We start from the raw sequence: 55,082 nt of genomic DNA on the forward strand, positions 1-55,082 counted from the left end.
ACGCGTTGAGCGTAACCGATCGCCTCGGCTGCACCGTCAGGCCATTTCCCGTTTGTCTAGCTTGCCCCTGATCGTGGCACAGGTTTTAACGTTACTGAAACCCGCGACCACTGCATCGGGCGGTCGATCTGGCACGATCGGGGCGTGTTTCCCTCCACCTCGCCCGACGCCGGCCGCGACTCGTGGACCGACGGACCCCGTCCAGGTCCGGCGGCTCCGACCCGTGGCCACCCACCCGCGCCGCGCACCGGACCGGCTGTCGCCGACGGCGAGCGCCGTGGACGTGGACCGCGCCGGGCCCGCCGTGCCGGTGAGCCGGCCCGTCGTACCGAGGAGGAGACCGACGAGCCGGAGGAGGAGGTCGTCCCCCCGGTCGACGTGCACCGCCCGCTGGCGCTGACCATCGCCGGCTTCGCCGCGCTGCTCGGCGTGGGACTGGTGCTCGGCGCGCAGACGTCGGGCCCGGGTCACCGCCTGCCGTTCGCCGTCATCGTCTTCGGCGTCCAACTGCTGTTCGTGCTCGCCTGGACGATGGCCATGCGCCCACCGGCGCTGCTGCTGGTGGGCGGCATCAGCGCCGCCGTCGCCGCGGCCGCCGACGTCGCCGCCGTCCGGAGCGACATCGCCGGCCTGGCGCCGCTGGGCTACCTGGCCGTCGGCGGCTTCCTCGCCGCCGTGCTCGGCCAACTGGTCCGCCGCGTCGACCGGGTCCGGGTTACCGACTCCCTCGGCGCCACCCTGCTCATCGTGGTCGGCGTCGTGGCCCTCGGCACCCTGATCGTGCTCAGCCGCATCCCCGCCGGCACCCAGGCGATCACCGTCTGTCTGACCGCGAGCGGGGTCGCGCTCACCGTTGCCCGGCTCACCGACGCGGTGCTGCCGTGGCCCCGGCTGGCCCCGCAGGTGCCCCGGGGCGCGGCCGGCGTCGTCGGCGGCGCGATGGTGGGCACGCTGGTCAGCGCGCTGCTCGGCGGCTATCTGGTGGCACCCTTCACCCCGACCAGGGCCGCGGTGATCGGCCTGGTCGCGGCCGTCACCGCCGTCCTCACCGACCTCGCCGTGGGGTACGCGGAGGCGGGTCGCCTCATGGCCGGAGAGCCGCCCACCATGTGGGTCGCCCGGCACATGCAGGGGCCGCTCGGCGGGTTCGCCCTGGCTGCGCCCGCCGCGTACGCCATGTGCATGCTCTTCCTCTGAGCCCACGGTTGAGGTCGGTGCCGCTCGGGTACCTACGGGTGCGCCGCGCAGCGGCACCGGTTCGGACGATCCGCCGTGTCGCGGCGGGCGGAGACAGGAGGCGGCGTGGCCCAGGAGTATCCGGTCGACGACCAGCAGCAGGCCCGGCCCCGACGGCGCGGACGCAAGCTGCTCATCGGCCTGGTCGTCCTGCTCCTCGTGGTGGCGGGCCTGCTGGTGGTCGCCGACCGCGTGGCGGTCGGGGTGGCCGAGCGGCTCATCGCCGAACGGGTCAGCCAGGAGATCAGCAAGCAGGGCGCGCAGTCCTCGGCGCCCGACGTCGAGGTCGGTGGGATGCCGTTCCTCACCCAGGTGCTCGGCGGGCGGTACGAGCGGATCTCCATCTCGCTGCGGGACGTACAGGCCTCGGTCGAGGGTGACGCCGTACGGCTGCCGGTGCTGGACGTCGACGCCCGCAACGTGCGGGCGTCGCTGGACACGCTGCGGACCGGGCAGGGCGACGTCGTGGCCGACACGGTCGACGGCACCGGCACGATCAGCTACGAGAGCCTCGCCGCGCTGCTGAAGCGACCCGGTCTCACTCTCGGCGAGCAGGGCGGCAAGCTGGCCGTCAGCGCCCCGGTCGACATCCTCGGCACGAAGTTCACCGTCGCCGGCACCGCCGACGTCACCGTCGCCAAGAACGGCGCGGTCGCCCTGCGCTTCAACAACCTGGACGCCGCCGGGCTCCCGAACCTGCCGCTGGCCCGCACGATCCTCAGCAACTACGCCAAGAGCATCTCCATCGACGTGCCGCTGCCCGACCTGCCGTTCCAACTCACGGTTCGGAAGGTCCAGCCGTTGCCCGAAGGGCTCGCCGTGACCGCCGACGCGAAGAACGTACCGATCAACTCCGTCAGCTGAGTCGTGCGTCAACAGGCCGGGCCGCTGGGACGCACCGGAGGCCCGGCAGCCGGACGATTCCCGGATGCTGGTCGGTACGGTGGCAGCCCTTCGGATCGCTGGTAGGCTGCCTGACCATGGGGACCCACCTCACCAAACGGCGCGCGGTCGACCTGTGCCGCGTGGCCACCTGCCTGTGTCGCCCTGTCATCTGACGGCGGGGCTGTTTTTGGCCGCCTGACGGCGGCCACCGGCACGCAGGGTCCTCAACCCTTTCCGGTGATCCCACCGAACGCCCGGCAGCGGCGCCGTCGCACGAACCCGTGATCCCGTCCTTCAGCTGGGTCCCGCGCGCGGTGCGACAGTTCAACCCATCGATATTCGCGCGTTGGCTCACCATCCATCCTCACCAGGGAGTGAATCGATGAGTCGCGACACCGCACTCGTCTCGGCCGAGTGGGCCGAGAAGAACCTCGACGCCCCGGGCGTCGTCTTCGTCGAGGTCGACGAAGACACCTCGGCCTACGAGACCGGCCACATCGCCGGCGCTATCAAGGTCGACTGGAAGACCGACCTCCAGGACCCGGTCCGCCGGGACTTCGTCAACAAGGCCCAGTTCGAGGCGCTGCTGTCCGAGCGGGGCATCAGCAACGACGACACCGTGATCCTTTACGGCGGCAACAACAACTGGTTCGCGGCGTACGCCTACTGGTACTTCAAGCTCTATGGCCACGGCGACGTCAAGCTGCTCGACGGCGGTCGCAAGAAGTGGGAGCTGGACGCCCGCCCGCTCGTCACCGAGACGCCGACCCGTCCGGCGACCCAGTACGTCGCCAGCGAGCCGGACACCTCCATCCGGGCCTTCCGCGACGAGGTCGTCGCCGCGATCGGCACCAAGAACCTGGTCGACGTGCGCAGCCCCGACGAGTTCGCCGGGCGGCTGCTGGCCCCCGCCCACCTGCCGCAGGAGCAGGCGCAGCGGGCCGGTCACATCCCGACCGCGATCAGCGTCCCGTGGTCCAAGGCTGCCAACGAGGACGGCACCTTCCGGTCCGACGACGAGCTGCGCAAGATCTATGGCGACGCCGGACTGGACGACGGCAAGGAGACCATCGCGTACTGCCGGATCGGCGAGCGTTCCTCGCACACCTGGTTCGTGCTGCAGGAGCTGCTCGGTCACCGCAACGTGAAGAACTACGACGGCTCCTGGACCGAGTACGGCTCGCTGGTCGGCGTGCCGGTCGCGCTCGGCGACGAGCCCGGGGAGGCCTGACGATGACCGCTCCCACCGCTGCGGGCTGCGCCGCGCCTGACCAGGCCGCGCCCCTGCCGGCCAGCCTGGACCTCGAGAAGGAGACCGTCATCACCGGCATCGTCCGCTCGACGGCGGACGAGGTCGTGCCGGGCGCGTACGTCCGGCTGCTCGACTCGACCGGCGAGTTCACCGCCGAGGTGGTCACCTCGGCCGCCGGCCAGTTCCGGTTCTTCGCCGCACCGGGCTCCTGGACGCTGCGGGCGCTGTCCCGGCACGGCAACGGCGACACCGCCGTCACCGCCGGCCGGGGCATCAACGAGGTGTCCGTCACCGTCGCCTGACCCACCGCTCTGATCGACCGGGGCCGGTCACCCTCCTGGGTGGCCGGCCCCGGTCGTCATCGTGGAAGTCGTCAGATGCCGGTGGCTCTCGTGCAGGACGAGACCGGGTCGAGGACGATGTCGACGGTCTCGACGTGGCCCGCCCTGATGCGCGTGCGCTGCGTCTGCGGTATCCACCCGTCCTTGGCGACGATCACCTCGTAGCGGCCCTTGGGCAGCCACCAGACGTACCGGCCCTGCGGGTTCGCGGTCAGGGTCCAGCCGGTCGTCCTGCCCACCCGGTTGACCCGTACCGTCGCCGCGACCCCGACGGTCGCGCCGGCGCAGGTGACCCCGGTGACGGTGCCCTGGATCCTGCCCCAGCTCGCCGGCGGCGAGACGGTCATCCGCGCCGGCACCGCCGGGACGCGGTACGGCGTGTCGGACGCGACACCCAGCTCGCCGGAGTAGGTGCCCGGCTGGGCCACACCGGCGGCGGCCGTGGCACGCATCTTGACGGTGACCGTCCGGGAGGCCCCCGGCGCGAGGGTGAACGTGCCCGGCTTGGTGGTCAGCCAGGGTAGGTCCGCCTCCCCGGCGCACAGCTCCAGGCCGCCGAGCCGTTCGGCGTCCGGGGAGCCGACGAAGGGGGACGGCGAACCGCCGATCCGGTACGCGCCGCAGGCGGCAGCGCCCCGGTACCGGCCGGACTGGACGTTGGGCAGGTCGCGCCAACTCCCCGCCACCGGGTCGTACGCGACGGTCCGGTTGGTCACCGTGGTGGACGCCGCCGTGACCCCACCGGCCAGGACCAGGAGGTCACCGGCCGCCGCGTACTGGGCGCCCCAGAGGTCCACCGGCAGGTCCGGCAGGGGATGCCACGCGTCGGCCACCGGGTCGTACCGGTAGGCGTCGGTGTAGTCGGCGTCGCCGGTGCCACCGGCGCAGTAGACCGCGCCGCCGATCCCGCCGCAGGAGAGCCAGGACACCGGGTGCGGGTACGCCGCGCCGGTGTGGAACGTGCCGGTGGTCGGGTCGAGGACGACGAGCCGGTCCGATTCGGCGCAGTCGTTGTTCTGGCAGCCACCGACCAGGTAGATCTTCCCGCCGGTGACCGCCCCGCCGGCCGCCGCCACGGGGAACGGGTTGTCCGGCCCGGCCAGCGTGCTCCACGTGTCGGTGGCCGGGTCGAACACGTCCACGGAGGCGACGGTCTCGTCGTCGACGCCCCAGCCGCCGAGGACGTACAGCTTGCCGCCGACGGCCGCCGCGACCGGCTTCGCCCGCCCGCTCGGCATGTCGGGTAGCGCCGCCCAGGTGTCCGTGTCGGGGTCGTAGCGCCAGGCCTTGCGTTCCAGGCCGCTGCCGCCACCGCCGCCGACGGAGTACACCTTGCCGTCGAGGGTGGCCGCCGCGTTGTCGTAGACCGCCGCCGGAAGGGTGGCGATACCGGTCCAGGCGTCCTGCGTCCGAGGGCCGGTCCCGGTCCCGGTCTCGGACGCGCCGTACGCGGTGCCCGTACGGGTCCTGCTGATCCCCTTGATCCGCTGCTCCCGCAGGGGCGCTCCGGCTCTGGACGGCGCATCGAACCGCCCGTTGCGCTCCACCAGGTTGACGGCGGCCGGCGCGCTGCCGGTGTTGCGTACCGTCAGCTTCGCGGTCCGGGTGCTGCCGTACGGCTGGGTCGACCGGACGGTCGTCGGTGTGACGGTGAGGCGACCGGCGGCCAGCGCGACGTCCAGGCGGCGGACACCGTCGGCCGGCACATTCACCGCCTTGGCAGCCACCCGGTACGGCGTCCGGCTGGCCGCGAACCGGTGTGCCCCGGTCAGCCCGGAGAACAGCCAGTAGAAGCCGTCCGGCATCGCCGGGTCGTCCGGCGTCGGCGCCGACCTGCCCCGGTCCTGCGGCCGGTCGGCGCTGGTCACGGTGACCCCGTCGAGCGGCGTGTCGGTGTTGCGGTCGGTGGTCACCCCGAGCACCAGCCCGCCCGGGGCGGGTACGCAGTCGCGGTTGACCACCTGCACGTCGTCCACCTGCCACCACCAGGCGAAGCTGCCGTGGAAGCGGAACCGGACCCGTACCGAGGCGGCCCCGGCCGCCGGGTCGAGTGGCACCTCCTCGACGACCGGCCCGCGCCGGCTGGTGGTCTGGTGCCAGACCGTGGTCCAGGTGGTGCCGCCGTCGGTGGAGACGTCCACGTCAGCGGTGTCGCTCACGCCGACCGCCCGCCAGTCGCTGTGGAAGCGCAGCACCGGCGCCGGTGTGCCGCGCAGGTCGACGCTCGGGGTCACCAGGTCGGTGTCCTGGGTCCGGCCGGAGCCGAGACGGTCGCTGTCGGCGATGGCGAAGGCGCCGCTGCCGCCGGTGAGGTTGCCCCGCTCGCCCGCGTCGGTGAAGGTCCAGCCGCCGTCCTCGGTGCGGTTCCGTACCGACCAGCCGTCCGGCGTCGCGGCGCTGTCGAAGCTCTCCCCCAGCAGGGGGGTGCCGAAGCTGCCGGTGTAGCCGGCCGCCGTGCATCCGGTCTCGACCGGTACGGCGATGTCGGTCGTCACGGGGTCGCCGCCGGTGACCACGTCCCGGGTGACCGTGCGGTAGCCGGGGTAGCGGGCGGTGACGGTGAGCTGGTACGTGGCGTTGCCGGGCACGGTGAACGAGTACCGGCCGGTGGCCGGGTCGGTGAACACCGGTCCACCGGGACGGCCGCCGACCTCGATCCGGGCGTAGAGCGGCCAGCCGTGTCCGGAGGCGTCGGTGACCCGGCCGGCCACGGTGACCGTCGGGTTGGCCGTCAGGGCGAAGTCCCGCGTGACCGCCCCGTCCTCGGTGACGGTGACGGTGGCGCTCTGTCCGGCGTACCCGTAGGCGCTGACGGTGACCGTCGCCTCGCCGGCCGGCACGGTCAGCGCGTACCGGCCGTCCGCGCCGGTGGTGACGCTGCGGTCGCCGTCGCCGACGGTCGCGCCGGCGATCGGTTCGCCGCCGCCGGCCGTGGTGACCGTGCCGGTGATCCGTCCGACGGCGCCGCGCGGAGCGGCCCGAGCCGCCGCGTACGCGTCCAGCCGACCTTCGCCGAAGACGTTGTTTTCGGCGGCGGTGCCTCCGCAGGCGGTGGCGTCGACGTCGCGGGCGGTCCGGTCCAGCAGCTCCTCGGTTCCGGCGATGTCGCCCCTGAGGGTCGGCGCGGCCGACCAGAGCAGCGCCACCGTGCCGGAGACGTGCGGCGCGGCCATCGAGGTGCCGTCGTACGCGGCGTAGGAGTCGCCGGGGACGCTGGAGCGCACGTTGCTGCCGGGTGCGGCCACGTTCGGCTTGTACGACCGCCCGTCCGTGCCGGCGCCCCGCCCGGAGAAGTCGGAGATGGTGTTCTGCACGTCGTACGAGCCGACGGCGTACGCGTTGGCGTTGTCGCCGGGCGAGCCGGCGCTGCCGCAGGCCGGACCGTCGTTGCCGGCGGAGAAGACCCCGAAGATGCCGGCCGCGCGCCAGGCCGCGATGGTCTGCTCGAACCAGGGGTCGCCACCGGCGCCTCCCCAGGAGTTGTTGACCACGTCGGGGCGCAGGTCGGGGCGCGGGTTCTGCCCGTTCAGGTCGGTCGGGGCCAGCACCCACTGGCCGGCGGCGAGCAGCGAGGCGTCCGTGCAGGAGTCGGTCTCGCAGCCCTTCGCGGCGATCCACTTCGCGCCGGGAGCGACGCCGATCTGGTTGCCCGCGCCGTCGTCGCCGATCATCGTGCCTGTGGTGTGTGTGCCGTGGCCGACGTTGTCGCAGGGCGCGGCGCTGGGGCACACGCCGGCCGGGTCGTACCAGTTGTGGTCGTGGTCGAAGACGCCACCGCCGAGGTTCCCGCGGTACGCCCCGACCAGCGCCGGATGGTCGTACTGGGCGCCGCTGTCGATGGTGGCGACGACCACGCCGTCGCCCCGGTCGCCGAGTTCGCTCCACACCTGCGGGGCGTTGATGTTGGTGAGCCCCCACTCCGGGCCGTTCGCGTCCGCGTGGCTGCCGGTGGCGGGGGTGGGCCGCAGCAGGGGATAACTGCGGCTCGGCTCGATCCTCGCCACGTCGGGCCGCTTGGCGATCTCGTCGAGCAGCGCGCGATTCCCGGTGACGCGGACCGCGTTGGCGATCCAGTACGAGGTGTGTGCCGCCTTGCGGGTCCTGAGCAGCGTGCGCAGACCCTTCTGGGTGCGCGTGGCGGTCGTGGTGAGCAGCCGGTGCACCTCGCGGGCCCGGTCGTCCGGGTCACGCAGCTTGGCGGTCCGCGCCACCGGCGCGGTGCTGCGCAGGTAGACGAGGAAACTGCCGGTGCCCGTCGCGCCGAGCTGGCGGAGCAGCCGCTGGTCGACGCGGGCGGGCGTGGGGGCGGGCCGGGCGGCGACGGCGGGTTGGGCGGTGAGGGCCAGCAGGGCCGCGACGCATGCCACGGCCGTTCGCCAGAGGACGGATCTCGCATTCGGTGGTGGTTGGAGCACTGTTCCTCCCCACATGGGGTCCCGCTGGGTCCGGGACCTGCTCGGACGGTGCTCAATACCTAACGATCGGCCGGTGACCTGGCGTTATTCCGGCCGGGAGTCGGGCTGTCGGGTCGTCGACCACTGCCTCTCGAGAGCGAAGGACGGCTCGTGACACCATGGCCGGGTGAGCGGTGCTGTCCAGACGGGTTGGCCCTCGTCGAGCGACCCCGCCCCGCCGGCGCCTGCCCGGCGCGGGCGGCGCTGGCTGCTGGTCGCGACCGTCCTGTGGGCCCTCCTGCTGGCCGGGCTCACCTGGATGTCGGTCCGCGACGACCCGCCGACGGTGCGCGAGCAGCGCACCCTCGCCGAGGCCGCTCCGGTGGTCGAGAGGGCGATCGGCGAGCTGGCCCGGGCCGCCGGAACGGCCGGGCTGCTGGAGCTGGGACCGGCGCGGGTCAGCGCGGGCTGCCGCGTCACCCCGCTCGCCGACGGCGCGAGGCTGCGTCGCGAGATCGCCGTGTTGGCACCCGCCGACACCGGGCGGGCCGTACTGACCGGCATCGCCGACCGGCTGCCCGCGAGCTGGCGGGCCGGGGTCGGCCCCGGCCTGGACGGTCCGGAACTACGCGCCGACGCCGGGGAGTTCGTCGCCGTCGCCGGGCGGCCGACCGGGGACGGCCGGCTGCGGTTGACCGTCGACACGGGCTGCCGGCCGCCGGGCGCCGGTTACGACCCGTCGCCGGCCACCGCCGTCGGCCCGGAGACGGCGGCGCTCACGGCCGCCCTGACCGCGCTGGGTCGGCCGACCGGCAGCGCGCCGGACCTGGTCACCGCGCCCTGCCCGGACGGCACGCTGGCCCGTACCGCACGGTCCGCCGCCGGTGCCGGCCCGGCTGGGACCAGCGCCCTCGCCGCGCTGGCCGGCGGCACCCCGCTGCTGGACAACCCGCCGGTGTACGCGTACCGCGCGGGCGATGTCACCGTGCTGGCCGAACTCGGCCCGGACGCCGCACGTGTGGCCGCCACCGTCGGCTGCCCCGGCTGAGTAGGCGGGTCAGCCGCCCGTGCCTCGATCGTCCGGATCGCGGCTGCGCCCCAACGCGTCGACGCGGCCCCAGCGACCGGGGATGTCCAGCAGCTCCACCCGGCCCATGCCCGGCGGCACGGCCGGGTCGATGATCAGGTGTTCGCCCTGCGGTTCCAGACCGAGCATCACGCGTAGCAACAGCAGCGGTGTGCCGCTCGACCAGGCCTGCGGGCTGCACGCGGTGGGGTACTCCACCGGGTAGCCGGTGCGGCTGCGGGCGTAGCCGGCGAACGCCTCCGGCAGCCGCCCGCCGAAGTACTCCGACGCGGCCAGCATGGCGTCGCAGATTCGCCCGGCCTCCTCCCGGTAGCCGTACCGGGCCAACCCCCAGGCGATGATCGAGTTGTCGAACGGCCAGACGGTGCCCACGTGGTAGCCGATGGGGTTGTACCGGCCCTCGCCCTCGGCCAGGGTCCGCACCCCCCAGCCGGAGAAGAGCCGCGGCCCGAGCAGGTGTCCGACCACCTTGCCGGCCCGTGGCTCGTCCACGATCCCGCTCCACAGCAGGTGCCCGATGTTCGACGTCAGCGCGTCGACCTGCTGACCGTCGGCGTCCAGGGCGAGCGCGTAGTACCCGCGGTCGGCGATCCAGAAGTCGCGGTTGAACCGCTGTTTGAGCTCCGCCGCCTCCCGTTCCAGCCGGTCGGCGTACGCCGGGTCGTTCCAGACCTCGCGGGCGAGCCGGGCGGCGCGGACCTTCGCGTCGTACGCGTAGCCCTGCAACTCGCAGGTTGCCCGGGGGAAGCCGGGGATCCGGCCGTCGGCGTACGAGATGCCGTCCCAGGAGTCCTTCCAGCACTGGTTCTGCAGGCCGGTCTCCGGGTTGCGGGTGCGGTACGAGAGGTAACCGGTGCCGAGCAGGTCGCCGTAGGTGTCGATCCAGTCCAACGCGGCGCGGACCTGCGGCTCCAACTGCTGGACCAGCGCGGTGTCGCCGGTCCAGCGCTCGTACTCGTCGACCAGGATGACGAACAGCGGGGTGGAGTCGGCCGAGCCGTAGTACGGCGAGTGGGGCTGCTCCTCGAAGCCGGCGGTCTCGCCGTACCGCAGCTCGTGCAGGATCTTGCCCGGCTCCTCGTCCCGGAAGTCGTCCACCCGGTGCCCCTGGAGGCCGCCCAGCATCTGCGCGGTCGGCGGGATCAGCTCCGGCAGGAACGGCAGCACCTGCAGCGAGGTGATGATGCTGTCCCGACCGAAGAGGGTCATGAACCACGGCAGCCCGGCGGCGATCAGCCGTACGCCCAGAGCGATCGACTCGTAGCGCAGCGCGGCCAGGTCGTTGAGGCTGCGCCGGTAAGCCCCGGCCAACGGCTCACAGTCGCAGCCGAGCTTCGGCGCCCGGTCGATCAGCTCCCGGTGCTCGGCCCGGATGGCGTCCCCGCCGCGCCCGCCCGCGTACGGCAGGGTGGCCCGGATGTCCTCGCCGCGGGCCCCGTAGACGATGGTGGAGATCTGCAGCCGGGTCGTCCACTCGCTGTTCTGGTCGACCCGGACGCGGAACGTCATCCCGGCGGCGTCGACCTGCGCCGGCACCGTGGAGCGGATCACTGTCTCCCGGTGGAAGCCCTCCCGCCGGTACGACAGGCGCAGCTCGTTGTCGGCCACCGTGACCGTCGTCCGGCCCACCTTCTGTTGGGCGTGTTTGATCTCGAACAGGTCGGCGAAGTCGCTGCCCATCTCGACCCGAACGATGAACTCGGCCTCCTCGCCGGAGTGGTTGAGGACGGTCAGCTCCTCGTCGAAGCCACCCCCGATCTCGCGGCTGCGGATCACCGACGCCTTGGCGTCCAGGTAGTGGGTGGGTTCGCCGGGCGCGAGGAAGAACGCGGTCCGGTACGACTCGCTGGCGTCCACGGAGAGAGCGTGCAGCCGTTGCCCATCGAGCGTGAGCACCCAGCTCGACAGGAAGCGGGTGTCGAACGAGAACAGTCCCGTCGGGAAGTCGAAGGACGGCTCGATGTCCCCGCGATGGTCGGTGACCAGGAAGGTGTTGCCGTCGAGGATGCTGACGAGATCCTTCACGAACGCCGCCCGACTTCCTGTCTTGCGACCTCGCGCGGGTCCCTCGTGCCCGGCGGGTCCGGAAAGAAGCGGCGGAAGGCCAGGAAGAGCACCACGTCACCGCTGAAGGTGCTCTCGTTGCGCAGCACGGCGGCGAGCGCCTGGGCTTCACCGGTGATCAACCTGTTGAACAGGGCCGAGCTGCTGAACCAGATGGCGTCGGCCGGGCCTCGTTCGCGAGTGGCCCGCACCTCGCCCGGCCGCATCCGGACCAGCCAGTGCTCGGTCTGGTGGTGGGTGCCGAGGTCGATCTGGAGGGTTCCGGCGGCCAGGGCGCGCAGGACCGTCGGTGCCCGCGCCGGCAGGGATTCGAAGAACCGCTGGGTCGCCTCGGTCACATCCGAATCGTAGGCAGCGCTTCGGGTCGCCGGGTCGGTATTCGCACTCCGCCACCCGGCTGAGTCAGGGGTCAGTACACGAGTGCCTGCGCGCCCTCGGCCAACGCCTCCTCGACGAAGACCGCGGCGCCCGCGATCCGCACACCGGGCAGTACGTCCTCCGGGCCGATCTCCCGCCGGGCCGCGCACTGGGTGCAGGCGGTCACCTGACCGCTGGTCAGGATGACGTGCAGCAGCTCGGCCAGCGGCGCGGAGTGCGGCAGCTCGAATTCCTGGGCGCGGCCGGGCAGCGCGAACCAGGTCGACTCCCCGGTCAGCCAGAGCGAGACTTCCACGCCGGCCGCGACCGCCGTGGCGGCGACCGTGAACGCCTGCGCGCACCGCTCCGGGGCGTCCGCACCGGCGGTGACCTTGACGACGAGAGAGCGGGCCATGGGGCCCAGCATAGGATGGTCGGGATGGTTACCGAGATCGGGTTCGTCAGCCTGCTGGTCGCCGGCCTGGGCGCGCTCGCCGGTGGCCTGCTCTATCTGGCAGTGAAGATTTCAAGGGGACGCTGGTGAGCGCAGAGTGAGCGACGAGAATCCGCTGCAACCGCCGTGGCTCAACGCGCCGCCGGTCGAGGAGTACCCGTACGAGGAGAGCCACGACCTGCGCGTCGGGCCGAAGCTGCACCCGGCGCTGGACGGCCTGCTGCCGTACATCGGTCTGTGGCGGGGCCGGGGCAAGGGCGGCTTCCCCACCATCGAGGACTTCGACTACGCGCAGGAGATCCGGATCAGCCACGACGGCCGGCCGTTCCTGCACTACGAGTCGCGGGCCTGGATCCTCGACGAGCAGAGCCGGCCCGTTCGCCCGGCCGGGCGTGAGGTCGGTTGGTGGCGACCGGTGCTGGTGGACGGCCGGGCCACCGACGAGCTGGAGGCCCTGCTGACGACTCCCACCGGCGTGATGGAGCTGCACCTCGGCAAGCGCACCGGGACCCAGGTGGAGTTCGCCACCGACGCGGTGGTGCGAACGGCGACCGCCAAGGAGGTCACCGGGGGCCACCGGCTCTTCGGCATCGTCGAGGGCGCGCTGCTGTACGCGCAGGAGATGGCCGCGATGGATCACCCGCTCAGCCCGCACCTCTCGGCGCGGCTCGTCCGGGTCGGCGGCTGACGGCTCAGTCGACGGGGAAACCCAGCAGTTCGTGCAGTGCGGGGGTACGCGGGCAGGGGTCCCGGCGTACCCCGTCCAGCATCCGCACCTCGGCGAGTCCGCGTACCGAGGAGCTGAACCAGAGCCCATCGGCGGCGTGCAGCTCCGCTGGCGTCACCATCCGTTCGACGCCGTCCAGGCCCAGCTCGTTCGTGTGGGCGAGCAGCCAGGCGACGGTCGTGCCGGGCAGGATGCCGGTGGTGGCGGCGGGCACCGTGCAGATCGTGTCGCCGGTGAGCCACACCACGTTGGCGGTCGGCCCCTCCAGGGCGTACCCGTCGGACGAGATCCAGAGCACGTCGTCCACCCCGGCCCGTCGCGCCCAGCGGCGGGCGGCGCTGTTGACCGCGTACGAGGTGGATTTGATGCCCGCCGGCAGCCAGTCCAGCCCGGTACGCGCGTCGGCGGGCACCCCCAGCGGCAGGATGGCCGCGGTTATCCCGTTCCGTCGCGCCGCCAGGGACGACGCCGGCACCGCGGTCAGCGTGGCGTAGACGGTCGGCGGACCGCCGGACTCCGAGCCCCGGGTGCAGACCAGCCGCAGCGCGCCCTCCACCTCCGCCGGCCAGCCCACGAGCACGGAGTCGAGCAGATCGGTCAGCGCCTCGGTCGGTGGCAGGTCCAGGTCGACGGCTGCCGCCGCCGTGACCAGCCGGGCCAGGTGCTCGTCGCGGAGCCACGGTCGCCCGTGGCGCAGGTGCATCGACTCGAAGAGCCCGTCGCCGCGCAGGACGCCCAGGTCGTCGCCGCGGAGCACGGGTTCGTCCGGTGGGATCGGGCCCCGCCCCAGCACGGCGATCCGCGCGCTCGGCGTGGCCGGGACATTGCCGACGGACGACGTCACCATGACCGTCGAGCGTAGCGGGGGACAACCGCGCGTAGGGGGTCGGCGCGTTCGCCGAACTATGATCGGACGGTGTCCGAATCCTCCCTCGCGGAAATGCTCCGGGCCCGTGGGCTGCGGCTGACGGCGCAACGGCAGCTCGTCCTGCAGGCGGTGCTCGATCTGGGCCACGCCACCCCGGAGCGGGTGCACGCCGCCGTCCGGGAGGTCGCCGCCGGCGTCAACATCACCACCATCTACCGCACGCTGGAGCTGCTGGAACGGCTCGGCCTGGTGACGCACACCCACCTGTCGCACGGATCACCGACCTACCACGCGGCGGGTGAGCACCAACACGTCCACCTGGTCTGCCGGGAGTGCGGCGCGATCGACGAGATCGATCCGGAGCTGCTCCGTCCGCTCGCCGACCAGTTGGAGGCGCAGCGGGGCTTCCGGGTGGACATCGGGCACGTGTCACTCTTCGGCGTCTGCGGCCGGTGCGAGAACGGGGACCACAAATGATCGACATCGCGGGCGCGGTGGCCGTCGAGAGCATCGACGAGGCCAGCCGCGACCAGCCGGACCCGGCGCACGTCGCCGCGGGCGTGCGAGGCGTGGCCGCGCACTACGGCGATCCGCTGCGCGAGCAGCGCGTGCTGGACACCGAGGTCGGCCTGATCGACAGGTCGCACCGGGGGATCGTCGCGGTGCCCGGCGAGGAACGTGCCGGTTGGCTGCACACGATCACCTCGCAGCACCTGTCGACGCTGTCCGCCGGTGAGGGCACCGAGCTGCTGGTGCTCTCCCCGCACGGGCACGTCGAGCAGCACGCCCTGGTCGCCGAGGACGGCGAGACCACCTGGCTGGACACCGAGCCGGGAGCGACCGACGGCCTGCTGGCGTACCTGGAGAAGATGCGGTTCTTCAGCAAGGTCGACCCCCGCGACGCCACCGCCGAACGGGCGCTGCTGTCGCTTGTCGGTCCGGCGGCGGCGGAGGCCGTCGGGACGCTCGGCGTGACCGGGCTGGCCGCACCGGACCTGATCCCGGTGCCGGGTCCGAAGTTCGCCGCCGGCGCCGTGCCACCCCGGGCGGGCATCCGGTACGACGTCCGACCGCTTCCCATCGGCGGCTGGGCGCGACGCGGCCTCCTCGGGGTGGACCTGCTGGTGCCCCGCCCGGCGATGGAGCAGGTCGTCGCGGAGCTGCGCGGCGCGGGCGTGCCGGTCGCCGGCCTCTGGGCGTACGAGGCGATCCGGGTGGCCGCCCGGCAGCCCCGGGTGGGGGTGGACACCGACCACCGGACGATCCCGGCCGAGGTGGACCTGATCGGCCCGGCCGTGCACCTGGACAAGGGCTGCTACCGGGGTCAGGAGACGGTCGCCCGCGTGCACAACCTGGGCCGGCCGCCGCGCCGCCTGGTGCTGTTGCACCTCGACGGGGTGACCACCGACCAGCCGCCGACGGCCGGTACGCCGGTGACCCTCGACGGACGGGCGGTGGGTTTCGTCGGCACCGCCGTGCTGCACCACGAACTGGGTCAGGTCGCCCTCGCCGTCCTGAAGCGGAACGTCCCGGACGACGCCGCTCTGATGATCGGCGAGACCGCGGCGGCGATCGACCCGTCCTGACCGGCACGTCTAGGATCGCCGGCATGACGACAGGGACGTTGATCACGGTGGCCCCGACGGGCGCGGAGTCGGCCAAGGCGGAGGTGCCGGCACTGCCGGTGACCCTGGACGAGCTGCTGCGTACCGCCAAGGAGTGCGAGGCGCTCGGCGCCGCCGTGATCCACGTCCACATCCGCGACGACGAGGCCCGGCCGACCCTCGACCCGGCCCGCCTGGCCGAGACGGTGGCGGCGCTGCGCGAGAACACCGACCTGATCGTGCAGCTCTCGTCCGGCGGCGCGGTGACCGACCCGGAGGCGTCCCGGCTCGCCGTGCTCGACGCCCGTCCCGACATGGCCTCCTGCACGATGGGCACGGTCAACTTCGGCGATGACGTCTTCCTCAACCGCTGGGAGTTCATCGTCGACCTGCACACCCGCATGCAGGAGCGCGGGATCGTGCCGGAGTACGAGATCTTCGACCTCGGTCACCTCTCCGCGTTGCAGCGGCTGCTCGGCAAGTACGGGCTGCCGGCGGGCGGGCACGTGCACGTCGACTTCGTCATGGGGGTGCCGGGCGGCATGCCGGGCACCACCGAGACGCTCGTCGCCGCCCACCGGATGCTGCGGGACCTGCCCGAGGGCACCACGTTCTCGGCCACCGGCATCGGCCGCAGCACCATTCCGGTGCTGCTGGCCTCGCTCTCGACGGGCGGGCACCTGCGGGTCGGCATGGAGGACACGGTGACGTACGCCAAGGGCCGCCCGGTCGAGTCCAACATGCAGTTGGTCGCCCGCGCGGTCGGCTTCGCCCAACTCGCCCAGCGGCCGCCGCTGAGCACCACCGAGGCTCGCGCGCTGCTCGGGCTGTAAGGCCACGGGCTTCCCCCGCCCCTGTCACCCGCGCGGTTGACGACCTGGCCACCCCGCCGACGGGCGGCCCGATCTCCTGGGTACCGTCCAGCACGTGGGAAAGACGTACGAGGGCGGCGTGCCGCTCGCCGAGGTGGTCCGGTCCGGGTTCGTGGAGGGCGGACACCGCGGCTCGGTGGTGGTGCTGGACGCAACCGGGGCGCCGCTGGCCGAAGCCGGGGACGTGACCGCGCCGATCTTTCCGCGCTCGGCCAGCAAGCCGATGCAGACGATCGGGATGCTCCGCGCCGGCCTTCCGCTCAGCGACCCGGCCGACCTGGCGTTGGTCTCGGCGAGCCACGCGGGGGAGGACTTCCACCTGGCCCGGGTCGGCGCGCTGCTCGACCGGGCCGGGCTGGACGCCTCCGCGCTGCACTGCCCGCCCGACCTGCCGGCGGGCGTGGCGGCCCGGGAGGCGGTGCTACGTGCCGGGGGTGGACCGAGTCGGGTGCAGATGAACTGCTCCGGCAAGCACAGCGGGATGCTGCTGACCTGCGAGGCCGCCGGATGGCCCCGGGACGGCTACTGGCGGCCCGAGCACCCGTTGCAGCAGGCGCTGCGAGCGGCCGTCGAGGAGTTCACCGGCGAGCCGGCGGCGGCGGTGGGCGTGGACGGCTGCGGCGCACCGGTGCTCGCGGTGTCGCTGACCGGCCTGGCCGGGGCGTACCTCCGGCTCGTCGACGCCGAGCCCGGCTCGGCGCCGCGCCGGGTGGCCGACGCGATGCGGGCCCACCCGGAGATCGTGGGCGGCACCCAGGCCGACGACACCCGGCTGATGCGCGGGGTTCCGGGCCTCCTGGCCAAGATCGGCGCCGAGGGTGTGTTCGCGGTTGGACTGCCGGGCGTCGGCGCGGTGGCCCTCAAGATCGACGACGGGGCCGACCGGGCGCGCATGCCGGTGCTGGTCTCGGCGCTGCGGCGGCTCGGCGTGGACGCTCCCGTGCTGACCGAGTACGCCGAGGCGCCCCTGTTCGGCGGCGGCCTCCCAGTCGGCGCAATCCGCCCCCTCTGGTAACCCCCACCCCACCCCACCCCACCCGCCTTCACCCGCCTTCACCCGTCATCGCCCACCCACCCCGCCTTCGCCCCGTTGATCATGAAGTTATTGCCACCCGCGTCGGCGTGTCGTGGCATTAACTTCATGATCAACGAAGTGAGTGGGGGTGGGGTGGGGGTGGGGGTTAGGGCAGGAAGTTCAGGAGGGCGGTGGTGACCGGTTCTGGACGCTCCAGGGGGAGCAGGTGCGCGGCGTCTGGGACGTCCGGCAGTCGTACCGCGTTCGGGACCTCGGCGGCGATCCGGTCGGCGAGGTGGCGGATGTCTGGGACGTCCGCCGCGCCGGCGGTGACCAGGACGGGGATCTTCAGCTCGTCGAGACGGCCGATCGCCGGTGGCGTCAGCTCTCCCACCTCGACCGCGCCGAGCGCGAACTCGGCGGCCAGGGCGCGCTGGTCCATCTCCTGCGCGAACGCCAGCAGTTCGAGGTCGACGTCGGCCGGCTGACGCGCCGGGCCGACCACCCAGAAGCGCACCTCGCCGGCCGCGCCCGCCACGAAGTCGTCCGGGTCGACCTCGCCGACCAGCTCGTCCCAGAGATCGTTGGCCTCGTCGGACCACTCGTTGCCGGAGACCGCCGTGTCGAACAGGGCGAGCGCGCTCACCCGGTCCGGATGGGCCAGTGCGGTGTCGACGGCGACCGACCCGCCGAAGGAGCAGCCGACCAGGGCGGCCTGTGGCAGGTTGAGGGCGTCCAGCAGGCCGGCCACGTCGTCGTGGTGTGCGAACGGCGTCGGCGGCAGCTCGGAGTCGCCGTACCCGCGCAGGTCCGGGACGATCACCCGGTGCCGGGCGGCGAGCGCGGGTACGACGCCCCGCCACATGCGCCGGTCCGCGATGCCGGCGTGCAGCAGGACGACGGGCGAACCGCTGCCGGCCTCGTCGTACGCGAGAACTGCTCCATTGACTGTGATCTTGTGCACCAACGGACCGTACGGACCGGTTGGGGTGGGGCGCAAACGGGACGTTGAGACCTTGCTAACTCTGGCTAGCGTTTTGCTTGCAGGAGTTAGCGGATCCGATTAGCGTCGGCACCATGGCGACACCAAAGGACCTCCCCGACGTCGGCGGGTTCATCCGCGATCTGCGCCGTAACGCCAAGATCTCGCTGCGCCAGCTTGCCGAGCAGGCGGGGGTCAGCAACCCGTACCTGAGCCAGATCGAGCGCGGCCTACGCCGGCCGAGCGCCGAGGTGCTCCAGCAGCTGGCCAGCGCGCTGCGGGTGTCGACCCCGGCCATGTACCTGCGGGCCGGGCTGCTCGACGACAAGGAGGGCCACGGCGTGCTCGCCGCCATCGCGGTGGACCCCGACCTGACGATGGCCCAGAAGCAGTCGCTCAGCCAAATCTACGAGACCTTCCGCCGGGAGAACGCCCGGCTGTCCGAGGCCCAGGCCGCAGCCGGGGCGACCACCCCGACCGATGTCGCCGACGAGCCCGCCGACGTGGCCAACCTGGCCGCGACCGGCCCCACCACCGAGGGCGGCACCCCGACCGAGGCCGTGCTCGAGTCGGTCGCCGTGACCGAGGCGGGCCCCGCACCCGCCCCGAGCAGCACCCCCCGAGAGAACGCCCCGAGCGGCACCCCCGAGAAGAAGAAGGCCGCCGAGACGGCCGAGGAGGAGACGTCATGACCGAGCCGAAGACCAATCGCATCCCCGCTCCCATCTACGCCGCCGCCGGTGCGGCCGAGCTGGCCATCGAGCAGCTCCGCAAGCTGCCCATGGCCGTCGGTGTGCACGGCACCCGGGTCGTCGCCGATCTGGGCGGCCGGGCGGTGCTGACGGGCTTCGAGCTGCGTCAGAAGGCCACCGAGACGCTGCGTACGGCCACCGAGACCGCCGGCACCCTGCGCGACCGCGCACAGGCCGAGCTGGACCTGGCCAAGCTGCGCGAGTCGGCCGACCTGGCCAAGCTTCGCGAGGTCGCCGACATCGAGAAGTTGCGCGCCGCCGCCACCCGCAACGCGGCCGTGGTGGTCACCGCTGCCCAGGCGGCCCAGGAGCGGGCGTTCGCGGCGTACGGCGCGCTGGTGGCTCGCGGCGAGCGGGTCGTCGGCGCCGGCGTTCTGGAGGCCGCCGAGACGGTCAACGCGGACATCGAGGCCACCGAGGCGACGACCGCGACGGCCCAGACCGCGACCACGACCGCCACGACCGCCACCACGGCCACGGCCACAGCCGAGACCGCGACGACGGCGCAGGCGACGCCCGCCCCGGCGGAGGTGCCGAGCCCGGCCGAGGTCGCCGAGATCGCGGAGGCCAAGCCGGCCGCCGTCAAGAAGGCCACCCGGGCGAAGGCCGCGAAGCCGGCCGAGACCCCGTCGGCAAAGCTGCCCTCGGCCACCAAGCGGACCCGCCCGGCGGCCGAGTAGTTCACACCTGTCGGCGATCCCGACGGCGTCCTTGTCGGACGTAGTCGGGGTCGTCGACATAAACTTGCCGGCATGGCCACCGCCGCGCCGATCTTCGCGTTCGAAGTCCGTTACGTGATCGAGCTGATTCTGCTCGTCTTCGCGTTGATCATTCAGGGTGTCGCGCTGGTGCATGCCATCACGCAGCGGTCCGACGCCTTCGCCGCCATCGGGACGCTGCCCAAGGGCGGCTGGATCGCGATCCTCGCGGTCTGCCTCGTCCTGATCCTGCTCAGCCGCGGTCCGATCAGCCTCTTCGGACTGATCGGCATCGCCGCCGCGCTCATCTACCTGCTCGACGTGCGGGTCGGTCTCCGCGACCTGAGTGACGGCAACGGCAAAGGGTTCTGGTGAGGGGTTTCCGCTGGCCTCCTCCACCGGACAGCGGCCCCCGCACCTTCGGTCCGGGCCCGGGCGGGCCGCGCACCGGCCGTCCGGCGATCCCCGATCCGGAGACCGAGCTCGTCGACACGCCGCACGGCGTGCAGTTGGAACGCCTGGTCACCGGCGTCGGTGACCCGGTCACCGTCTTCGCGCACGGGCTGGGCAACGGGATCGCCACCACGCGACCCTTCGGCAGTGGGGTGGCCGGTCGGCGGCTGTTCTTCCAGTTCCGGGGGCACGGTCGTTCGGAAGCGCCGCCCGGCTCGTGGACCTACCTCGACCTCGCCCGTGACCTGCGGGCGATCGCGGATCTCGGCGGCGCCAGCCGGGCGTTCGGGGCGAGCCTCGGCGCGGGGGCGCTCTGCCGCCTGCTCGCTGAGAGTCCGGAGCGCTTCGAGAAGCTGGTGTTCTTCCTACCGGCGGCGCTCGACCAGCCGCGTGGTCCGGCCGCCTGGGACCGCGTCGGCGCCCTGGTGGATGCCGTGGCCAGCGGTGACGCGGGGGCCGTCGCGGACGTCGTCTCGCTGGAGCTGCCGGCGGCGGTGCGCAACACGCCGGCCGGCTGGGCGTACCTGCGGCAGCGGCTGGACCAGTTGCTCCGCGACGGCCTGAACGAGGGCCTGGCCACCCTGGCGGGGCAGGTGCCGCTGGACGACGCCGGTGTGCTGTCGGCGGTCACCGCGCCGGCCCTGGTGATCGGGTGCGCGGGCGACGACCTGCACCCGGTCGAGGTCGCCGAGCAACTCGCGGCCGCGTTGCCCCGGGCCACCCTGCACGTGTACGACCGTCCCGGGTTCCTCTGGTCGGAACGCGCCGACCTGCGGGGGCGCATCTCCGGCTTCCTCAACGGGTAACGTGCCCTGTCATGGGCGTCACACAGCACGGCCGGACGCAACGGCTGGATCTCGCCGACCCGACCCTGCGCGAGTGGACCTGCACGGTTCTGCACGCCGACCCGGAGCAGGGCATCGTGCTCGACCGTTCGGCGTTCTACCCGGGTGGTGGTGGCCAACCGCCGGATCACGGCGTGCTGCTCTGGCAGGGCGTGCAGACCCGGATCGTCGGCACGCGAAAGGGCGACGACCCGTACCTGGTCCCCGCCGAGGGTGACCCGTTGCCGCCGGTCGGCACCGAGGTCGTCGGCGCGGTGGAGGACGAGCGCCGGACCCGTCTGATGCGTACCCATTCGGGGTTGCACGTGCTCTGCGGGGTGGTGTTCCGCGACTTCGGTGCGCTGGTCACCGGCAACTCGATGGAACCGGGCGAGGCTCGGATGGACTTCAACCTCCCCGAGGTGCCGCCGGACTTCAAGAGCCGCATCGAGGAGCTGGTCAACGCCGAGGTGGCTGCCGACCGCTCGGTCGCTACCCGGGTGCTGCCGCGTACCGAGGCGTTGGCTCTGCCGGACATCATCCGTACCCAGTCCAACCTCATCCCGCCGGACGAGCAGGAGGTGCGGATCGTCGACATCGTCGGTCTGGACGTCCAGGCGGACGGCGGCACCCACGTCGCGTCCACCGCCCAGATCGGCAAGGTGCAGGTGGTCAAGGTGGAGAGCAAGGGTCGGGCCAACCGGAGGGTCCGCGTCCGGCTGGTGGATTGACGAATCCGGACGGCGGCTGTCAGGTATCGCTGGCAGCCTCGCAGGCATGACACCACCGCTCGCAGGAAAGATCGCGCTCGTCGCCGGTGCCACGCGGGGCGCCGGACGACAGATCGCGGTCCAGTTGGGCGCCGCCGGCGCCACCGTGTACGCCACCGGTCGCAGCAGCCGCGCCGGCCGTTCGGAGATGGACCGGCCGGAGACCATCGAGGAGACCGCCGAACTGGTCACCACGGCCGGCGGCACCGGCATCGCCGTGCAGGTCGACCATCTGGTGCCGGAGCAGGTCCGCGACCTGGTCGCCCGGATCGACGCCGAGCAGGGCGGCCTCGACGTGCTGGTCAACGACATCTGGGGCGGCGACCCGCTGGTCACCTGGGACAAGCCGGTCTGGGAGCAGCCTCTCGACAAGGGGTTCCGCACCCTGCGGCTGGCCATCGACACGCACATCATCACCAGCCACTTCGCTCTGCCGCTGCTGATCCGTAAGCCCGGTGGCCTGGTCGTCGAGATCGGTGACGGCACCAAGGCGTACAACGACGGGAACTACCGCCTCTCGGTCTTCTACGACCTGGCCAAGACCTCGGTCAACCGGCTCGCCTTCAGTCAGGCGCACGAGCTGAAACCGCACGGCGGCACGGCCGTCGCGCTCACCCCCGGCTGGATCCGCTCCGAGGCGATGCTGGAGCACTTCGGGGTCACCGAGGAGACCTGGCGCGACGGCGCCGCCACCGACCCGCACTTCCTCATCTCCGAGACGCCCGCCTTCGTGGGCCGCGCGGTGGCCGCGCTCGCCGCCGACGAGGACAAGGCCCGCTGGAGCGGCCAGTCCGTCGACGCGGGCATGCTGTCCAAGGTGTACGGCTTCACCGACGTCGACGGCAGCCAGCCGGAGGCCATCCGGTACATCGTCGAGGTGGTCGGCGCGGGCAAGCCGGCCGACGTCACCGGGTACCGCTGACGCCGTCGGCCACCGCCGGGCCGTCGTAGCGTGCGGCGGCCCGGCGTGCCGCGTCCGCCATGCGTCCGCGCAGCTCCGGCGGGTCGAGCGCCTCGACCTCCGGGCCCAGCGCCAGCAACTGGGCGTACGCGACGTCGACCGTCTCCACCGGCAGCCGCGCCACCACCCAGCCCTGCCCGTCCGGTTCGCTGATGGTGGTGACGACCTCGTCGTACACCTCGGGGGCGTCGACCACGTGCCGGAGCTGGCGCAGGCCGGCGGGGCTCAGCCGGACGGTGACCTCGGCCCGCAGTATGGTCCGCAGGAACGACCCGGCCTGCTCCCGCCAGTGCCCGGCCAGGTCGAAGCCCTCGTTGCGCGCGAACCGCTCGTCGTCCACCTCGACGCCGGTCACCCGGTCCACCCGGTAGGTGCGCATGTCGTCGCCGACCCGACCGACCAGATACCAGGTCGCGTTCTTGAGCACGAGCCCGTACGGCTGAAGGTGCCGGGTCACCTCGTCGCCGCCCCGCCGGTAGCGCAGCCGTACCAACCGATCGCCCCAGACAGCCCGTGCCAGCTCGGTGAGCCAGGGCGGTGGCGGCGTCTCCTGGAACCAACCCGGAACGTCCAGGTGGAACCGCTGACCTGTGCGTACGGGCGCGTCGCGCAGGGCCGGTGGCAGTGCGGCGAGCACCTTCAACTCGGCGGCGGCGACCGCGTCGGCCAGACCCATGTCGCCGGCCGGTCCGGGCAGACCGGCCAGGAACAGCGCCTCCGCCTCGTCACGGTTCAGCCCGGTCAGCCGGGTCCGGTAGCCACCGAGCAGCCGGTACCCGCCGGCCCGGCCCCGGTCCGCGTAGACCGGAACACCGGCGGCGGACAGCGCCAACACGTCCCGGTAGACGGTCCGCTCGGAGACCTCCAGCTCGTGTGCCAGCTCGCCGGCCGTCATCGAACCGCGCGCCTGCAACAACAGCAGCAACGAGATCAGTCGGGAGGCGCGCACCCGCCCATCCTGCCTCCTGCCGCTCGCCGTCCGGCGGATTCGATCACCGGTCGTTAGGCTGCTCGATCGTGGACGCCAGCAGAATCGCCAGCCCGGTCACCGGGGCCGTCGGACGCTTCCTCCTCGGGGTGCGGCTGCTCCTGCGCGGACTGGGCCTCTACGTGCGCAGCCCGAAGCTCATGCTGCTCGGTATCGTGCCGGCGCTGATCTCCGGCGTGCTCTTCGTGGCCGCGTACGCCACCCTCGTCTACTTCGTGGACGACCTCGCCGCCCTGGTCACCCCGTTCGCCGACGACTGGTCGAGCACCGGCCGCAGCCTGGTCCGGGTGATCGCCGGCCTGGCCTTCCTGGGGATCGGCGGTCTGCTCGCGGTGATCAGCTTCACGGCGGTCACCCTGGTCATCGGCGACCCGTTCTACGAGAAGATCTCCGAGAAGGTGGAGGAGCGCCTCGGCGGCACCTCGGACGCCGTGGACGTGCCGTTCTGGTCGTCGCTGCGCCGCAGCACCGCCGACTCCGTACGCCTGGTGGCCCTCACCGCCCTCGTCGGCATCCCGCTCTTCCTCGCCGGCTTCATCCCGGTGGTGGGCCAGACGGTCGTGCCGGTGATCGGGGCGGCCGTGGGTGGCTGGTTCCTCGCGGTCGAGCTGGTCGGAGCGCCGTTCTACCGACGCGGCATGCGGCTGCCGCAGCGCCGGACGATCCTCAAGGCGGACCGGCCCACGGCGCTCGGTTTCGGAGTCGCGGTCTTCCTGTGCTTCCTCATCCCGCTCGGCGCGGTGCTGGTCATGCCGGCCGCCGTCGCCGGCGCGACCCTGCTGGCCCGCCGCTCGTTGGGCCAGTCGATCGAGGAGAACTGACGTGGAGATCACCCTGATCCAGGGCGACATCACCGAGCAGCGGGTCGACGCCATCGTGAACGCCGCGAACTCGTCCCTGCTCGGCGGCGGTGGAGTGGACGGCGCGATCCACCGACGCGGCGGCCCCGCCATCCTGGCCGACTGCCGGGCGCTGCGCGCGTCCAAGTACGGCAAGGGGCTGCGCACCGGGCAGGCGGTGGCGACCACCGCCGGGAACCTGCCGGCCCGCTGGGTCATCCACACGGTCGGCCCGGTCTTCTCGGCCGCCGAGGACCGGTCGGGGCTGCTGCGCGACTGCTACGCCAACAGCCTGCGGGTGGCTGACGAGCTGGGCGCGTCCACGGTGGCGTTCCCGCTGATCTCCGCCGGGATCTACGGCTGGCCGGTCGACGACGCGGTCCGCCAGGCGCTGACGGTGCTCCGCTCGGCCACGCCCGCCACCGTCACGGAGGCCCGCCTGGTGCTCTTCGGCGCGGACACCCACGCGACCGCCCGCGACGTCTTCGAGGCGGCGTGAGCCTCATGCCTTGATCACTTGATGCTGACCAGTTGGAAATCCCCTCTGGGAACTGGTCACCATCAAGTGATCACCGCGAGCCAGTCGGAGTCGCGTCAGGTGAGGTCGGCCAGGCAGGTCCACTGCGACGCCACCGGGCGGTAGCCCAGCCGGGCGTTGATCGCCAGCATCGGCGCGTTCGACTCGTCGTTCGAGGTGTACGCGATCCGTACGCCGGCCTCCGCGGCCCGGTGCAGCGCCGCCGTCTTGGCCAGCCGGGCAAGCCCTCGACCCCGGTACGCCGGGATGGAGCAGGTGTAGTCCGACCACATCCGCTCACCGTCCCGCTTGACCAGGCTGAACGCGGCGACCTCGCCGTCGACTTCGGCGGCGGTGCTGGCCGTCTTGTCCAATCCGATGTTGTCCCACACGTCGTACCGCCAGCTCTCGAAGCTGACCGCGTCGACGGGCACGTCACCGGGTTCGTCGACGGCCGAGGCGACGTCGGCCTCGTAGAGCAGGTTCGGGTCCATCTCGGCGATCGGACGTAGCCGTACGCCCGGAGGCGGCTCGGGCAGCGCGGGCGGTGGGGTCAGGTCCAGCGCCGAGTAGCGCACCTCGCGGCTGGGCGTGAACCCGTGCCGGTGGGCGAACGGCAGCGAGTCCGGCGTGGCCGTGGCGCGGACGCGGCGCACCCCGAGAGGACGGAGGTGGTCGGTCGCGGCGGTCAGCAGCGCGGTCCCGATTCCCCTGCGACGATGCTCCGGGTGTACGTGCAGCGTGCTGACGTCGCCGAAGCCCTCCACCGAGGTCGAGGTGTTGGGCTCGGCGGACGTCCAGCCGACCACCTGGCCGTCGACCTCGGCCACGAACGCGATCCAGCCCTCGACCGGCGGCGGTTCGGCGATCATCTTGCGGGTCGACTCGACGCCGCGCACCAGGTACGGGTGGACGATCGCCCGGAGCGCCACCACGGCAGCGGCGTCGTCCGGCTGAGCTGGGCGGATGCGCATGTCAGGCCCCCGTCCGTACGGCGGCGACGGCCTCGACCTCGACGAGCTGGTCGGTGTAGCCGAGCACGGCCACACCGAGCAGCGTGCTGGGCGGATCGTGGTCGCCGAAGGAGTCCCGGACCACCTCCCAGACGGTCACCAGGTCGGCCTGTCGCGACGAGGCCACGTACACGGTGTTCTTGACGACGTCGGTGAGTCGCGCGCCGGCCGCGCCGAGGGAGGTCTCCAGGTTCGTCATCACCTGCCGGGCCTGCGCGGCGTGGTCGCCCGGCGCGACGGTACGACCCTCGGTGTCGAGCGGGCACGCGCCGGCCGTGAACACCAGGCGGGCGGGCGGTTCGACGGTGGCCGCGTACGCGTACTCGGCGACGTCGGAGAGAGCGGGCACGTGCAGCAGCGCGACAGGATCCGGCATGCCGGCGAGGCTAACGACGATCGCCCGCCGCAGCGACGGATTAACCGGCCCCTGCCCCGTGCCCGGGATCGGTAGGGTGCAGCGCGGCGAGATCGAATGGCGTCCTGGAGGCTGGTATGACCGAGGCGTACGACGACTGCCGGCTCTTCGTGGACGGTATCGGGCCGGCCGAGGAGGCCGCAGCGCGATTGACGGGCTCTCGGGGCTATCAGCGGGACAACCGGTCGTTGCGGGTGACGGACGGGGTCTGGGCCGACGTTCGGAAGAACAAGTCCATTCCCTGGAACGCGGAGGCGGATCTGATCGCCCAAGCGCCGGCGTTCCTGACCTGGCCCGTGACCGTCGAGGTGCACCGGGACGCGGGGGTCGACGACCAGACGATGCTCGACGCGGTCCGACGGCTGGTCGCCGATCTGCGAGCGGTCGGCGCAGAGGTGGTCGTCGCGGCGGACTTCGAGGAGGAGTTGTGACAGGTCACAACTTCAGGGAAGTAGTGGCCTCCCGGCGCTGGGAGGCAGCAACAACACTGAAGTTGCGCGGATCTTGAAACGCGGATCTTGAGAGCGCGGCGGTCACGCCGAGGCGCGGACGACCAGCTCGGTGTCGAGCATGACGGCCGGTTCGATCGCCTCGCCGGCCGCTAGTCGGAGCAGTTGCCGGGTCATGCGTCGACCGAGTTCGACGATCGGCTGGCGGACGGTGGTCAGCGGCGGCTCGGTGTACGCGGCGGTCTCGATGTCGTCGAAGCCGACCACCGCCACGTCCTCGGGCACGCGCCGGCCGGCCGCACGCAGCGTTCGCAGGGCGGCGTGCGCCATCAGGTCGGAGGCGGCGAACACCCCGTCCAGGTCGGGGTGGTCGTCGAGGAGCTGGTGCATCGCCGCCGCGCCGGACTCCCGGGTGAAGTCGCCGACGGCGACCAGCTCGGGTAGCCCGGCGGCGGCGACGGCGTCCCGGTAGCCGTTCAGCCGCTCGATACCGGCGACCATGTCGGGTGGGCCGGCGATGGTGGCGATCCGCCGCCGACCGCTGTCGATCATGTGCCGGACGGCGGCGGTGACGCCGCCGACGTGGTCCACGTCCACGTACGGCACGGGTACGTCGCCGAGCGGCCGGCCGCTGACCACCACCGGGATGCCGAGGCGGGCCAGCGTGCCGGGCAGCGGGTCGGCGCCGTGCAGCGAGGCGAAGAGCACCCCGTCGACGTGGCGGCCGGTCGTGTACCGCTCGACCCGCTGGTGCCCGGCCGGTGAGCCGGCCAGCATCAGCACCAACTGCTTGTCGGCGGCCTCCAACTCCTGACTCACGCCCCGGATGATGCCGGGGAAGACCTGGTCGTCGGAGAAGACCCGGGTGGCCGCCTCCGGCATGACCAGGGCGATCGAGTCGGTGCGCTGGGTGACGAGGCTGCGGGCGGCGAGGTTGGGCACGTACCCCAACTCGGCGACCGCCCGCTTGACGGCCTCCCGGATCGGCTCGGCGACGGTGGTGGAGCCGTTGACCACCCGGGAGACGGTGGCCCTGGACACCCCGGCTCGTGCCGCCACCGCCTCCAACGTCGGCCGGTGCGCCGTCGTCATCGTGACTGTCCCCCGCTCGTCACAGCCCGTTCCGGGAGATCACCTCCTGGTACCACCGGGCGCTGGCCTTCGGTGTGCGCCGCTGGGTCAGGTAGTCGACGTGCACGATCCCGAACCGCTTGCGGTAACCCTCCGCCCACTCGAAGTTGTCCAACAATGACCATACGAGATACCCGCGCAGATCAACGCCCCGGGAGATCGCCTCGTGGGCGGCCCGCAGGTGCCCGTCGAGGTAGGCGATCCGGTCGTTGTCGATCACCTGCCCCAGTCCTTCGGACGACTCGGTGCCCGCCTTGTCGGGGAACGCCGCGCCGTTCTCGGTGATCAGCAGCGGCACACCCGGGTAGTCGGCGGCGATCCGTTCCAGCAGCCTCGTCAGCCCGGCCGGCTCGATCATCCAGCCCATGTCGGTGAGGGGTCCGCTCGGCGGCAGGAAGTGCACGGCGCCCTCGGTGCCCGGGTACGCGCCGTTACCGTCGCCGTCCGGGCGCCCCGCCACGTAGGTGGGCGCGTAGTAGTTGAGCCCGAGCAGGTCGATCGGGGCGGCGATCAGCTTCTCGTCGCCGTCGTGGATGAACGTCGGTTCGACGATGCGCGCCACGTGCTCGCGTACGTCGTCGGGGTAGCCGCCGGTCAGCAGCGGGTCCAGGAAGATCCGGTTGTGCAGGCCGTCGACCAGACGGACGGCGGCGGCGTCGGCGGCGCTCTGCGGGTCGGCCGGTCGTACATCTGCCGGGTTGATGGTGATGCCAACGCTGCGCGCGCCGGCCGCGCGCAGCGCCCGCGCCGCCAGGCCGTGCGCCAGGAGCAGATGGTGTACGGCGGTGAAGGCCGCCGCCCCGTCCCGCTCACCCGGGGCGTGCACGCCGTTGCCGTACCCGAGGTAGGCCGAGCACCACGGCTCGTTGAGGGTGGTCCAGGTGTCGATCCGGTCGCCGAGGCGGGCGTGGACGGCGGTGGCATAGGTGGCGAAGTGCTCGGCGGTCTCCCGGTTGGTCCAGCCGCCCCGGTCCTCGAGGCTCTGCGGCAGGTCCCAGTGGTACAGGGTGACGATCGGGTCGATGCCCCGGGCGAGCAGCGTGTCGGTGAGGCGGTCGTAGAAGTCCAGTCCGCGCGGGTTGACGGGACCGCTGCCGTCGGGCTGGATCCGGGGCCAGGCGACCGAGAACCGGTACGCCGCCAGGCCCAGCTCGGCCATCAGCGCCACGTCGTCGGCGTACCGGTGGTAGTGGTCGCAGGCGACGTCGCCGGTGTGGCCCTGGTAGACCTTTCCCGTCGTACGACAGAAGGTGTCCCAGATGGACGGACCGCGACCGTCGTCGCGGGCCGCGCCCTCGATCTGGTACGCGGCGGTGGCTGCTCCCCAGAGGAAGTGTTCGGGAAATCGGATCTCGTTCACGCCTTGACCGCACCTTCCATGATCCCGCCGATGATCTGGCGACCGAACAGCACGAAGACCAGCAACAGGGGCAGCGTCGCGATGGCCGTGCCGGTGAACACCTGTGACATGTCCTGGTAGTACCCGTCGGACAGCGCCCGCAGGGAGAGCTGAACGGTCGGATTGGCCGGGTCGTTCAACACAGCGTACGGCCACAGGAAGTCGTTCCAGGTGGTCATGAACGTGAGTAGCCCGAGCACGGCGGCGGCCGGGCGCAACGCCGGCAGCACGACGTGGAACCAGATGCGCGCGGTGCCGCAGCCGTCCATCCGGGCGGCCTCGATCAGCTCGTCGCTGATGGCTTGGCCGGCGTACTGCCGCATCATGAACACCCCGAACCCGGTGACCAGCACGGGAACGATCACCGCGGGCAGCCGGTCGTTCCACTGCAACTTCGTCATGAGCAGGTAGAGCGGGATCACGCCGAGCTGCGTCGGCACCATCATGGTCGCGATGATCACCAACAGCAGCGCGTTGCGGCCCCGGAAGCGCAGCTTCGCGAAGGCGAACCCGGCCAGGCTGGAGAAGAACACCACCGAGACGGTGACCGTGGTCGCCACGATCACCGAGTTGATCAGGCCGGTCAGGAAGTACGCGTCGGTGTTGTCGAACAGCCGGGCGATGTTGGCGCCCAGGTTGTTGCCCGGCGTGATCGGGGGCGGCAGTTGGCCCATCGCGTCGCTGGTACGGCTGGCGACGACGAACATCCACCAGATCGGGAAGATCGACAGGACGGCGGCGCCGACCAGGGCGAAGTAGGTGAGCGGGCTGGCCCGCCAGAGCCGGCTCATCGGGTTCCCTTCCTGCCGGGTCCGGCTGAGCCGCCTCTGCCGGGTCCGGCTGGGCTGCTTCTGCCCGCGCTGGACGAGCCGCCGAGGCGGCGCAGGACCAGCACGTTGACGGCCGCGACGAGGGCGATGAGCGCGAAGAGCAGCCACGCCACCGCCGATCCGTACCCGAAGTTGTAGTGCGGCGCGAAGGCGTTCTCGAACATGTACATGGTCAGGGTCTGCGACTCGCGTAGTGGTCCGCCGCGGATCGGGTTAGTCCCCGAGTGGAACATCCGGGGCTCGGTGAAGAGCTGAAGACCGCCGATGGTGGCGATGATGGTGCAGAAGATGATCGTCGGCTTGAGCAGCGGCACGGTGACCGACCAGAACTGTCGGGCCCGGCTCGCGCCGTCGATCGCCGCCGCCTCGTAGAGGTCGCGGGGGATGGCCTGCATCGCGGCCAGGAGAATCAGCGCGTTGTAGCCGGTCCACCGCCAGTCGACCATGGCGGAGATCGCGACCCAGGAGGCGATCCGGTTTGACTTCCACCCGATCGGATCCAGCCCGATGAGGTCGAGCAGCCAGTTGACCATGCCGAACTCGCGGCCGAAGAGCACCCCGAAGACGATCGCCACGGCGGCCGTGGAGGTCACGTTGGGGACGAGCACCGCCATCCGCCAGCCCGTACGCCCCCGCAGGCCCCGGTTCAGCAGGTTGGCCAACCAGAGCGCGGCGAGCAACTGCGGCACGGTCGAGATCACGAAGATGCCGAGCGTGTTGACCAGCGCGTGCCAGAAGTCCACGTCGGCGAGCAGCCGGGTGTAGTTCTCCGCGCCCACGAACGGATGGTCGGTGCCGAGCAGGTCCCAGTCGTGCAGCGAGACCCAGAAGGTGTACGCCAGCGGGTAGACCCCGAACACCGCGAAGAGCAGGAAGAACGGGGCGATGTAGAGGTACGGCGAGTAGCGGGTGTCGAGGTGGCTGAGCCGACCCGACGTTCGGCGGTGGGGTCCGGCCGCGGGTGCGACCGGTGGGCGGGCGTCGAGCTGGACGGTCATGCCCGGAAACTCCTTTCCGTCGTGCGGGCGGGAACCGGGGTCCGGCGCCCGCCCGTACGCTGGCTCGGGCTACTTGGCGGCGGCCTTCTTCGCGTTGGTCACCGCGTCCGTCCAGCCCTGCGCGGGGCTGCGCTGGCCCAGCTCCACGGTGCGTACGGCGTTCTCCACCTCGGTACGCACGGCCTGGTTCTTGGGACCCATGTAGACCGGCTTCAGGCTCTTCGCGCCGGTGCCGAAGATGGACCCGACGGGCGCGTCGGAGAAGTACGCGTTCGTCGACTGGGCGATCGCCGGGTCGTCGAGCGCCTGCGGCGACGACGGCAGCGGCCCCTTGGCCTTGAACGCGCCGATCTGGCCCTTGGCGCTGGTCAGGAACTTGGCCAGCTCGATGGCCTCGGCCTGGTGCTTGCTCTGCTTCGGTACGGCGAGGTGCGACCCACCCCAGTTGCCGCCGTTGCCGGGCACCCGGGCGATGTCCCACTTGCCCTTGGCGGCCGGGCCGGCGTTGCCCTCGATGACCCCGGTCATCCAAGCCGGGCAGGCGATCGTGGCGAACTTCGTCTGCTTGAAGGCGGACACCCACTCCTCGGACCACGAGCCGTACTTGCCGGAGAGACCCGAGTCGATGATGTCCATCGTGGTGTCCCAGGCTTGCCGTACGGCCGGGTTGCTGTCGACCACGACGGTGCCGCTGGTGTCGTAGTAGCTGTAGCCGCTGCTGTTGCCGGCGGTCTGCAACAGGATCGTGTTGAAGGTGTTGGTGGCCGCGTCGAGGAAGGACGCCCCGGTCTTGGCCGCGACGAACTTCTCCCCGGTGGCGATGTAGTCCTGCCACGTGGGCCAGAGTTTCGACACCTCGTCCCGCTCGGTGGGCAGGCCGGCCTTCTCGAAGAGGTCCTTGCGGTAGCACATGGCGATGCCGCCGACGTCGGTGCCGAGGCCGATGAGCTGCTTGCCGTCGGCGGTCAGGCCGGCGTTCCACTTCCACTCCAGGAAGTTGCCCTTGAGATCGGCGGCGCCGTGGTCGAGCAGGTTGACGAAGTTGTTCGGATTCGCCTTGTACTCGACGAGCAGACCCTCTTCGATGGCCACGATGTCGCCGGCGCCCCGGCCGGCGGCGAGCCACTGGGTCAGCTTCGGTGAGTACTCGTCGAGGTTGCTGCCGGTGCCCCGCTCGACGATCTTCACGTCGGGGTGCGCGGCCATGTACTCCTGGTAGAGCTGGTCGTAGCCGAACTGGCCGAAGACGTCGACGGTCAGCGTGACCGGCCCGTCCGCCTCAGCGTCGTCACCGCCGCCGCAGCCGGCGGTGACGAGCAGGGCGGCTGTTGCGGCGAGGGCCACCGCGGCGAGGCGGCGGCGCGGAAGGACAGCCATCGTATGGACCTCTCTCAGGGTGATGAGGTGGTGGTAGAAGACCAAGAGAGCGCTCTCACGCAAGGGTGGTTGCTCTACCGCACCGTGTCAAGAGAGCGCTCTCCCGAATCTGTCCCCGCCTATGCGTCGAGGGCGTCACCCCGGTCGGGGTGACGCCCTCGTCACGCGGGGCTGTCGCTGGATCAGCCGGTACGCAGACCCTCCAGCAGCGCGCGGTCGCCCGTGACGTCGAGCGTCTCGAAGCTGACCCGGCCCCAGAGCGCCAGCAGCAGGTCGCTCGCGGTGCCGCTGACCTGCGCGCGGGCGTGGTGGTCGTCGTGGTCGAAGATGGTCGCCGTGTCGAGCAGCGCCACCCCCTCGCCGCGCAGCCGCAGGTACCACTCCTGATCCGCGTCGGTCGCCGCGAGCTGGACCACCCCGCGCCAGTCGCCCTTCACCTGCCGCCGGCCGGCCGGCAACCAGGTGTCCAGCACCTCGCTCACCCCGTCGGCGGCCAGCTTCGCCTCGACCGGCTCACCGGCCGCGATGGCGAGCTGGGCGTCCCAGCGGTGCACCGCCGTCTCGTGCGCCATCCGTCGGGGCCAGAAACCGGCCTTCTTCGGCTGCGGGGCCCAGTTCCACGCCGGCGCCTCCGGGTCGAGCCCGTCGAACAGGGTCATCAACTGGTCGTACCCGTGCTGCCAGAGCTGAAGGGCGCTGACGCCGGACGGCACTTCGGACGCGTCCCGGCGGGGCGGCGCCTCGGTGCTGCCCGACCCGGCGAACGAATAAACCCAGTGGTAGAGGCCCGCGAGGTGCAGAGTGAGATCATTGACCGTCCAGCCGGGACAGGACAGCACGGGTGTCTCCGGCGGTGCCTCGGCAACCGCCGCGGCGAACGCCGGACCCTCGGCCCGGAGTGCCCCAATCCAGAAATCCTTGCTGCCCTGCACTCTGCTCATCGCCATCCTCCCGGGGGTGCCGGGCCACCAGTAGGTGCCCCGGCTGCCCATCAGCCTAAGGTGAAAGACGTGTCAGACGCCTACGCCCAGCCGACAACCGAAGCCGATCGTGCCATTCCGGGTCCACTGGCCGGCTACACCACGCTACGGATGGGCGGGCCCGCCGGGCGGATCGTGACCGCGACCAGCGCCGACGAGATCATCCAGGTGGTCCAGGCCACGGACGATCCGATCCTCGTCCTGGCCGGCGGCAGCAACGTGGTGATCAGCGACGATGGCTTCCCCGGGACGGTCGTGCTGGTGCGCTCGGGCGGCCTGCGGGTACTCGCCGAGGACGCCGATTCCGTCACCGTCCGTGTCGAGGCCGGCGAGGCGTGGGACGACCTCATCGCCGCCACGGTCCGTAATGGCTGGGCGGGCCTGGAGTGCCTCTCCGGCATCCCCGGCTCGACCGGCGCCACCCCGATCCAGAACGTCGGCGCGTACGGCCAGGAGGTCGCCGAGACGATCACCGCCGTCGAGGTGTACGACCGCCTCGACGGCACCCGCCAGCTCGTTCCCGCCGCCGAGTGCGGGTTCGCCTACCGGGGCAGCATCTTCAAGTACCAGGACCGCTGGATCGTCCTCTCGGTCGACTTCCGGCTCGCCCGCTCGCCGCTGTCCGGCCCGGTGCGCTACGCCGAACTGGCCCGGGCGCTCGGCGTCGAGGTGGGCGACCAGGTGCCGCTGGCCGAGGCCCGGGCGGCGGTGCTGCGACTGCGCGCCGGTAAGGGCATGGTGCTCGACCCTACCGATCCCGACACCCGCTCGGTCGGCTCCTTCTTCACCAACCCGGTCCTCGACCAGTCGACGTACGAGCTGCTCCGCGAGCGCACCGCCGAGCTGGGCGAGCCGCCGGCCTGGCCCGGACGCGACGGCTCGGTCAAGGTGAGCGCGGCCTGGCTGATCGACAAGGCGGGCTTCACCAAGGGGCACCCCGGCCCGGGTGGCGTCGCCATCTCCGGCAAGCACACCCTCGCCCTCACCAACCGCAGCGGCACGGCCAGCACCGGCGACCTGCTGACGCTGGCCAACACCATCCGCGACGAGGTCCACAACCGCTTCGGCATGACCCTGCACCCCGAACCAGTCCTGATCAACTGCACCCTCTAACCCTGCGGGGGCCAGGGGAGGGTCAGCTCGCCCTGACGCCACCGTTGCGGAGTGGACAGGACGGGCCAGCCCTCAGCCTTGACCTGGGACACCGCCCGCACCCAGCGTTGGCGGGGGCCGAACGTGGCGTAGGGGGCGGCGGTCCGCCAGGCGTCCTCCAACGCCCCGATCAGGTCGTGGATCGCCTCGCCCGGAACGTTGCGGTGGATCAGCGCCTTGGGTAGCCGCTCGGCCAGCTCGGCGGGGCTGCCCAGCGTGGCGAGCTTCGCGGCCAGGGTCAACGTCCGAGGGCCGCCCGCGTCGAGGAGCAGCCAGCTCGCCAGCCGGCCCAGCTCGTCACAGGTGCCCTCCACGAGCACCCCACCCGGGGCGAGCGCCGCGGTCATCGTGCGCCAGGCCTCGTGCACGTCGCTCTCGTCGTACTGTCGCAGGACGTTGAACGCGCGGACCAGCACCGGCCGGAGCCCGGCCAGCTCGAAGCCACCCCGGGCGAAGGTCAGGCCCGGCGGGTCGGCGGCCGGCGTCGCGGCGGCCACCCGCGCCGGGTCGATCTCCAGCCCGACCAGGCGTACGTCCCGACGGACCCCCGCCGCCAGCCGGGCCCGCAGCTCCACGGCGGTGACCGGCGTCGCGCCGTAGCCCAGGTCCACCACCAGCGGATCGGCCGCGTCCCGCAGCCGGTCGGCGCAGGTCGCCACGATCCAGTTGTCCACCCGGCGGAGCCGGTTCGGGTTGGTCGTGCCCCGGGTGACCACCCCGAGGGGCCGGCGTCGTGGAACCCCGCTCATGCGTCCGGTCCCGGCGTCAGGAGACCCGGTGCACCTTGTGCTGCGCGGCCTGCGCGCGAGGCCGGACCACCAGCCGGTCGACGTTCACGTGCTCGGGGCGGGTGGCGCACCAGGCGATGCAGTCGGCCACGTCCTCGGCGACCAGCGGTCCGGGCACCCCGGCGTAGACGGCGGCGGCCCGATCGGCGTCCCCGCCGAAGCGGACCAGCCCGAACTCCTCGGTCTGCACCATCCCCGGGTCGATCTCGATCACCCGCAACGGCCGGCCGCACAGCTCCAGCCGGAGCGTGCCCGCGATGGCCGTCTGCGCGTGCTTCGCCGCCGTGTAGCCGCCGCCGCCCTCGTAGACGGTCAACCCGGCCGTGGACGAGACCACCACGATGGTTCCCGAGCCGGACGCTTCCAGCGCGGGCAGCAACGCCTGGGTGACCCGCAGCGTGCCGAGCACGTTCACGTCGTACATCCACTGCCAGTCGTCGAGCGAGCCGGACTCCACCGGGTCCAGACCCCGCGCGCCGCCGGCGTTGTTGACCAGCAGGGTGACCGGCCCAGGTGCCCGCGCGGCGGCCTCGGCGAGCCCCGCCACCGACTCGTCGGAGGTGACGTCGCAGGCCACCGCGGTGGCCTGCCCGCCCGCGGCGCCGATCTCGGCGACGAGCTCGGCGAGACGGTCGACACGGCGGGCGGCGGCGAGCACGTGGAAGCCCTCGGCGGCGAGCCTGCGGGCGGTGGCCGCGCCGATCCCGCTGGACGCTCCGGTGACGATGGCGACAGAGGTCATCGGGTCATTGTCACCCGCGCCGCATCGCCGATCCCGACCGGGCGTCGGGCTGTGCCGGCGGGTGTCGGTGATGAGGTCCGTCACGCCGGGCGGCCGCGCCGAGGCATTTCCGTTGCCCGATGGGGAAGATGACATCCGGCGTACAGGTTGACCGAGAAGCGCCGGTCGTGCGTGACGGCATTAACCGTGACAGAAGGAGCGGACGTGGCGGAACTGCACACCGGTGTCGGTCGTCAGAGAGGCGCCCGACCGTGGCCCCGGCCCCGCCGCATCGCCACCCTCTCCGTCCACACATCCCCCCTGCACCAGCCCGGAACGGGCGATGCCGGGGGGATGAACGTGTACATCCTGGAAGTCGCCCGGCGGCTCGCCGAGGCCGACGTCGAGGTGGAGATCTTCACCCGGGCCACCTCGGGTGATCTTCCCCCGGTGGTCGAGATGGCCCCCGGCGTGCAGGTCAGGCACATCATGTCCGGCCCACTCGAAGGGCTGACCAAGGAGGAGCTGCCCGGCCAGCTCTGCGCCTTCACCGCCGGGGTGCTGCGTGCCGAGGCGTCCCGCCCGCCCGGGTTCTACGACCTCATCCACTCCCACTACTGGCTCTCCGGCCAGGTCGGCTGGCTGGCCAAGGAACGCTGGGGCGTGCCGCTCGTGCACACCGCGCACACCCTCGCGAAGGTCAAGAACGCCCAGCTCGCGGCCGACGACCGGCCGGAGCCGAAGGCCCGGGTGATTGGCGAGGAGCAGGTGGTCGCCGAGGCGGACCAACTGGTCGCCAACACCCGCGTGGAGGCCCGCGACCTGGTCGAGCGGTACGACGCCGACCCCGCCCACGTCACGGTCGTGCAACCGGGCGTCGACCTGGGCCGGTTCCGCCCCGCGCCGGGCGACCGCCACCTGGCCGCCCGTGCCGCCCGCCGCCGCCTGGGGCTGCCGGTCGACGGGTACGTGGTGGCCTTCGTCGGTCGAATCCAGCCGCTCAAGGCACCGGACGTGCTGATCCGCGCCGTCGCCGCGTTGCGCGAGCGTGACCCCGCCCTGGCCGACGAGGTGACCGTGGTGATCTGCGGTGGCCCCAGCGGCAGCGGCCTGGACCGGCCGACCGCCCTGATCGAGCTGGCGGCCACGCTCGGCGTCACGGACCGGGTCGTCTTCCTGCCGCCGCGCACCGGCGACGACCTGCCGGCCCTGTACCGGGCCGCCGATCTGGTCGCGGTGCCGTCGCACAACGAATCCTTCGGGCTCGTCGCCCTGGAAGCCCAGGCCTGCGGTACGCCGGTGCTGGCCGCCGCCGTCGGCGGGCTGGTGACCGCCGTACGGGACCACGTCAGCGGAGTGCTGATCGACGGGCACGACCCGGTGGACTGGGCCCGCGCGCTGAGTCGCCTGCTGCCGGACAGCGCCCTGCGGGCCACCCTGTCCCGGGGCGCCGCGCAGCACGCCCGGCACTTCTCCTGGGACCGTACGGTGTCGGGTCTGCTCGACGTGTACGGCGAGGCGATCGCCGCCCGTCGGGCCCGGCTCGCCGCCGACCTGGCCTGCGACCCGGCGCTCTCCTGCTCCTGGTGACCACGGCGCTCGCCACCCGCGTGCGTGCGCCGGGTCGGTCGTAGAGTGGGCCCGGTGAGCCCGAAAAGCGACCTCGCGACCCTCATCGAGTCGGTCTGCGCCGACCGTGACCTGGCCTGGGAGTCGACCGGTCCCGGAGCGTACGCGGTGACCCTGCCGGGCACCCACAAGCTCAAGACGGTCTGCAACCTGATCGTCGGCGAGCACGCGCTACGGATCGAGGCGTTCGTGATGCGCCAGCCCGACGAGCGCCGCGAGGAGCTGTGGGCGTGGCTGTTGCAGCGCAACGCCCGGATGTACGGCGTCTCCTTCTCCATCGACGCGGCCGGCGACGTCTACCTGACCGGCCGGGTCAACCCGGCCGGCGTGGACGCCGACGAACTCGACCGGCTGCTCGGCTCGGTGCTCACCTACTCCGACGAGTCCTTCGACACGATGCTGGAGATCGGCTTCGGCAGTTCGATCCGGCGGGAGTACGAGTGGCGCGTCAAGCGCGGCGAGTCGACCGCGAACCTGGCCGCCTTCGCCCATCTCTTCGAGCCCTCCAACCCCACCCAGCCCTGACCCCACCCCCCGCTTTCCGCGATCTTGCAGTTTCGGTGGCGACACAAGGGGCCTAGCCGCTCATAACGACCACCGAAAGTGCAAGATCGACGCGGTTGGGTTCGCTCCTGCGGGGTATGCCGCGGCGCGCGGTGCGGCAGAGGGACCCCCGCGCGCCGAGGACGGAGTGTCGAGGAGCGGAGCGTCCCATGGCTCAGCGGAACAGCTCAGGTCGCGGCGGGACTGCGACCCGGACCAAACGGCAGGCCGGCAACCAGACTCCGGGTACGCCCGGGGTCTCGGAGTCGGCGATCTCCCAGATGCGGGTGGACGACATCCGCGGGCAACTGCGCAAGCGCGGGGTTTCCGGCATCTCCGCGATGCGCAAGCCCGACCTGGTGAAACAGTTGGTGCGCTCGCTGCGTTCGGATGCCGGTGGCGCAGGTCGGCGCAGCACCGGGCCGGCCGGCCGGGCGTCCGGCAGCAGGGCGTCGGCGGGTCGGGCCGCCGCGACGAAGAAGTCGGCGGCGCGGGCGGTGCCGAGTCGCGCGAAGGCCGCGCCCGCGAACAAGAGCGCCCCGGCGAAGCGGGCCGCCGCGAAGAAGACGGCCGCCGCGAAGAGAGCCACCCCGGCGCGGAAGACGGCGGCTGCGAAGAAGACGACGACCGCACGGACGTCGACGGCGGCCCTTAAGTCGGCCACCGCGAAGAAGACGACGGCGGCGAAGTCGACGGCGGCGCGCCGGACCTCCGCGACCGCTCGTACCGCGCCGGCGCGCAAGGCGCCCGCGAAGAAGGCGCCGGCCCGACCGGCCGCCAAGCGCGCCGCCCCCGCGAAGCGGGCCACGGCGAAGAGCACCGCCGCCCGGGCCACGGCGAAGAGCGCGGCTCCCGCGAAGCGGGCCACGGCGAGCCGGTCGACGGGCACGGCGGCCGGTGGGATCCGGACCGGGCGGGGCAGCGGACGATCGGTCCGCAGCTCGCAGGTGATCGCGTCGATCGCCGATCGGCCGGAGCGGCCGGGTCGGAGTTTGATCACCGCGAATCACGAGGTGATCCAGCGCTGGGCGCAAGCGCGGGGCGCGAAGCCGGCGACCATCGCGGGTACCGAACGGGAGGGTCGGGCGGGCGTTCTGACCTTCAACATTCCCGGATACCGGGAGAGCAGCCGGATTCGTGAGATCACCTGGGATGAGTGGTTCCACACATTCGATCTGCGCCGGCTCAATCTGATCTACCAGGAGCAGATGCGCGACGGTCGGCAGAGCAACTTCTTCCGAACCGAGTCACCCGATCGTGAGGACGGGTGAGGTGTTTGCGGGAATGCTCGACGGGTACCCGGCTGTTGCCAGAGACCGAGGCCGGAGCTGGGGATACTCGTCAGTTGTGACCGGCGAGACATCCCATTCGGGTTGAATTCAGAATCCGGCCGAACTAGCTTTATTGCGCCGCACCACGCTTGGAAACGTTCGGGGGAGCGGCGGATCGATCAGATCCGCGCACCAGGCGAGGTGCGAGGGGACGGGTGGACCTACCGTTGGGGGACGGTGCCCACCTGTTTGGACCGGCGGCGCGAGCGGGCGATGCTTACGGGGGTGAGTGTTGCCCGCCGCCGCCGGCCCCACACCGGTAAAGCGCCCACCAATGACCTTCGGGTCTCGGTGGGCGCTTTGCCGTCGTACGGTCAGCTTGTCGGGACCCGGTCTGCCGGCTCCCGCTCGGCGGCCCGGCGCAGCGCGTCGACGAGCCGCTCGCGGGGCGGCCCGGCCAGCAGGTGGCCGACGGCCGTCAGCACGCCCAACCCGCCCACGATCAGCCAGTGCCGGTCGCCGAGGTACTGCAGGCTCACCCCGCCCAGCATGGGTGCGACGAAGGCCGCGGCGGGGAACGTCAGGTAGAAGACCGACTGGTACCGCGCGCGCAGGTCCGGCGGCGCGAGATCCGCGTTGATCTGGGCGTTGGGCGGGGCGGCGAGCATCGAGCCGACCGTCCAGACCACCGCCGCGCCCAGGTAGACGGCCAGGTGGTCGGCGACCGCGAGCACTCCGAAGCCGACCGCCAGCAGGGCGGTGGAGGCGGCCAGGACGACGGCCTTGCGGCGTCGGTCGATCAGGCGGGGCACGAACAGTTGCCCCACCACGATCAGCGCGCCGCCGAGCGCCACGACCACGCCGTACGCCGATGGGCCGAGGCCGTCCGCGCGCATCGCCAGCGGCATGATCGTCGAGGTCTGCAGGGTGAGGACGGCCAGCACGAAGGTGAGCCCGACGAAGACCAGGAAGATCCGGTCGCTGAGTACGGTGAGCAGTCCCGGCCGGCGGGGCTGGGCGGGGCTCGGTTGGCCGGTCGGGGCGACCGGATCGGCTCGCCGCAGGGTCTCCGGAACCTTCCAGCCGATGACTGCGGCGGCGGTCAGCGTGGCACCCGCGTCGACCAGGAACAGCGCGGTGAAGCTCGCCTCGGCCACCAGCCCGGCGAGCAGCGAGGCGACCGCCATCCCGAGGTTCAACGCCCAGAATTCCAGGTTGAACGCGCGCGAGCGCCGTTCCGCGGGCACCACGTCGACAATCGCCGCCACGAGCGCCGGGCCGGGCATGGAGTGCGCGACGCCGACCAGCGCGGCGAACGCCGCGATCAGCGGCAGAGGACGGCTGAAGGCCAGCGCCACCATCAGGGTGGCGGTGGCCAGGTGGGCGGCGAGCAGGGTCGACCGGCGACCCCACCGGTCGGCCAGCACCCCACCGAACAGCACGCCGACCGCCCCACCGGCCCCGTACGCTCCGACGACGACGCCGGCCAGCGCCGCGCTGGCGCCCCGGGCGTCGGTGAGGTAGAGCGACAGGAAGAGCATGGCGAACGCGCCCGCCCGGTTGATCAGCAGCCCGGCCCAGAGGTACCAGAAGGAGCCGGGGAGCTCGCCTGCGGTGTCCTGCCACCAGCGCCGCAGGGCGTGCATGCGACCTCCCGACAGTTCAGTTTCTTAACCGTTTCTCCTGAACGGTAGTCGGGCCGGCGCGCGGTGGCCGTACCGGACTCAGGCCGCGGCCTCGGCGGGCTGCGGCGAACGGGTGCCCACCGGCGCCGCGACCTCGGCGGCATGCCGCAGCGCGGTGGCCCGCCGCTCGCGGGCAGGGCCGGACGCGAGGTGGGCCACCGCCGTCAGCACGCCGATCGCGGCGCAGCCGAGCCACAGCGCCGCGTTGCCGACGTTCTCACGCACCAGCCCGCCCAGGATCGGCCCGCTCGCACCGGCGATCTGCCAGGAGAGGCCGAACACGCCCTGGTACCGACCGCGCAGTTCGGCCGGGGAGAGCTCGGCGATCAGCGTGGAGTTCGACGGCGAGTTCAGCATCTCGCCGACCGTCCAGATCAACACGGTCAGCCCGTAGAACCAGGCGCTACCCGCGAACGCGGTCAGCCCGAACCCGACGCCCATCACCACGGCGGCGACGGCGAGGACCTGCGAGCGGTTGCGCCCCCGGATCAGCCGGGGCACGAAGAGTTGGCCGACGACGATGAGGAGACCGTTCAGGGCGATCACCGAGCCGTACGTGGCCGGGCTCAGACCGGAGTCGCCCATGGCGATCGGCAGCATCGAGATGTGCTGGAGGAACACCAGCGCGGCGAACAGGTTCAGCGTCACGAAGCCGAGAAAGACCCGGTCGGTGAGGATCGTGCGCAGGGCGCCGCGCGGGGCCGTGGTCGCCGCGACGGGAAATCCGCCGTGACGCGTCTCCGGCACCCGGACGAAGATGATGAGCGCGGTGATCAGCATCGTGCCCGCGTCGACCACGAACAGCAGCAGGTAGTCGGCCTGCGCGGCGAGGCCGGCGAGGATGGCGGCGCAGGCGAAGCCGAGGTTGATGGCCCAGTAGTTGAGCGAGAAGGCGCGCAGCCGGTCCTTCGCCGGCACCACGTCGATCATCATGGCCCCGAACGCCGGGCGGGCGGCCTCGGCGAACATGCCCAGCAGCAGGGCGCCCAGCGCGACGGCCCAGAGGTCCCGGGCCAGCCCGAGGGCGAGCATCATGGTCGCCGCGCCGAGATGCGCGGTGAGCAGCGTCGGGCGGCGGCCCCACCGGTCCGCGAGGGCCCCGCCGGCGGTGGTGCCGACCGCGCCGCCGACGCCCCAGAGGCCGAGCACCAGGCCAGCCTGAGACGGCGAGAAGCCACGTTCCTGGGTCAGGTAGATGGCGAGGAACACGAGGACGAACGAGCCGAGCCGGTTGATCAGGGTGCCGGACCACAGGTACCAGAAGGCCCTGGGTAGGCCCCCGGTGGTGTCCCCGAACCAGCTCCGCATTGTCCGCACGTGGTGCCCCCGCTTACAGGTAATGACCGATCTGACTACCAAGCCTTACGAACCCTAGTGCCGGCCGGAATCGCAGGTCACCCGCTTTTTCACGTGGCGGTCGTCACGACGGGTGCCCGCGTGTCCCCAACCCGGTTGAGGCAGGATGATCCGCATGACTGCGAGCGAGGGGCCCACCGTCGGGACGCTGGTCCTGCTGCGGCACGGCGAGAGTGACTGGAACGCCAAGAACCTCTTCACCGGCTGGGTGGACGTCGACCTGACCGAGAAGGGCGAGGGCGAGGCACGGCGGGGCGGCGAGCTGCTGCGCGAGCACAGCCTGCTGCCGGACGTCGTCCACACCAGCGTGATGCGCCGGGCGATCCGCACCGCCGAGCTGGCGCTCAACGCCGCCGACCGGCACTGGATCGCCGTGCGTCGGTCCTGGCGGCTCAACGAGCGCCACTACGGCGCCCTACAGGGCAAGAACAAGAAGCAGACCCTTGACGAGTACGGCGAGGAGCAGTTCATGCTCTGGCGCCGGTCGTACGACACCCCGCCGCCGCCCATTGCGGACGACGACGAGTGGTCGCAGGTGGGTGACCCGCGGTACGCGCTGCTGCCGACCGAGCTGATGCCCCGTACCGAGTGCCTCAAGGACGTCGTCGAGCGGATGCTTCCGTACTGGTACGACTCGATCGTGCCCGACATCCTGGCCGGCCGTACGGTGCTGGTGGCCGCGCACGGCAACTCGCTGCGCGCCCTGGTGAAGCACCTCGACCAGATCTCCGACGAGGCGATCGCCAAGCTCAACATCCCGACCGGCATCCCGCTGCGCTACGACCTCGACCCGCAGCTGCGCCCGCTCACCCTGGGCGGCACCTACCTCGACCCGACGGCAGCGAAGGAAGCCGCCGCCGCGGTCGCCAACCAGGGCCGCTGAACCTCGCAGAAAGGGGCCCCCGCGCTGGCGGGGGCCCCTTCTTAGTACGCCTGGTCAGCTGCCGATCGGACTGTTCTCCCCGGTGATCAGGTAGATCACGTGCTCGCCGGCGTTCACCGCGTGGTCGGCGAAGCGCTCGTAGAAGCGGCCCAGCAGGGTGGCGTCGATCGCGGTCTCCACCCCGTACGGCCAGTCGTCGCCGAGCAGCACCGCGAACAGGCTCTTGTGCAGCTCGTCCATGGCGTCGTCGTCGCGGTCCAACTCGGCCGCGAGGTCGACGTCGGGCTTCGCCAGTACGGAACCGATCTTCGCGGCCATCCGGTCGGCGATGTCGGACATCTCGGTGAAGACCGTCCGCAGCTCGGCCGGAACGGCCGGGGAGGGGTGCCGGCGCAGCGCGGTCTTGGCCACGTGCTCGGCGAGGTCACCCATCCGCTCAAGATCGGCCGCCACGTGCAGCGCGGTGATCATCGCCCGGAGGTCGGAGGCGACCGGCGCCTGTCGGGCGAGCAGGTCACACACCCGCTCCTCGACGTGCCGGTAGAGGTCGTCGATCTCGGCGTCCCGCTCGATAACCGTCTCGGCGGCCTGCCGGTCGGCGGTGAGCAGGGCCCGGGTGGCCTGGCGCATGGCGGCGCGGATGCCCTCGGCCATGTCCACCAGCAGTTGGCTGACGATCTGAAGGTCGGCCCGGAACTCGTCGCGCATCATCACGTCCTGTGGTCGGTCGCCGCCGACGGGTGTCGGCGCAGGGGTTGAGCAGGTGCGACGCCAACGGTAGGGGGCGTTGACGGACCCCGGATGAACCAGAGTGAACGACGCCGGACGTAAGGGTGAACACTTTCGGAAGTGAGGGTGATTCGTCCCGTTCTGTATGGTAGCCAGGTTAACAATGATCCTACGATCGCCGGGTGGAGTGGGCAGTGGCGGTCGTGGTGGCCGTGGCGCTGGCGGCCGGACTGGTCGCCGGTTTCCTGCTGCCCCGGTTCCTGCCGGTGCGCGGCGGCTCCACGTCGACGGGGAGCGCGAGCTCCCGCTGGAGCAGAGGGAGGCCCGCGATAGCCGACGAGCAGCAGGCCGGGCTCGGCCGTCGGACGATCGACTCGCTCCGGGCCGGTGTCGTGGTGCTGGACGACGACGACACCCCTGTCCTGATCAACCCGGCCGCCCGCGCCATGGGGCTCCTCCGGACCGGCAGCACACCGGGTTCGATCGCCGCGCACCCGTTGATCCGTACCCTCGCGGGTCAGGTGCGGCGCACCGGCGTGCGGCGCGAGATCGAGCTGGATCTGCCCCGAGGTCGCGACAGCGCGGGGGAGAACCCGCTGGGCGTGCACCTGCGGGCCATGGGTCTCGGGAACGGCTTCATCGCCGTCGAGGCCGTCGACGTGACCGAGTCACACCGGCTGACCCGGGTCCGGCGCGACTTCGTGGCGAACGTCAGTCACGAGCTGAAGACCCCGATCGGGGCGCTGCAACTGCTCGCCGAGGCGCTGCTGGACGCCACCGAACCGGCCGACGCCACGGCGCCCGACCTCTCCGAGGACCTGGTCGCCGCCCGCCGGTTCGCCGAACGCATCCAGCACGAGTCGACCCGGCTGGGCCGGCTGGTGCAGGAGTTGCTGGAGCTGACCCGGCTGCAGGGCGCCGAGCCGCAGCCGCCGCCGGAGCCGGTCGCGCTCGACTGGGTGATCGCCGAGGTGGTCGACCGCACCCGGACCACGGCTGCCGCGCGGGGCGTCGAGGTGACGGTCGACGGCGCGCGTGGCCTCACCGCCTACGGCAGCGACAGCCAACTCGCCACGGCCGTGGCGAACCTGGTCGAGAACGCCATCAACTACTCCGGCGAGGACACCACCGTGCGGGTCACCCTCCACGGTGACGACGAGCGCGTCGAGATCGCGGTCACCGACCAGGGCATCGGCATCGCCCCGACGGACGTGGACCGGATCTTCGAGCGGTTCTACCGGGCCGACCAGGCCCGCTCACGCGCCACCGGTGGCACCGGGCTCGGCCTGGCCATCGTGAAACACATCGCGAGCAACCATGGCGGTCGGGTGGAGGTGTCGAGCACCCTTGGGGGTGGGTCGACGTTCACCCTCCGGTTGCCCGCCAGCCCACCGGACGATCTCCTGGCGACACTGCCGCCGGCTGGGATCGAGGCCGGTCCGGCCGAGCTACGGCAGGTCTGACAGCAATGGAAAGGAAATCCCCCTTGAGCCGCGTTCTGGTGGTCGAGGACGAGGAGTCGTTCTCCGACGCCCTGTCGTACATGCTCCGTAAGGAGGGCTTCGAGGTATCGGTCGCCGCGACCGGAACCGACGCCCTCACCGAGTTCGACCGGACCGGCGCCGACATCGTGCTGCTCGACCTGATGTTGCCCGAGATGTCGGGGACCGAGGTGTGCCGGCAGCTTCGGCAGCGCTCGGCCGTGCCGATCATCATGGTCACCGCGCGGGACAGCGAGATCGACAAGGTGGTCGGCCTGGAGATCGGCGCCGACGACTACGTCACCAAGCCGTACTCCCCTCGGGAGTTGGTCGCCCGCATCCGGGCGGTGCTGCGGCGGCAGAGCCCGGAGGTCGCCGAGGCGGGCGCTCCGACGCTGGCCGCCGGCCCGGTGCGGATGGACATCGAGCGGCACGTCGTGACGGTCGAGGGCGGCGCGGTGCAGCTGCCACTCAAGGAGTTCGAGCTGCTGGAGTTGCTGCTCCGCAACGCGGGCCGGGTGTTGACCCGGGGTCAGCTCATCGACCGGGTGTGGGGCGCCGACTACGTCGGCGACACCAAGACGCTTGACGTGCACGTGAAGCGGCTGCGCTCCAAGATCGAGCCAGAGCCGTCGGCGCCGCGTTTCATCGTCACCGTGCGGGGTCTGGGCTACAAGTTCGAGCCGTGATCGGCCGATCCGAAGGGGGTCCGCGCCCGGCGTGGACCCCCTTCGGGCTGTCGGCGTCCGCTCAGCGGACGACCTTGACGTTGAAGATGGCGGTGTCGAGCCGGCCGTAGAGCCGCAGCCAGAGGGGCATCAGCATCTCGGTGCCCCGGGCGGTGGAGAGGTCACCGAGGTCGATGACGTCGGTGTGCCCGAAGCTGACGAGCAGGTCGGTGACGATCCGCTTCGCCTCCGCGTCGTCGCCGGAGACGAAGACGCTGTGGTCGCCGTCGGCGAGCTGGCGCGGACGCACCATCAGCTCCGCGGTCAGCGTGTTGAGCGATTTGACGACCTTGGCCTGCGGGAACTCCCGCTGGATGCGCTCGGCCAGGGATTCGGTGTCGTTGACCGTCAGAACGGGCGGGAAACCCGCGCTGAAGTCGAGCGGGTTGGCGATGTCGAGCACGACCTTGCCGGCCAGGTTCGCCGCGCCGGCAGCGGTGAGTGCCGGCAGGGATCCGGTGCCACTGGTGGCGTTGACGATCAGTTCGGCGTCGGCTGCCGCCACGGCCATGGTCTCCAGGCCGACCTCGGGGTGCTCGGCGGCCCAGTCGGCGTACGCGCCGGACCGGGTGGCCGCGACGTCCCGGGTGCCGATGGTGACCTGGTGGCCCAGCTCCGCCGTACGGGCCGCGATGGCCTGCCCCACCGAGCCGGTGCCGAGAACTGCGATGCGCATGTCGATCGATCCTCCACTCGGGCGCGGTGGCCTCGCGCCGCCTGCTCGCAGACTAACAGACAGGTCTGTCTATCTGCTGCCCCTGACGTGAACACCCGGACAGGGCTGGCGCGACGCCCGGGCCAGGGCGGGGACTCTCTTGTGGCGCCTTTGGAGCTGATGCCGTAAACGAGTCATCCGCTGATGCCGTAAACGATTCAGCTCCAAAGGCACCTCCGACGCGTACCCCTTGCCGTTCCTCGACGAGCGTGCGGATGCGGCCGCAGACGGAGCTGTCTGTAAAATCGTGCCCGTCACCAGCAACGACGAGGGAGTGCCGATGCCCGTGCACCGCACGCCGGCCGGCTCGGCCCGGGACCGGATCCTGGACACCGCGTTCCGGCTGTTCTACGCGCACGGGCCTCGCGGCGTCGGGGTCGACACGGTCATCGCCGAGTCGGGCGTGGCCAAGGCGACGCTCTACAAGCACTTCCCGCGCAAGGACGACCTCGTGCTGGCCTACCTGGACCGGGTCGACCAGGCCTGGTTCGGCGCGCTACGGGCGGCGGCCCGCGAGGCCGGCGACGAGCCGCGCGACCAGCTCGTCGGGATGTTCGACGCCCTCGTCAGCGCCTGTCGCCGGGACGGCTACCACGGCTGCGCCTTCATCAACACGGCCGCCGAGTCGCCCGCCGGCGGTCCGGTGCACGCCCGGACGGTCGAGCACAAGACCGTCGTCCGGGCCTGGGTGACCGAGCTGGCCCGCAAGGCCGGCGCGGCGGAGCCGGAGATGCTCGCCCATCAGCTCACCCTGCTGATCGACGGTGGGCTCGCCAGCGGCGTGCTGGACGGCGATCCGGCGATCGCCGAGGCGGCCCGGCAGAGCGCCCGCACCCTCGTCGACGCCGCCCTCGGCTGACCGAGACTCCGAGCGCTCAGACCGACAGCTCGTCGGCGGGGTGGGGGGCGACCAGGCCCTGTCGCACCCGGGCCGCGCACAGCTCGGCCAGCCGCTCGTACGCCGCCGCGCCGATCAGCGCGGTCAGCTCCGGGCCGTACGACAGGTACATCGGCTCGGCCCCGACGTGCGCGTCGGTCGACGAGGTGCACCACCAGTCGAGGTCGTGCCCACCGGCGCCCCAGCCCCGCCGGTCGAACTCGGACAGGGTGGACACCAGCACCTTGGTGTTGTCCGGACGCTTCACCCAGTCCTGGTCACGCCGGATGGGGAGCTGCCAGCAGACGTCCGGCTTGTATTCGAGCGGGTGCACACCGTCGCGCAGCGCCTGGGCGTGCAACGCGCAACCACCCCCACCGACGAAGTCGGCGTCGTTGAGGAAGACGCACGGCCCGTCGGCGCCCTGGGTGGCGGTGCGGCGAGCGGGGTTCTTGCCGTCGATGGTGTCCTCGTCGGTCCAGTTCTTGAACCCACGCTGGAAGTGCTGCCAGGTCGACGGGGTGAGCAGCTTGACGGCGCGGCGGACGCGCTTCTCGTCGTCCGGGTCGGTGAAGAACGCCCCGTGCGAGCAGCAGCCGTCGGCGGCCCGGCCGGCGATGATGCCGTGGCAGCCCTGGCCGAAGATGCAGGTCCAGCGGGAGAGCAGCCAGGTCAGGTCGGCCCGGATCAGGTGGGTCTCGTCCGCCGGGTCGGCGAACTCGATCCACTCCCGGGGAAAGTCCAGCGGCACCTCACGGCTGCGCGGGTCGCCCGGGTCGTCCACCGGCACGCGGAGCTCCATCGTCACCCGGACCAGCGTACGCGTGGTGCCGTCCGCGGGCCGACGAGCCGCACGAACGTGTTGCACCTAGGGTCTTCACCATGCGACTGGGTGTCCTCGACGTCGGATCCAACACGGTGCACCTTCTGGTGGTCGACGCGCATCACGGCGCGCACCCCTGGCCGGCCCACTCGGAGAAGGTCGTCCTGCGTCTCGCCGAACAGATCGGTCCGGACGGGGCGTTGACCGAGGTGGGAGCGGACAGCCTGGTCAAGGCGGTCGGCATGGCCAGGGCGGCGGCGACCGGGCTGGAGGCCGGCGACCTGATCGCGTTCGCCACCTCCGCGGTCCGCGACGCCACCAACGCGGCCGACGTGCTCGCCCGGGTCCGTGACGAGACCGGCGTACGCCTGGAGGTGCTCTCCGGCGCGGACGAGGCACGGATGACGTTCCTGGCGGTACGGCGGTGGTTCGGCTGGTCGGCGGGGCGTCTGCTGGTGCTCGACATCGGTGGCGGCTCCCTGGAGATCGCCGCCGGCATCGACGAGGACCCGGACGTGGCGGTCTCGCTGCCGCTGGGCGCCGGGCGTCTCACCCGCGAGCAACTGCGGGTCGACCCGGCCAGCACCACGCCGTCGTCCGCCGAGGCCGTCGCCAAGCTACGGGAGTACGTCGACAGCCGGCTGGACAAGGTGGTCGACCAGATGACCGAGGTGGGCTGGGACCGGGTGGCGGCCACCTCGAAGACGTTCCGCACCCTGGCGCGACTGGCCGGCGCGGCGCCGTCCGGCGCCGGCCTCTGGGTGAATCGCAGGCTGACCCGTGCCGGCCTGCGGCAGATCATCGGCTTCATCCGGCACATGACGCCCGCCCAGTTGATGGAGTTGGAGGGCGTCGGCGCGGGCCGGGCCCACCAACTGTTGGCGGGCGCGGTGGTCGCCGAGGCGGTGATGCGCCGGCTCGACCTGGATGCCATGGACATCTGCCCGTGGGCCCTGCGTGAGGGGGTCATCCTCCGTCGGCTCGATCAACTCGAACCGATGTGACCGCCCCTGGGCCGCCGACGGGTTTGCCGATGCTCGTCCTGATGACCCCGTGACAGCCGGGCTAGGCTGGCTGGTGTGACGTCCCGAGTCCCCGTGCTCCTGTCCAGCTCGTCAGTCTTCCCGGAGCCGACCGCCGCGGCGTTTCAGCTGGCTGCGGCGCTCGGCTACGACGGCGTCGAGGTGATGGTCTGGACCGACGTGGTGAGTCAGGACGCGGGCGCGTTGCGCGGCCTGTCGGCGCACTACGGCGTTCCGGTGCTGTCCGTGCACGCGCCCTGCCTGCTGGTCACACAGCGGGTGTGGAGCCCGGACCCGTGGCAGCGGCTGCGCAAGGCCGCCGAGTTGGCCGAGACGCTCGGTGCGCCGACGGTGGTGGTGCACCCGCCGTTCACCTGGCAGCGCGACTACGCACGCGGGTTCGCCGAAGGGCTGGCCAGGGTCGAGGAGCGCTTCTCCGGGCTCCGCTTCGCGGTGGAGAACATGTACCCGGTGCGCATGGCGGGCCGGCAGTTCGTCCCGTACGTCCCGGGGTGGGACCCCACCGACACCGGCTACCCGTCGTACACCCTCGATCTCTCACACTGCGCGGCATCGCACAGTGACCCCCTCGCGATGGCCGACCGGATGGGCGCGGGGCTCGCCCACGTGCACCTGGGCGACGGCACCGGCGAGGGCCGTGACGAGCACCTGGTGCCCGGGCGCGGCACGCAGCCCTGCGGGGAGCTGCTCTCCTCGCTGGCCGGCCGGGGTTTCACCGGCGCGGTGGCCGTCGAGGTGGCTACCCGGGGCGCGAAGAGCCGCGCGGTGCGCGAGGCGGACCTGCGGACGTCGCTCGAATTCGCCCGCGAGCACCTCACCGCGCCGTCACCGGTCGACGTCTGACCGGTGGCCGCCGGTCAGCTGACCGGGGTCAGCGACTCGGCGGTCGAGGTCGGCTGCGGGGCGACCGTCGCCTGCTCGCCGATCGCGGCACGCTTGCGGGCCCGGTGTGCCGCCACGTGCGAGCGGGTGGCGCAGCGCTCGGAGCAGAACCGCCGGCAGCAGTTGGACGACGTGTCCAGGTAGACGTTGCCGCACCGCTCGTCGGCGCAGACCCCGAAGCGGGCGCTGCCGTACTCGCAGAGCCACACCGAGAGCCCCCAGACCGCGCCGGCCAGGTATTCGGCGCTGACCGAGGCGCCACGGCTGGTCACGTGCATGTGCCAGTCGCTGGAGTCGTGCCCGGAGATGCGCGGCTGGACCGGGAACGCCTCCAACAGCGCGTTCAGCTCGGTCACCGCCTGGGCGTCGCGCCCCGAGGTGCCGTACTCGAAGACGTCGCGCAACCGCTTCTGAGCCCGTCGGAAGATGGCGACATCCCGGTCGGCGACCTCGTCGCGCATCCAGGCGTTGTCGTCGGGGAACAGGGCCCGCAGGTCGTCGAGGTCGTCCAGGCGGGCGTTGACCAGGTCAACGCCGGTCCGGGCGTACGCGTCGAAGTTCACACCCCAACGGTAGACGACTCACGGGGTGCGCGGCGCGTCGATGTAGTGCGGTAGGAACCGCGCGTAGCCGTCGGTGATCAAACTCGCGCTCTCCCGGACCCCCACCCCGGCCGACTCTCCGTCGACGATCCAGCTACCCAACACCGTCCGGTTGCCGTCGAACTGCGGCAGGGCCCGGAACTCCTGATAACACCAGCCCTCTTCGCCGTAGATCCCCGGGTTGGTGATCTCCTCGGCGGCGGTGACGATGCGTACCGAGCCGCCCTCGCGCCCGAGCAGGGGCTTGGCCACGTACTCGGGCATGCCGCGCGGCGAGTCGAGGTACGCCGGAAGCAGGTACTCGTGACCGGGGTACAGCTCCCAGAGGATCGCGAGCAGCGCCTTGTTGGACAGCAGCAGCTTCCAGGCCGGCTCGATCCAGGTGGTCGGGGTGCCCGGGGCCAGCGCCGGCGGCCCGTACGGCTCGGCGAGCATCCACTCCCACGGGTAGAGCTTGAAGCAGGTGGTCACCGCGCGGTCGGCGGCGTCGACGAAGCGCCGGCCGTCCCAGCCGATCTCCTGGATGGGTTGCAGCTCGACGTCCAGGCCGGCCTGCCGGGCGGTCTCGGCGAGGTAGCCGGCGGTCATGTGGTCCTCGCCCGACTCCTCCTCGTTCGACCAGAGCACGTGCACCCGGTTGTCGTGCAGCCCGGCGCCGATCTTGGCCCAGGCGCCCACCAGCCGCTCGTGCAGGCTGTTCCACTGGTCCAGGTCGGGGCGGGTCTGCTCCAGCCAGTACCACTGGACGATGCTCGCCTCGACCAGTGCCGTCGGGGTGTCCGCGTTGTACTCCAGCATCTTCGGCGGCCAGGTGCCGTCGTACGCCAGGTCGAATCGCCCGTAGAGGGTGGGCGGCGCCTCGCGCAGGGACCGGGCCACCGCCTCCGCGGCCCACTCCGGGATGCCGAACTCGGCGTACCGGCGCTGGGCCACCACGTACTCGGCGGCGGCCACCGACATCCGGTGCAGCTCCTCGGTGGCCTCCTCCAGCCGCAGCACCTCGTCGAGGTCGAAGGCGTACGCGGCGGTCTCGTCCCAGTACGACATGATCCCGCCGTCGGGCAGTTCGGTGTCGACGTAGACCAGGCCCTGGGCCCGGATGGTGGCGTCCCAGTCGGGCCGGGGCGTCACGGCCTCGCGCCGCACCTCAGCCGCCGCAGGAGGCGAGGTGGGTGCCGAACCCGCCGCGCTCGGGCAGGGCGGCGGTCGTCGGCTCGCCGCCGGTCCGCTGCGCGTTGGGGGCGGACACCCGCATCCCCAGCGCGACCGTGCCACCGCCACCGACCGGCCCGAGGGCGCAGTCGTCATCGTCGTCGTCGGAGGTCATGTTGCAGCCGGAGAGGGCGAGCGCGAGAGCGGTGAGCGCGCCGAGCTGCACGGAGGCCGACCGGAGCCGGCGGCGGGGGCTTTGGTTCACGGCATCGTTGTAGCCGATCGACGCCAGCGCCGCAGCCCCAGCCGCCGCCGGGCGGGGCTCCTGGCAGGGGCGATACGCTCGGCTCATGCTCCGTTCCGTCATCCTCGCCGCCTCCCGGTCATCCCAGGTCGAGCGGCTCGTCGCGACCGCCCCGTACACCCGGGACGTCGTCCGCCGGTTCGTCGCCGGCGCCGCCACCGACGACGCGTTGCGCGCGACCCGCGGGCTCGTCGACGACGGGCTGGCCGTCACCCTCGACCACCTGGGCGAGGACACCGTCACCCCCGAACAGGCCACGGCCACCCGGGACGAGTACCTGAAGCTGTTGGCGATGCTCTCCGGGGCCGGGCTCACGCCGGCCGCCGAGGTGAGCGTGAAGCTCTCCGCGCTCGGCCAGATGTTCGACGAACAGCTGGCGTACGACAACGTGCGGGCGATCTGCGCGGCTGCCGACAAGGCGGGCACCGCGGTCACGCTGGACATGGAGGACCACACCACCACCGACTCGACGTTGGAGGTGCTGGCGAAGCTGCGCAAGGACTTCCCGTCGACGGGGGCGGTGCTCCAGGCGTACCTGCGGCGGACCGAGTCGGACTGCCGGGAGCTGTCCTCGGCCGGGTCGCGGGTGCGCCTGTGCAAGGGCGCCTACAAGGAGCCGGAGTCGGTGGCCTACCAGTCGGCCCGCGAGGTGGACAAGTCCTACGTCCGCTGCATGAACATCCTGATGTCCGGCGACGGCTACCCGATGCTGGCGACGCACGACCCGCGGATGATCTCGATCGGCGAGGACCGGGCCCGTTGGTTCGACCGGGGTCCGGAGCGTTTCGAGTTCCAGATGCTCTACGGCATCCGTCCCGAGGAGCAGGCCCGGCTGGCCGGCGAGGGCTACACGGTGCGCACCTACGTCCCGTACGGCGACGAGTGGTACGGCTACCTGATGCGTCGGCTCGCCGAGCGCCCGGCGAACCTGGTCTTCTTCGGCCGTGCCCTGATCTCCAAGAAGTGACCGTCGCTTGACGCGCCCGGCTAGCGGCGTTAGCTTCAAGGCTATGACAGCTAGCCGGGTGTGTGTCGGTGCCTAGGGCCGGGCTCAACCAGCAGACCGTGGTGCGCGAGGCCGCCCGGCTCGCCGACGAGGTCGGCTACGAACAGCTCACCCTCGCCGCGCTCGCCAGTCGACTCGGCGTCGCGCTGCCCAGCCTCTACAAGCACATCCGTGGGGCCGACGCGCTGAACCAGAAGCTCTCCGCGCTCGCCACTGCCGAGCTGGCCACCGAGCTGACCACGGCCGCCGCCGGACGGGCCGGCGGCGACGCCCTGCGCGCGATGGCCGACGCCTACCGGGCGTACGCCCGCCGGCACCCCGGGCGCTACCCGACCACCCAGCGGGTGCCCGACCCGTCCGACCCGGAGCACGTCGAGGCGGGCGAACGCGCGGTGGGCGCCATCTTCGCGGTCCTGCGCGGCTACGGGCTCACCGGCGACGACGCGGTGGACGCGACCCGCGCCCTGCGCAGCGCCCTGCACGGCTTCATCGCCCTGGAGGCCGCCGGCGGCTTCGGTCTGCCCCGCGAGGTCGACCGGTCGTACCACCAATTGGTCGCCGGGCTGGACACCGCGTTCCGCTCGTGGCCGGCCCGCAGGGCCTGACCCGACCGATCGGACCGGGTCGGCCTCGCCCGATTCGCCGATTGGTCGTACCCTTCGGCGGGTGACTGACGGGGTGCAGCAGCCAGCACCGCGGCGGCTCTGGCCGCTGTGGACCGTACTCGTCGTTGTCGTTCTGCTGCTGGGCTGCGGTCTTCCGGCGGTGCTGGTGGTCGGGGCCGTCCGGGAGGCCAACGGCCGGGCCACGCTCAGCCGTGCCGGCGCCGCCGCCGACCCGGCCACCGCCGTCGCACGGGGGTTGTCCGACCGGATGACCGCGCAGCTCCGGCAGCAGTCCACGGCGCTGCTCGGCGGCGACCGCACCGCCTTCCTCGCCATCGCCGATCCGGCCGCGCACGCCGACCTGCGCCGCCGATTCGCCGCCCTGCGGGCCCTCAAGGTGACCGTCTGGCGGGCCGAGCCGAGCGGCCTGCCCACGCCGGTCGTCGGCAGACCGGGGGAGTGGCGGCTACTGGTGCGCTTCCAGTACTGCTTCGTCGCGCCCAACTGCCGACCGGGCCCGGTGCTGATCGGCACCCGCTGGCGGGAGAACGGTGACGCGCCCCGACTGGTCGCCG

Annotated in this window: 59 protein-coding genes (1 of these 59 running past the window's edge); 34 read left to right on the plus strand and 25 right to left on the minus strand. The window is 72.0% G+C overall.

Annotated elements, in window-relative coordinates:
* Positions 1-144 precede the first annotated feature (144 nt).
* From ACLQ25_RS10155 to ACLQ25_RS10175, 5 genes are all read left to right on the plus strand, one after another.
* Positions 145-1,197, plus strand: a complete 1,053-nt coding sequence (locus tag ACLQ25_RS10155; RefSeq protein WP_425730642.1) for a hypothetical protein — start codon at positions 145-147, stop codon at positions 1,195-1,197.
* A 105-nt stretch (positions 1,198-1,302) separates the two neighbouring features.
* Positions 1,303-2,100, plus strand: coding sequence for a DUF2993 domain-containing protein (locus ACLQ25_RS10160; protein WP_425730643.1), 798 nt, complete (start codon positions 1,303-1,305; stop codon positions 2,098-2,100).
* Between the two features lie 116 nt (positions 2,101-2,216).
* The gene (locus ACLQ25_RS10165) at positions 2,217-2,294 is read left to right on the plus strand and encodes an Ms5788A family Cys-rich leader peptide (protein ID WP_310503780.1); all 78 of its coding nucleotides are present in this window, start codon (positions 2,217-2,219) and stop codon (positions 2,292-2,294) included.
* A 209-nt stretch (positions 2,295-2,503) separates the two neighbouring features.
* Entirely contained in the window at positions 2,504-3,352 is an 849-nt protein-coding gene (locus ACLQ25_RS10170) for a sulfurtransferase (RefSeq protein ID WP_425730644.1), read from the plus strand.
* Between the two features lie 2 nt (positions 3,353-3,354).
* Positions 3,355-3,675, plus strand: a complete 321-nt coding sequence (locus ACLQ25_RS10175) for a DUF1416 domain-containing protein (RefSeq protein ID WP_425730645.1) — start codon at positions 3,355-3,357, stop codon at positions 3,673-3,675.
* Between the two features lie 71 nt (positions 3,676-3,746).
* On the opposite strand, the gene ACLQ25_RS10180 is transcribed toward ACLQ25_RS10175, so the two are convergent.
* Positions 3,747-8,144, minus strand: a complete 4,398-nt coding sequence (locus tag ACLQ25_RS10180; RefSeq protein ID WP_425730646.1) for a S8 family serine peptidase — start codon at positions 8,142-8,144, stop codon at positions 3,747-3,749.
* Between the two features lie 151 nt (positions 8,145-8,295).
* On the opposite strand from ACLQ25_RS10180, the gene ACLQ25_RS10185 reads away from it, so the two are divergent.
* Positions 8,296-9,156, plus strand: a complete 861-nt coding sequence (locus ACLQ25_RS10185) for a hypothetical protein (RefSeq protein WP_425730647.1) — start codon at positions 8,296-8,298, stop codon at positions 9,154-9,156.
* A gap of 9 nt (positions 9,157-9,165) precedes the next feature.
* On the opposite strand, the gene ACLQ25_RS10190 is transcribed toward ACLQ25_RS10185, so the two are convergent.
* The 3 genes from ACLQ25_RS10190 to ACLQ25_RS10200 form a co-directional block, all read right to left on the minus strand.
* Positions 9,166-11,220 (minus strand): glycogen debranching N-terminal domain-containing protein, encoded by a 2,055-nt coding sequence (locus tag ACLQ25_RS10190; protein ID WP_425730648.1) that lies wholly within the window; start codon positions 11,218-11,220, stop codon positions 9,166-9,168.
* Entirely contained in the window at positions 11,217-11,597 is a 381-nt protein-coding gene (locus ACLQ25_RS10195) for an SCP2 sterol-binding domain-containing protein (RefSeq protein WP_425730649.1), read from the minus strand. Before ACLQ25_RS10195 ends, ACLQ25_RS10190 begins: the two co-directional genes overlap by 4 nt.
* A gap of 71 nt (positions 11,598-11,668) precedes the next feature.
* Positions 11,669-12,043, minus strand: a complete 375-nt coding sequence (locus tag ACLQ25_RS10200) for a DsrE family protein (protein ID WP_425730650.1) — start codon at positions 12,041-12,043, stop codon at positions 11,669-11,671.
* Positions 12,044-12,055: 12 nt separating this feature from the next.
* Between ACLQ25_RS10200 and mtfM the strand changes: the two genes are divergently transcribed.
* Entirely contained in the window at positions 12,056-12,160 is a 105-nt protein-coding gene (gene mtfM / locus ACLQ25_RS10205) for a small membrane protein MtfM (protein WP_425730651.1), read from the plus strand.
* A gap of 7 nt (positions 12,161-12,167) precedes the next feature.
* Positions 12,168-12,758 carry an FABP family protein gene (locus ACLQ25_RS10210; RefSeq protein WP_425730652.1) on the plus strand — a complete coding sequence of 197 codons (591 nt, stop codon included), beginning with the start codon at positions 12,168-12,170 and terminating at the stop codon, positions 12,756-12,758.
* Positions 12,759-12,762: 4 nt separating this feature from the next.
* On the opposite strand, the gene ACLQ25_RS10215 is transcribed toward ACLQ25_RS10210, so the two are convergent.
* A complete protein-coding gene (locus tag ACLQ25_RS10215) occupies positions 12,763-13,644 on the minus strand; it encodes an aminotransferase class IV (protein ID WP_425730653.1) in 882 nt (293 codons plus the stop codon).
* Positions 13,645-13,713: 69 nt separating this feature from the next.
* Here ACLQ25_RS10215 and ACLQ25_RS10220 point away from each other — a divergent pair, with 69 nt between their 5' ends.
* The 4 genes from ACLQ25_RS10220 (at position 13,714) to ACLQ25_RS10235 (ending at position 17,156) form a co-directional block, all read left to right on the plus strand.
* Entirely contained in the window at positions 13,714-14,142 is a 429-nt protein-coding gene (locus ACLQ25_RS10220) for a Fur family transcriptional regulator (RefSeq protein WP_355050863.1), read from the plus strand.
* The gene (locus tag ACLQ25_RS10225; RefSeq protein WP_425730654.1) at positions 14,139-15,251 is read left to right on the plus strand and encodes a YgfZ/GcvT domain-containing protein; all 1,113 of its coding nucleotides are present in this window, start codon (positions 14,139-14,141) and stop codon (positions 15,249-15,251) included. The genes ACLQ25_RS10220 and ACLQ25_RS10225 overlap by 4 nt, the downstream gene beginning before the upstream one ends.
* A gap of 23 nt (positions 15,252-15,274) precedes the next feature.
* Entirely contained in the window at positions 15,275-16,102 is an 828-nt protein-coding gene (locus ACLQ25_RS10230; protein ID WP_425730655.1) for a 3-keto-5-aminohexanoate cleavage protein, read from the plus strand.
* Between the two features lie 94 nt (positions 16,103-16,196).
* Positions 16,197-17,156, plus strand: a complete 960-nt coding sequence (locus ACLQ25_RS10235; RefSeq protein ID WP_425730656.1) for an asparaginase — start codon at positions 16,197-16,199, stop codon at positions 17,154-17,156.
* A 166-nt stretch (positions 17,157-17,322) separates the two neighbouring features.
* On the opposite strand, the gene ACLQ25_RS10240 is transcribed toward ACLQ25_RS10235, so the two are convergent.
* Positions 17,323-18,120, minus strand: coding sequence for an alpha/beta fold hydrolase (locus ACLQ25_RS10240; RefSeq protein WP_425730657.1), 798 nt, complete (start codon positions 18,118-18,120; stop codon positions 17,323-17,325).
* A 113-nt stretch (positions 18,121-18,233) separates the two neighbouring features.
* Here ACLQ25_RS10240 and ACLQ25_RS10245 point away from each other — a divergent pair, with 113 nt between their 5' ends.
* The 6 genes from ACLQ25_RS10245 to ACLQ25_RS10270 all read left to right on the plus strand — a co-directional run bounded on the left by ACLQ25_RS10245 (position 18,234) and on the right by ACLQ25_RS10270 (position 22,557).
* Positions 18,234-18,830 carry a helix-turn-helix domain-containing protein gene (locus ACLQ25_RS10245; protein ID WP_425730658.1) on the plus strand — a complete coding sequence of 199 codons (597 nt, stop codon included), beginning with the start codon at positions 18,234-18,236 and terminating at the stop codon, positions 18,828-18,830.
* Positions 18,827-19,570 carry a hypothetical protein gene (locus ACLQ25_RS10250; RefSeq protein ID WP_425730659.1) on the plus strand — a complete coding sequence of 248 codons (744 nt, stop codon included), beginning with the start codon at positions 18,827-18,829 and terminating at the stop codon, positions 19,568-19,570. The genes ACLQ25_RS10245 and ACLQ25_RS10250 overlap by 4 nt, the downstream gene beginning before the upstream one ends.
* Before the next feature lie 72 nt (positions 19,571-19,642).
* Positions 19,643-19,963: a DUF2516 family protein gene (locus ACLQ25_RS10255; RefSeq protein WP_355050857.1), complete on the plus strand. Its 321-nt coding sequence runs from the start codon at positions 19,643-19,645 to the stop codon at positions 19,961-19,963.
* A complete protein-coding gene (locus ACLQ25_RS10260; protein WP_425730660.1) occupies positions 19,960-20,847 on the plus strand; it encodes an alpha/beta fold hydrolase in 888 nt (295 codons plus the stop codon). Before ACLQ25_RS10255 ends, ACLQ25_RS10260 begins: the two co-directional genes overlap by 4 nt.
* 11 nt (positions 20,848-20,858) lie before the next feature.
* On the plus strand, positions 20,859-21,596 hold the full coding sequence (locus ACLQ25_RS10265; RefSeq protein ID WP_425730661.1) for an alanyl-tRNA editing protein: 738 nt from the start codon (positions 20,859-20,861) through the stop codon (positions 21,594-21,596).
* A 46-nt stretch (positions 21,597-21,642) separates the two neighbouring features.
* Positions 21,643-22,557, plus strand: coding sequence for an SDR family oxidoreductase (locus ACLQ25_RS10270; RefSeq protein ID WP_425730662.1), 915 nt, complete (start codon positions 21,643-21,645; stop codon positions 22,555-22,557).
* Here ACLQ25_RS10270 and ACLQ25_RS10275 read toward each other — a convergent pair.
* Positions 22,541-23,545 (minus strand): helix-turn-helix transcriptional regulator, encoded by a 1,005-nt coding sequence (locus tag ACLQ25_RS10275; protein ID WP_425730663.1) that lies wholly within the window; start codon positions 23,543-23,545, stop codon positions 22,541-22,543. The two genes, ACLQ25_RS10270 and ACLQ25_RS10275, sit on opposite strands and share 17 nt — an antisense overlap.
* Positions 23,546-23,613: 68 nt before the next feature.
* Between ACLQ25_RS10275 and ACLQ25_RS10280 the strand changes: the two genes are divergently transcribed.
* Both ACLQ25_RS10280 and ACLQ25_RS10285 read left to right on the plus strand, forming a co-directional pair.
* The gene (locus ACLQ25_RS10280) at positions 23,614-24,405 is read left to right on the plus strand and encodes an EI24 domain-containing protein (RefSeq protein ID WP_425730664.1); all 792 of its coding nucleotides are present in this window, start codon (positions 23,614-23,616) and stop codon (positions 24,403-24,405) included.
* Between the two features lies 1 nt (position 24,406).
* Entirely contained in the window at positions 24,407-24,922 is a 516-nt protein-coding gene (locus tag ACLQ25_RS10285) for an O-acetyl-ADP-ribose deacetylase (protein ID WP_425730665.1), read from the plus strand.
* Positions 24,923-25,017: 95 nt separating this feature from the next.
* Here the strand turns inward: ACLQ25_RS10285 and ACLQ25_RS10290 are convergent, their stop codons facing one another.
* Together ACLQ25_RS10290 and ACLQ25_RS10295 are read right to left on the minus strand one after the other, a co-directional pair.
* Positions 25,018-25,914, minus strand: a complete 897-nt coding sequence (locus ACLQ25_RS10290; protein ID WP_425730666.1) for a GNAT family N-acetyltransferase — start codon at positions 25,912-25,914, stop codon at positions 25,018-25,020.
* Position 25,915: 1 nt separating this feature from the next.
* Complete coding sequence (locus ACLQ25_RS10295; RefSeq protein ID WP_425730667.1) at positions 25,916-26,329, minus strand: RidA family protein; 414 nt, start codon at positions 26,327-26,329, stop codon at positions 25,916-25,918.
* Positions 26,330-26,445: 116 nt separating this feature from the next.
* Between ACLQ25_RS10295 and ACLQ25_RS10300 the strand changes: the two genes are divergently transcribed.
* Positions 26,446-26,799: a hypothetical protein gene (locus ACLQ25_RS10300; protein ID WP_425730668.1), complete on the plus strand. Its 354-nt coding sequence runs from the start codon at positions 26,446-26,448 to the stop codon at positions 26,797-26,799.
* 102 nt (positions 26,800-26,901) lie between these two features.
* On the opposite strand, the gene ACLQ25_RS10305 is transcribed toward ACLQ25_RS10300, so the two are convergent.
* The 6 genes from ACLQ25_RS10305 to ACLQ25_RS10330 form a co-directional block, all read right to left on the minus strand.
* The gene (locus tag ACLQ25_RS10305; protein ID WP_425730669.1) at positions 26,902-27,909 is read right to left on the minus strand and encodes a LacI family DNA-binding transcriptional regulator; all 1,008 of its coding nucleotides are present in this window, start codon (positions 27,907-27,909) and stop codon (positions 26,902-26,904) included.
* A 19-nt stretch (positions 27,910-27,928) separates the two neighbouring features.
* Positions 27,929-29,308: a GH1 family beta-glucosidase gene (locus ACLQ25_RS10310; protein WP_425730670.1), complete on the minus strand. Its 1,380-nt coding sequence runs from the start codon at positions 29,306-29,308 to the stop codon at positions 27,929-27,931.
* Positions 29,305-30,138, minus strand: a complete 834-nt coding sequence (locus ACLQ25_RS10315; protein WP_425730671.1) for a carbohydrate ABC transporter permease — start codon at positions 30,136-30,138, stop codon at positions 29,305-29,307. The genes ACLQ25_RS10310 and ACLQ25_RS10315 overlap by 4 nt, the downstream gene beginning before the upstream one ends.
* Positions 30,135-31,175: a carbohydrate ABC transporter permease gene (locus tag ACLQ25_RS10320; RefSeq protein ID WP_425730672.1), complete on the minus strand. Its 1,041-nt coding sequence runs from the start codon at positions 31,173-31,175 to the stop codon at positions 30,135-30,137. The genes ACLQ25_RS10315 and ACLQ25_RS10320 overlap by 4 nt, the downstream gene beginning before the upstream one ends.
* A gap of 69 nt (positions 31,176-31,244) precedes the next feature.
* Positions 31,245-32,552 (minus strand): ABC transporter substrate-binding protein, encoded by a 1,308-nt coding sequence (locus tag ACLQ25_RS10325; protein ID WP_425730673.1) that lies wholly within the window; start codon positions 32,550-32,552, stop codon positions 31,245-31,247.
* A gap of 182 nt (positions 32,553-32,734) precedes the next feature.
* Entirely contained in the window at positions 32,735-33,493 is a 759-nt protein-coding gene (locus ACLQ25_RS10330) for a maleylpyruvate isomerase family mycothiol-dependent enzyme (RefSeq protein ID WP_357129102.1), read from the minus strand.
* Between the two features lie 69 nt (positions 33,494-33,562).
* Here ACLQ25_RS10330 and ACLQ25_RS10335 point away from each other — a divergent pair, with 69 nt between their 5' ends.
* A complete protein-coding gene (locus tag ACLQ25_RS10335; protein ID WP_425730674.1) occupies positions 33,563-34,645 on the plus strand; it encodes a UDP-N-acetylmuramate dehydrogenase in 1,083 nt (360 codons plus the stop codon).
* Here ACLQ25_RS10335 and ACLQ25_RS10340 read toward each other — a convergent pair.
* Together ACLQ25_RS10340 and ACLQ25_RS10345 are read right to left on the minus strand one after the other, a co-directional pair.
* Complete coding sequence (locus tag ACLQ25_RS10340; RefSeq protein ID WP_425730675.1) at positions 34,642-35,433, minus strand: class I SAM-dependent methyltransferase; 792 nt, start codon at positions 35,431-35,433, stop codon at positions 34,642-34,644. The two genes, ACLQ25_RS10335 and ACLQ25_RS10340, sit on opposite strands and share 4 nt — an antisense overlap.
* 16 nt (positions 35,434-35,449) lie before the next feature.
* Entirely contained in the window at positions 35,450-36,214 is a 765-nt protein-coding gene (locus ACLQ25_RS10345; RefSeq protein ID WP_425730676.1) for an SDR family NAD(P)-dependent oxidoreductase, read from the minus strand.
* Between the two features lie 204 nt (positions 36,215-36,418).
* Here ACLQ25_RS10345 and mshA point away from each other — a divergent pair, with 204 nt between their 5' ends.
* From mshA to ACLQ25_RS10360, 3 genes are all read left to right on the plus strand, one after another.
* A complete protein-coding gene (gene mshA / locus ACLQ25_RS10350; RefSeq protein WP_425730677.1) occupies positions 36,419-37,783 on the plus strand; it encodes a D-inositol-3-phosphate glycosyltransferase in 1,365 nt (454 codons plus the stop codon).
* Positions 37,784-37,837: 54 nt separating this feature from the next.
* On the plus strand, positions 37,838-38,347 hold the full coding sequence (locus tag ACLQ25_RS10355) for a YbjN domain-containing protein (RefSeq protein ID WP_425730678.1): 510 nt from the start codon (positions 37,838-37,840) through the stop codon (positions 38,345-38,347).
* A gap of 398 nt (positions 38,348-38,745) precedes the next feature.
* Positions 38,746-39,636, plus strand: a complete 891-nt coding sequence (locus ACLQ25_RS10360) for a hypothetical protein (protein WP_425730701.1) — start codon at positions 38,746-38,748, stop codon at positions 39,634-39,636.
* A gap of 374 nt (positions 39,637-40,010) precedes the next feature.
* Here ACLQ25_RS10360 and ACLQ25_RS10365 read toward each other — a convergent pair whose 3' ends face one another.
* Positions 40,011-41,282, minus strand: coding sequence for an MDR family MFS transporter (locus ACLQ25_RS10365; RefSeq protein ID WP_425730679.1), 1,272 nt, complete (start codon positions 41,280-41,282; stop codon positions 40,011-40,013).
* A 78-nt stretch (positions 41,283-41,360) separates the two neighbouring features.
* Positions 41,361-42,638 (minus strand): MDR family MFS transporter, encoded by a 1,278-nt coding sequence (locus tag ACLQ25_RS10370; RefSeq protein WP_425730680.1) that lies wholly within the window; start codon positions 42,636-42,638, stop codon positions 41,361-41,363.
* Positions 42,639-42,792: 154 nt separating this feature from the next.
* On the opposite strand from ACLQ25_RS10370, the gene ACLQ25_RS10375 reads away from it, so the two are divergent.
* Positions 42,793-43,560: a phosphoglyceromutase gene (locus ACLQ25_RS10375; protein WP_007465667.1), complete on the plus strand. Its 768-nt coding sequence runs from the start codon at positions 42,793-42,795 to the stop codon at positions 43,558-43,560.
* 54 nt (positions 43,561-43,614) lie between these two features.
* Here ACLQ25_RS10375 and phoU read toward each other — a convergent pair whose 3' ends face one another.
* Positions 43,615-44,268 carry a phosphate signaling complex protein PhoU gene (gene phoU, locus ACLQ25_RS10380; RefSeq protein ID WP_425730681.1) on the minus strand — a complete coding sequence of 218 codons (654 nt, stop codon included), beginning with the start codon at positions 44,266-44,268 and terminating at the stop codon, positions 43,615-43,617.
* Positions 44,269-44,471: 203 nt separating this feature from the next.
* On the opposite strand from phoU, the gene ACLQ25_RS10385 reads away from it, so the two are divergent.
* Together ACLQ25_RS10385 and ACLQ25_RS10390 are read left to right on the plus strand one after the other, a co-directional pair.
* Positions 44,472-45,752 (plus strand): sensor histidine kinase, encoded by a 1,281-nt coding sequence (locus ACLQ25_RS10385; RefSeq protein WP_425730682.1) that lies wholly within the window; start codon positions 44,472-44,474, stop codon positions 45,750-45,752.
* Positions 45,753-45,775: 23 nt separating this feature from the next.
* Positions 45,776-46,459, plus strand: a complete 684-nt coding sequence (locus ACLQ25_RS10390; protein ID WP_039906992.1) for a response regulator transcription factor — start codon at positions 45,776-45,778, stop codon at positions 46,457-46,459.
* A 61-nt stretch (positions 46,460-46,520) separates the two neighbouring features.
* On the opposite strand, the gene ACLQ25_RS10395 is transcribed toward ACLQ25_RS10390, so the two are convergent.
* A complete protein-coding gene (locus ACLQ25_RS10395) occupies positions 46,521-47,174 on the minus strand; it encodes an NADPH-dependent F420 reductase (RefSeq protein WP_425730683.1) in 654 nt (217 codons plus the stop codon).
* A 319-nt stretch (positions 47,175-47,493) separates the two neighbouring features.
* Here ACLQ25_RS10395 and ACLQ25_RS10400 point away from each other — a divergent pair, with 319 nt between their 5' ends.
* Positions 47,494-48,072 carry a TetR/AcrR family transcriptional regulator gene (locus tag ACLQ25_RS10400; RefSeq protein WP_425730684.1) on the plus strand — a complete coding sequence of 193 codons (579 nt, stop codon included), beginning with the start codon at positions 47,494-47,496 and terminating at the stop codon, positions 48,070-48,072.
* Between the two features lie 16 nt (positions 48,073-48,088).
* On the opposite strand, the gene ACLQ25_RS10405 is transcribed toward ACLQ25_RS10400, so the two are convergent.
* The gene (locus tag ACLQ25_RS10405) at positions 48,089-48,892 is read right to left on the minus strand and encodes a hypothetical protein (protein WP_425730702.1); all 804 of its coding nucleotides are present in this window, start codon (positions 48,890-48,892) and stop codon (positions 48,089-48,091) included.
* Positions 48,893-48,972: 80 nt separating this feature from the next.
* Between ACLQ25_RS10405 and ACLQ25_RS10410 the strand changes: the two genes are divergently transcribed.
* Positions 48,973-49,917 (plus strand): Ppx/GppA phosphatase family protein, encoded by a 945-nt coding sequence (locus ACLQ25_RS10410; protein ID WP_425730685.1) that lies wholly within the window; start codon positions 48,973-48,975, stop codon positions 49,915-49,917.
* Positions 49,918-49,992: 75 nt separating this feature from the next.
* A complete protein-coding gene (locus ACLQ25_RS10415) occupies positions 49,993-50,799 on the plus strand; it encodes a sugar phosphate isomerase/epimerase family protein (protein ID WP_357129140.1) in 807 nt (268 codons plus the stop codon).
* 14 nt (positions 50,800-50,813) lie between these two features.
* On the opposite strand, the gene ACLQ25_RS10420 is transcribed toward ACLQ25_RS10415, so the two are convergent.
* From ACLQ25_RS10420 to ACLQ25_RS10430, 3 genes are read right to left on the minus strand one after another with little or no spacing between them, the layout of a single operon-like run.
* The gene (locus ACLQ25_RS10420; protein ID WP_425730686.1) at positions 50,814-51,401 is read right to left on the minus strand and encodes a CGNR zinc finger domain-containing protein; all 588 of its coding nucleotides are present in this window, start codon (positions 51,399-51,401) and stop codon (positions 50,814-50,816) included.
* Between the two features lie 18 nt (positions 51,402-51,419).
* On the minus strand, positions 51,420-52,586 hold the full coding sequence (locus ACLQ25_RS10425) for a glutathionylspermidine synthase family protein (RefSeq protein WP_425730687.1): 1,167 nt from the start codon (positions 52,584-52,586) through the stop codon (positions 51,420-51,422).
* Between the two features lies 1 nt (position 52,587).
* On the minus strand, positions 52,588-52,857 hold the full coding sequence (locus ACLQ25_RS10430) for a hypothetical protein (RefSeq protein ID WP_425730688.1): 270 nt from the start codon (positions 52,855-52,857) through the stop codon (positions 52,588-52,590).
* A gap of 85 nt (positions 52,858-52,942) precedes the next feature.
* On the opposite strand from ACLQ25_RS10430, the gene ACLQ25_RS10435 reads away from it, so the two are divergent.
* The 3 genes from ACLQ25_RS10435 to ACLQ25_RS10445 all read left to right on the plus strand — a co-directional run.
* Positions 52,943-53,863: a proline dehydrogenase family protein gene (locus ACLQ25_RS10435; protein ID WP_425730689.1), complete on the plus strand. Its 921-nt coding sequence runs from the start codon at positions 52,943-52,945 to the stop codon at positions 53,861-53,863.
* A 68-nt stretch (positions 53,864-53,931) separates the two neighbouring features.
* Complete coding sequence (locus ACLQ25_RS10440; protein ID WP_425730690.1) at positions 53,932-54,507, plus strand: TetR/AcrR family transcriptional regulator; 576 nt, start codon at positions 53,932-53,934, stop codon at positions 54,505-54,507.
* Between the two features lie 61 nt (positions 54,508-54,568).
* Positions 54,569-55,082 carry the 5' portion of a hypothetical protein gene (locus tag ACLQ25_RS10445; RefSeq protein WP_425730691.1) on the plus strand. It continues 770 nt past the right edge of the window, so only the first 514 of its 1,284 coding nucleotides appear in the window; its start codon is at positions 54,569-54,571; its stop codon lies off the right edge, out of view.

Origin of the sequence: Micromonospora sp. DT44 (assembly GCF_049841635.1) — a bacterium.
In the GTDB taxonomy this organism is placed as follows: domain Bacteria; phylum Actinomycetota; class Actinomycetes; order Mycobacteriales; family Micromonosporaceae; genus Micromonospora.

What these genes read in the sequence shown, in the direction of transcription:
- ACLQ25_RS10165 (WP_310503780.1), top strand. Translation starts at nt 2,217, where the DNA reads ATGGGGACCCACCTCACCAAACGGCGCGCGGTCGACCTGTGCCGCGTG.
- ACLQ25_RS10170 (WP_425730644.1), top strand. Translation starts at nt 2,504, where the DNA reads ATGAGTCGCGACACCGCACTCGTCTCGGCCGAGTGGGCCGAGAAGAAC.
- ACLQ25_RS10175 (WP_425730645.1), top strand. Translation starts at nt 3,355, where the DNA reads ATGACCGCTCCCACCGCTGCGGGCTGCGCCGCGCCTGACCAGGCCGCG.
- ACLQ25_RS10180 (WP_425730646.1), bottom strand. Translation starts at nt 8,144, where the DNA reads ATGTGGGGAGGAACAGTGCTCCAACCACCACCGAATGCGAGATCCGTC.
- ACLQ25_RS10200 (WP_425730650.1), bottom strand. Translation starts at nt 12,043, where the DNA reads ATGCTGGGCCCCATGGCCCGCTCTCTCGTCGTCAAGGTCACCGCCGGT.
- mtfM (WP_425730651.1), top strand. Translation starts at nt 12,056, where the DNA reads ATGGTTACCGAGATCGGGTTCGTCAGCCTGCTGGTCGCCGGCCTGGGC.
- ACLQ25_RS10215 (WP_425730653.1), bottom strand. Translation starts at nt 13,644, where the DNA reads ATGGTGACGTCGTCCGTCGGCAATGTCCCGGCCACGCCGAGCGCGCGG.
- ACLQ25_RS10225 (WP_425730654.1), top strand. Translation starts at nt 14,139, where the DNA reads ATGATCGACATCGCGGGCGCGGTGGCCGTCGAGAGCATCGACGAGGCC.
- ACLQ25_RS10230 (WP_425730655.1), top strand. Translation starts at nt 15,275, where the DNA reads ATGACGACAGGGACGTTGATCACGGTGGCCCCGACGGGCGCGGAGTCG.
- ACLQ25_RS10245 (WP_425730658.1), top strand. Translation starts at nt 18,234, where the DNA reads ATGGCGACACCAAAGGACCTCCCCGACGTCGGCGGGTTCATCCGCGAT.
- ACLQ25_RS10250 (WP_425730659.1), top strand. Translation starts at nt 18,827, where the DNA reads ATGACCGAGCCGAAGACCAATCGCATCCCCGCTCCCATCTACGCCGCC.
- ACLQ25_RS10255 (WP_355050857.1), top strand. Translation starts at nt 19,643, where the DNA reads ATGGCCACCGCCGCGCCGATCTTCGCGTTCGAAGTCCGTTACGTGATC.
- ACLQ25_RS10265 (WP_425730661.1), top strand. Translation starts at nt 20,859, where the DNA reads ATGGGCGTCACACAGCACGGCCGGACGCAACGGCTGGATCTCGCCGAC.
- ACLQ25_RS10270 (WP_425730662.1), top strand. Translation starts at nt 21,643, where the DNA reads ATGACACCACCGCTCGCAGGAAAGATCGCGCTCGTCGCCGGTGCCACG.
- ACLQ25_RS10290 (WP_425730666.1), bottom strand. Translation starts at nt 25,914, where the DNA reads ATGCGCATCCGCCCAGCTCAGCCGGACGACGCCGCTGCCGTGGTGGCG.
- ACLQ25_RS10295 (WP_425730667.1), bottom strand. Translation starts at nt 26,329, where the DNA reads ATGCCGGATCCTGTCGCGCTGCTGCACGTGCCCGCTCTCTCCGACGTC.
- ACLQ25_RS10300 (WP_425730668.1), top strand. Translation starts at nt 26,446, where the DNA reads ATGACCGAGGCGTACGACGACTGCCGGCTCTTCGTGGACGGTATCGGG.
- ACLQ25_RS10305 (WP_425730669.1), bottom strand. Translation starts at nt 27,909, where the DNA reads ATGACGACGGCGCACCGGCCGACGTTGGAGGCGGTGGCGGCACGAGCC.
- ACLQ25_RS10315 (WP_425730671.1), bottom strand. Translation starts at nt 30,138, where the DNA reads ATGAGCCGGCTCTGGCGGGCCAGCCCGCTCACCTACTTCGCCCTGGTC.
- ACLQ25_RS10320 (WP_425730672.1), bottom strand. Translation starts at nt 31,175, where the DNA reads ATGACCGTCCAGCTCGACGCCCGCCCACCGGTCGCACCCGCGGCCGGA.
- ACLQ25_RS10325 (WP_425730673.1), bottom strand. Translation starts at nt 32,552, where the DNA reads ATGGCTGTCCTTCCGCGCCGCCGCCTCGCCGCGGTGGCCCTCGCCGCA.
- ACLQ25_RS10330 (WP_357129102.1), bottom strand. Translation starts at nt 33,493, where the DNA reads ATGAGCAGAGTGCAGGGCAGCAAGGATTTCTGGATTGGGGCACTCCGG.
- ACLQ25_RS10340 (WP_425730675.1), bottom strand. Translation starts at nt 35,433, where the DNA reads ATGAGCGGGGTTCCACGACGCCGGCCCCTCGGGGTGGTCACCCGGGGC.
- ACLQ25_RS10345 (WP_425730676.1), bottom strand. Translation starts at nt 36,214, where the DNA reads ATGACCTCTGTCGCCATCGTCACCGGAGCGTCCAGCGGGATCGGCGCG.
- ACLQ25_RS10365 (WP_425730679.1), bottom strand. Translation starts at nt 41,282, where the DNA reads ATGCACGCCCTGCGGCGCTGGTGGCAGGACACCGCAGGCGAGCTCCCC.
- ACLQ25_RS10375 (WP_007465667.1), top strand. Translation starts at nt 42,793, where the DNA reads ATGACTGCGAGCGAGGGGCCCACCGTCGGGACGCTGGTCCTGCTGCGG.
- phoU (WP_425730681.1), bottom strand. Translation starts at nt 44,268, where the DNA reads ATGCGCGACGAGTTCCGGGCCGACCTTCAGATCGTCAGCCAACTGCTG.
- ACLQ25_RS10395 (WP_425730683.1), bottom strand. Translation starts at nt 47,174, where the DNA reads ATGCGCATCGCAGTTCTCGGCACCGGCTCGGTGGGGCAGGCCATCGCG.
- ACLQ25_RS10400 (WP_425730684.1), top strand. Translation starts at nt 47,494, where the DNA reads ATGCCCGTGCACCGCACGCCGGCCGGCTCGGCCCGGGACCGGATCCTG.
- ACLQ25_RS10405 (WP_425730702.1), bottom strand. Translation starts at nt 48,892, where the DNA reads ATGGAGCTCCGCGTGCCGGTGGACGACCCGGGCGACCCGCGCAGCCGT.
- ACLQ25_RS10410 (WP_425730685.1), top strand. Translation starts at nt 48,973, where the DNA reads ATGCGACTGGGTGTCCTCGACGTCGGATCCAACACGGTGCACCTTCTG.
- ACLQ25_RS10435 (WP_425730689.1), top strand. Translation starts at nt 52,943, where the DNA reads ATGCTCCGTTCCGTCATCCTCGCCGCCTCCCGGTCATCCCAGGTCGAG.